Origin of the sequence: Pseudomonas citronellolis (assembly GCF_001586155.1) — a bacterium.
GTDB classification, from domain to species: domain Bacteria; phylum Pseudomonadota; class Gammaproteobacteria; order Pseudomonadales; family Pseudomonadaceae; genus Pseudomonas; species Pseudomonas citronellolis.
Window position 1 is genome coordinate 3149437 of record NZ_CP014158.1, and the last position, 57671, is coordinate 3207107.

Genomic DNA, 57671 nt, shown 5'->3' on the forward strand with positions numbered 1-57671 from the left:
ACGGCGCAACTGCCGGAACGCTTCGGCCTTGGGGAACCAGCGATCCACGTCGTCGCGCTGGGTGAAGTGCAGCTTGCCCCAATGCGGGCGGGAGCCGTACTGCCGCAGGATGTCGTCGACGTCCTTGAGAAACGGCCAGTAGTCCACACCATTGGGGCCCCCGGAACACGAGATAGTCACGCTGTCCTGGTTGTGGAAAGGACTGATCCATGCAGGGTCTCCCTTCGTGAAGCGGTACTCGACGGGGTAGATGCAGTTCGGGTGCTTGGTCAACACCAGGTCTCGGATTTCGCGCAGAGCCTGTTTGCCATGTTGCGCCGGGACGGCATATTCAAGCTCATGGAAGTTTGCCACATAGTGGATGGCGAACACTTCCGAGCTGTACGCGATTTTCTCGTGCTCGTCCTCGTAGAACGTGCGCTCGTCTGTCATGTCCATGACCTTGACCTCGCAGACGTCGAAATCCTTGTTGCTGCGCGAGACCTTCTGCGTGTCCGGAAGGCAGTACAGATGGCGGCTTTCCGACGTGGGGCACCAGAAAAAGCCAAAGTGCCGATGCCTGGAGGCAAGTTCGTCGTACCGTTCCATAAGCGACTCGAAGTCTTCGCGCCACACACGATCGTGCAGCCAGTAAGCGTCGCTCACCTGCAGCGTCATCTCCGAGATGACACCGAACATGCCGATGTTCACCTGCGTCGCATGGAGCAGATCCAGGTTGTCCGTGTCAGAGACCTCCATCACGGAGCCGTCTGGGCGAATGATCCTCATCCCGACAACTTGCGACGAAAGATTGCCCAGCGTCGTACCCGTGCCGTGGGTGCCGGTGGCCAGAGCCCCGGCGATTGCCTGCGAGTCGATGTCGCCCTGGTTCGTCAGCGAATAGCCCGCCTCCTTCAAAAAGCGGGTGATCGTGTTCAGCTTGGTGCCGGCCTTGACCGAGACACGCTTGCGTTGCTGATCGAGATGCGTAATGCCCTGGTAGTCCTGCAAGGACAGCAGCAAACCGCTGGTCGCCACGACCGGCGTGAACGAGTGCCCGGAGCCGGCGCAGCGGACCGATTTGCCCTGGCTGGTCGCTGCGTGGACCAGTGCCGAGATTTCGTCCTCGCTTTTGGGCGATGCCATGTGCGCTGCCACGAACGACTGATTTCCCACCCAGTTGCGCCAGTGCCCGCCACGTGGAAGTTCCATGTGTTTCTCCTTACAGATGAATGGCCTAAAAATCGTTATCGACGAACAAGTGGGTGCCATTGACGAAGCTGGATTCGTCAGGCGCCGGGAACTGCGCGCTGCTGGCCTTTCTACCTGCCAGGCGCTCCGATGTGTTCGCCATGCTCATGCGCTATTCAGGCTGGTGATGGTCGCGGTAGAGGAGTGGGTGTTTTCAAACGGCATCAAATGCAGTTTCTTGTGGCGATTCACGAGGTAATACAGCACGCTCGGAATGATCAACGCGGGCAGCCACGAGATGTCCGTGCCGACGATGTGATCGATAGGACCCTTGTAGAAGGACAGTTCCATGAACGGAATCTGCACCACGATGGTGAAGGCGTAGATGAGCAGGGTATTCCAGTTCACCTTGCCGTAGATGCCATTGACGTCGTACATCGCCGCCACGCTGTAGCGGCCCTTGCGGATCAGGTAATAGTCCGCCAGGTTGATCGCGCTCCAGGGCACCAGCACATATACCTGGCCGATCAGGATGTCGCTGAAGTACGCACTGAAGTTATATTGAGCCGCGATGGCGATCCAGGTCACGATGGTGGCGACGACGGCCATGATGATGAACTTGGTTAGCAGGCTGATCCGCGACGTGCCGTTGAAGCCGGTAAAGATCGTGGTGGTGGACATGTACGAGCTGTACAGGTTCATTACGTTCCACTCCAGCACCCCGATGATGATCACGTAGTACGCCAGATGCTCGTACCCGGGGAACAGCTTGGCGATGGCGCTGCCGGGATCGGTGGTGACGTCCATTGCGGTGGCGGCCATGACGGCGCCCAGCAACATGAGTAGCGTGGAACCCACCACGATACCCAGATAGCTGTACCAGAACGTCGATCGCGTGGATATGGAGGTTGGCAGGTAGCGCGAGTAATCGGCCACGTAAGGGCCGAAGCCCAGCGTCCAGGAAGCGGCTTGGGTCACCACCAGGCAGAAGGTGGCGAACTTGAAGGTGCCTGCCGATAGCATCCATACACCGTCCGGCAGGCCGCGTTGCAGCACGGCGTAGGCGGCCAGGGCGAAAACGATGCTCGAAATGGCGCTCATCCAGGCGCCAATCCTGTGAATCAGCTCATAACCCACAAAGCCGACGACCAGCGTGAGAACTCCGAACAGGATGATTGCGTTGTTGTCCGAGACCGGCACCACTGCCTTGATGGAATCTCGCATCACCACGCCATTGGCCGCCGTGAACAGAATGTAGGCCAGCACCACGATGGCCAGCGGTAGGCCGGCGCCGATCACGCCGAACTGCGCCCGGCTCTGGATCATTTGCGGAATACCCAGGTGCGGGCCTTGTGCGGAGTGCGCCGCCATGAAGATGGAGCCGATCAGGTTGCCCAGGATCAACCCGATGAAGGTCCAGCCAAGATCCAGCCCCGCCACCACGCCCAGCGCGCCGATCACCATGGTGGTGACTTGCATGTTGGCACTGCACCAGATGGTGAACAGCCGTTTGGCTGAACCATAACGTTCATTCTCGGGAATGAACTCGACGCTTCTGTTTTCGATTTCCATGTATTACTCCGTCTCGCCAAGGGTGTTGTAGGTTCTTGTCTTTGGCAGTTCAGGTGTTCGAGAGTCGCGTGTTGTTATTCAGTGCTCGCGCGGCTCGGGCCGGTCAGGCCGCGGTGTAGGCGTTGTCGACGAACAGGTGGGCGCCGTTGACGAAGCTGGCGTCGTCGCTGGCCAGGAACAGCGCCGCCGAGGCCACCTCGCGCGGGTCGCACAGGCGGCCCTGCATGGCGCGCAGCGCCTCGTCGGAAACCTCGGTGCCGAATTCGCGCAGCAGGTCCAGTTCGCGGCGGCCGTGGGCGGTGCCGATGAAGCCCGGGCAGATGGCGTTGCTGCGGATGTTGCGGTCGCGGAACTCCACCGAGATCGCCCGGGCGAACATGTGGCAGGCGCCCTTGGTGGTGCAGTACAGGACCTCCATGGGAGTGCCGACCACGCCGGAGATGGACGAGGTGCAGATGATGCTGCCGCCGCCGGCCTCGATCATCTTCGGCAGCACGGCGCGGGTCACCAGGAACATGCTCTTCACGTTGATGTTCATCAGCCGGTCCCAGTCGCTCTCGCGGGTTTCCAGGAAGGGCCCGACGTGGATGGTGCCGGCGTGGTTCATCAGCACGGTGATGGCGCCGAAGCGTTCTTCCACCTGGGCCACCGCGCGCTCGACCTGCTCGGCGACGGAGACGTCGGTGGGCACGAACAGGGCCGTGCCGCCGGCGGCGTTGATCCGCTCGGCCACGGCCTTGCCGTCGCTGTGCGGCAGGTCGAACAAGGCGACCTTGGCGCCTTCGCGGGCGAAGAGTTCGGACGCGGCCAGGCCGCAGCCGCCCGCGCCGCCGGTGATCAGCGCCACTTTGCCGTTCAGTCGTCCCATGGGTATCTCCTGCTTGTTGTTGGTGTGGGATTGCCGTGGGGTTCCACGCTAGGGACGGGCCTTGTGGGTGTCCATATGCCGGCGGATATACGCTGGCCTATCTATTTGTTTTTAAAGAAATAAAAGTCGTTTTTCCGATGAGCGGGAAGCGCTATGCGGGGAGGGCGGCGGCGCTGCGTTGTGGCCGTCGCTGTCGGGCCTGGTCAAGGAAGCGGCGCGCTGGAACAACTGTCCGGCAGCGCACGTGAACTAGCTTGGCTTCGCGCAATGCGGCCCTGGCTGGCGGCATTGGGCTCGGACATGACAAGAACAACGAAGAAGGCCTCAGGATGACAACGACAAGAACGCAAATCCGCAATGGCGAGCTCGCGCAAGGCTTCAAGCCGCGGCACGTCACCATGCTTTCCATCGCCGGCGTGATCGGCGCGGGATTGTTCGTAGGCTCGGGGCACGCCATCGCGGCTGCCGGCCCCGCCGCCATAGTGGCTTATGTGCTCGCCGGCACCCTGGTGGTGCTGGTCATGCGCATGCTGGGGGAAATGGCCGTGGCCAGCCCCGACACCGGTTCCTTCTCCACCTATGCCGACCAGGCCATCGGCCGCTGGGCCGGCTTCACCATCGGCTGGCTGTACTGGTGGTTCTGGGTGCTGGTGATCCCCATCGAGGCGATCGCCGCCGGGGTGGTGCTGAACAACTGGTTCCCGCAGGTGGAGTCCTGGTTCTTCGCCCTGGCGATGACCGTGCTGCTGACCCTGACCAACCTGTTCAGCGTGGCCAAGTACGGCGAGTTCGAGTTCTGGTTCGCCATGCTCAAGGTGATCGCCATCGTGCTGTTCATCGCCCTGGGCGCCGTGGCCCTGGCCGGCGGCCTGCCGGGCCGCGAGGTGAGCGGCCTTTCGCAGCTGATGGCGAGCAACGGTGGCTTCATGCCCAATGGCTGGACGGCGATCATCGGCGCGCTGCTGACCACCATGTTCAGCTTCCTCGGCACCGAGGCGGTGACCATCGCCGCCGCCGAGTCGGGCAACCCGGCGAAGAACATCGCCAAGGCCACCCGCTCGGTGATCTGGCGCATCTGCGTGTTCTACCTGCTGTCGATCTTCGTGATCATTTCCGTGGTGCCCTGGAACGACCCGCTGCTGCCGGTGCAGGGTTCCTACCAGCGCGCGCTGGAGGTGATGCACATCCCCTACGCGAAGTTCCTGGTGGACATGGTGGTGCTGGTGGCGGTGGCCAGCTGCCTGAACTCGTCGATCTACATCTCCTCGCGGATGATCTTCTCCCTGGCCAGGCGCTCCGACGCACCGGCCTTCATCCGTCGCACCTCGGCAGCCGGCGTGCCGCGGGCGGCGGTGATCGCCAGCACCGTCATCGGCATGCTGACCACGGCGGTGAACTTCTTCGCCCCGGCCCAGGTGTTCGCCTTCCTGCTGGCCAGCTCCGGCTCCATCGCGCTGCTGGTGTACCTGGTCATCGCCTTCTCGCAGCTGCGCATGCGCTCGATCCTGCAGCGGCGCAACGCCGAGATCGCCTTCAAGATGTGGCTGTTCCCCTGGCTGACCTGGGCGGTGATCGGCTTCATCGTGTTTGCCCTGGGCGTGATGTTCGTGATGCCGGAGCACCGCCTGGAGGTGACTTCCACCCTGGCGCTGGCAGTGGTCATCCTGCTGCTCGGCAACCTCACCGCGCGCCGGCACGCCACGGCGGCCGCGCGTTCCGGCACGGTGGAGCAGGGCGCCTGAGGCCCGCGTAGAAAGCGACGGGAGGCCGGGGCCGGCCTCCCGTCGTCGCGTCAGTGCACAGTGGATTGGGACAGCTTGCTGCGAGCCGAGAGGAGGGTGGCGAAGATGATCAGCGCCGCCCCCAGCAGCATGCGCAGCGAGGGTTGCTCGCCGAACAGCAGCCAGGCGCAGGCGATGGCGTAGACCGGCTCCAGCGCGATGATCATGCCCGCGCTGCGGGCTTCCAGCGCATCCAGACTCTTGACGAACAGGTACTGCGCCAGGCCCGTGCAGAAGATGCCCAGCAGCGCCAGGTAGACCCAGTCCGCCGGCAGCAGCGCATGGTGGGCGAGGTGCGTCAGGGCGAAGGGCGAAACCAGCACGGCGACGGTCAGGTTCTGCCAGAAGGCCACTTGCATGGCGTCCATGCCGCGCGTGGCGCGCCGGTTGGCGATCGCCAGCAGGGCGAACGACAGGCCCGAGCCCAGGCCCCAGAGCAGGCCCAGGGTGCCCTGGTCCGCCAGGTCGAACGACGGCACCACCAGCACCAGCCCCGCCGTGGCCATCAGCAGCAGGCAGGCTTCGCCGAAGCCGATCCGCTCGCGGAACACCGCCAGGTCCAGCAGGGCGATGAAGGCCGGGAAGCTGGCGAAACCGAGGGTCGCGACCGCGACGCCGCCGACCTTGACCGCGATGAAGAAGCTTACCCAGTGCGAAGTCAGCAGCGCCCCGGTCAGCGCCAGCACGCCGATCTTGCGCCAACCCAGGCCACGCAGCAGCGGGCGCCGCTGCAACTGGGCGACGGCGCCCAGGGCGACGATGGCGAAGGCGGCGCGGCCGTAGGTGATGACGCTGGCGTCGGCCTGGATCAAGGCGCCGAGGATGCCGGTCAGGCCGAACAGTACGGCGGCGACGTGGGCCACCAGCAGGGCGTTGCGGTGCGCCGAGGCGCAAGTTGTGTGGGGGAGGTCGGATGTAAGCATGGCAGTGATTCTTCAAAAATGGTGTGCGCGCCGCTGCGCCGTGCGCAACGGTTGGGTGTCTGGTCGAGAAGGTTGTGTGTGGTGAGCGGCACGGGCCGACACCGACGGCGATGCAGCATTGAGAAGCTCTTCCGTGAGCCGTGCTGTTCGTTCGCCGCCCTGGATGGGTGGCGCCCCCGGCGCCGGGCGGCGCAGGGGGCTGTACTGCGGGTCAGGTCAGGATTTTACCGCGGGTCTCACGAAGCATCGATCCAGATGGTCTTCAGCTCGGTGTACTGGTCGTGGGCCCAGATCGACTTGTCGCGCCCGCCGAAGCCGGACTCCTTGTAGCCGCCGAAGGGCGTCGAGGCGTCGCCTTCGCCGAAGCAGTTGACGGTGACGATGCCCGCGCGGATTTCCCGGGCCAGGCGCAGGGCGTTGCGCAGGCTGCCGGTGTAGGCCGAGGCGGCCAGGCCGTAGACGGTGTCGTTGGCCAGGTCGATGGCGCCGTCGATGTCGGTGAAGGGCGTGACCGACAGCACCGGGCCGAAGATCTCCTCGCGGAACAGCCGGCTCTGCGGTTCGACGTCGTCGACCACGGTGGGCTCGACGAAGATGTCGCCCTGGGTCTGGCCGCCATAGACGAAGTCCAGGCGCTCGTTGCGGGCCTGCTCGATGTACGAGCGCACCTTCTCGAAGTGGGCCTTGCTGACCAGGGCGCCGAGGCGGTTGTCCGGGTCCAGCGGGTCGCCCATCTTCCAGTCGCGCATGTGCACGCCGATGCGTTCGAGCAGGGCGTCCTTGATGTCGGCGTGGACGATCAGGCGCGAGGACGCCGAGCAGTTCTCGCCCATGTTCCAGAAGGCGCCGTTGACCACGTGCTGGGCGACCTGGTCGAGGTCTTCCACGTCGTTCATCACCACCGCCGGGTTCTTGCCGCCGCACTCCAGCACCACGCGCTTGAGGTTGGACTCGGCGGCGTACTTGAGGAACAGCCGGCCGGTCTCGGTGGATCCGGTGAAGCTGACCATGGCCACGTCCGGGTGGCGGCCGATGGGCTCGCCGGCCTCGCGGCCGCCGCCGGGCACCACGTTGAACACCCCGGCGGGGATGCCGGCCTGGTGCGCCAGCTCGGCGACGCGCAGGGCGGTGAGGGTGGTTTCCCGGGCCGGCTTGACCACGATGGAGCAGCCGGCGGCCAGCGACGGGCCGATCTTCCAGGCCAGCATCAGCAGCGGGAAGTTCCACGGCAGCACCAGGCCGACCACGCCGATGGGCTCGCGCACCACCATGGTCACGGCGCCGGAGCCGACCGGCGCGGTGCTGTCGTAGATCTTGTCGATCAGCTCGGCGTGCCAGCGCAGGGTGTGGATGGTCTCCGGCACGTCGATGTTCTGGCATTCGCGCACCGGCTTGCCGCTGTCCAGGCTCTCCATCACCGCCAGTTCGTGGGCGTGGTCTTCGAGCAGCTGGGCGAAGCGCTGCATGACCGCCTTGCGCTCGCCGGGGGAGCGCTTGCTCCAGCGGCCGTCTTCGAAGGCCAGGCGGGCGCTGGCCACGGCCAGGTTGACGTCTTCGGCGTCGCAGGCGGCGATGTTGGCTAGCAGCTCGCCGGTGGCCGGGTTGCTGCTGGCGAAGGTGCGGCCGGAGACGGCGTCACGGAAGCCGCCGTCGATGAAGGCCTGGGTGGGGAAGCGCAGTTCGGCGGCGATGGCGGCGTATTGCGCCTTGCTCAGCAATTCAGCCATTGTGGGTGCCCTCGGTGATCTGCGCGACTTCGCGCTTGAGTACGGCGACGATCTCTTTCAGTTCGGCCTTTTCGGCCTCGGTCAGGCCCTTGAGCGGGGCGCGCACGCCGCCGCTGCGCAGGCCGGCCAGCTCGCAGCCGTACTTGATCGACTGGACGAACTTGCCGCCTTCCAGGAAGTCCATCAGCGGCATCATCGCCGCCATGATGCGGCGGCCCTTGGCGAAGTCGTTCTCGACCACGCAGGCCTGGTACAGGGCGACGTGCTCGCCGGGGATGAAGTTGGAACCGGCGCAGACCCAGCTGCGCGCGCCCCAGGCGAAGAATTCCAGGGCCTGGTCGTCCCAGCCGCAGGACAGCGCGATGCGCGGGTGCTTGCAGGCCAGGCGGTGCAGCTGGCCGGTGGAGCCGGAGCTTTCCTTGATGGCGACGATGTTCTTGCAGCCGGCGACGGCGGCGAAGAATTCCTCGCCCATGTCCACGCCCATGCGCGCCGGGTAGTTGTACAGCATGATCGGCAGGTCGGCGGCGGCGTCGACGGCCAGCACGTGGTCGGCGATCTCCTGCTGGGTGGGCAGGGCATAGGGCGGCGAGCCGACCAGCAGGGCGTCGGCCTTGATCTCTTTCGCCGCCTTGGCGTAGGCCACCGAGTCCTCGGTGCGGATGGCGCCGGTGCCGACGATCAGCGGCAGGCGGCCGTTGATCACGTCCCTGGCCCTGGCCGCCAGGTCGAAGCGCTCCTGGGCGGTGTGGGCGTAGTACTCGCCGGTGGAGCCGCCGATGATGATGCCGTGGACCTTCGAGGCGATCAGGTATTCCAGCACTTCGGCGAAGGCCGGATGGTCGATCTGGCCGTCGGCCGCCAGGGGGGTGATGGCGGGGGTGTAGATGCCTTCGAATTGCATGATGCGTTCTCCAGTGGGGTCGTGGTGGTCGGCCGCCGCGCCCAGCGGCGCGGCGGCCCTTGATCAGGTGAGCGAAGCCGCCTGCTGCAGGTTGAGCGAGCGGGTTTCCGGGGCCAGCGCCCAGGCGAACAGCAGGCCGACCAGGGTGACGATGGCCGCGGCGTACATGGTCTGGGCGATGCCCAGGCTGTCCAGGGACAGGGGGACGAGGTAGGTGCCGACCGCGGCGCCGACCCGCGACAGCGAGGTGCCCACGCCGACCGCGCAGGCGCGGATCTCGGTGGGGAACAGCTCGTTCGGGTAGACCAGTTGCAGCACCTGGGCGCCGCCGATGAACAGGGCGTAGGCGCCGAACAGCGCGAGGATCACGGCTTCGGAGGAAGCGTGGAAGGCGCCGAGGCCGAGCAGCGCCAGGCCGGACCAAAGGAAGCTGTAGATCAGCATGCTGCGCCGGCCGATGACGTTGATCAGGCGGGTGGCGATGATGCAGCCCACCACGAACAGCAGGGTGATGGCTTCCGAGCCGAAGGAGGCCCAGTTACCCTGGAGGTTCAGCGCCAGCAGCACCTTGGGCGCGAAGGCGTAGACGGCGAACACCGGGATCACCGAGCAGGTCCAGAACATGCTGACGAACAGCATGCGTTTGCCGTAGCCGGAGTGCAGCAGGTTCCACACCGAGAGCTTCTTCTGCCTGGGCTGCTCGGGCAGGTTCTGCAGCGAGAAGCGCGGCCCGTAGACGCTCTTGATGACCTGCTCGGCCTCGGCTGCGCGGCCCTTGCCCAGCAGCCAGCGCGGCGATTCGGGGGTGCCCAGGCGAACCAGGAACAGGGCCGCGCCTATCACCGCGGCGCTGGCCAGCACCAGGCGCCAGGCGTCGTCGCCGCCGTGCTTGAGCAGGGAATTGCCGACCATGTAGGCCAGCGCGGCGCCGGCGAACCAGAGGATGGTCAGGGTCGCCAGGCGCGGGCCGCGGTGCTTCTTCGGCAGGAACTCCACCAGCAGGGAGGTGGCGACGGGGTATTCGATGCCCACGCCGATGCCGATGAGCAGGCGCAGCAGGAACAGCGCCAGGGCCGACTCCACCCAGTACTGCGCCAGCGAACTGAGGATGAACAGCACCGGGCCGACGAAGAAGATGCGCTTGCGCCCGAAGTGGTCGGTCAGCCAGCCGCCGATGAAGCCGCCGAAGAAAATGCCGATCAGCGCCGCGGCGGCGATCATGCCCTGCCAGAGGGTGCTCAGGCCCAGGGCGGCGGTCATCTGCACCATGGATACGCCGATGATGCTGAGCACGTAGCCGTCGACGAAGGAGCCGCCGCCGGAGCGGATCGTCAGCAATTTGTGAAAGCCATTGAGGGGTACGTCTTCGATCGAGGTGTCGTTGATTGTCATTGTTTTCTCCTGACTCTAAGAGCGGCCGGATGTTTTCAGGCTGAGCGAACCCGCAGGGCCGAAGAAGAGTCTTCAGCCCTGGTGGCTCGAAAAGCCGCCGAAACTGGCAGTCGGTCGGGGCCGACGTCCTGGGAGGCGCCTGCGGCGCCAAGCCTCCTACGTGATCAGCTTTCCTTGCCTGCCCGGTATTGACCCCACTTCAGGTTGAGGTTCACGCCCAGGGACAGGAAGGGTTCGGGCGGATTGGCATTGGGGCCGGGGGAGCGCAGCAGGAAGTCGATCAGCTCGTTCCGCTCGCCAGCCAGCCAATCGGCCAGGAGTTTTCCGGTGACGGTGCCGCGGGTCACGCCCAGGCCGTTGCAGCACAGTGCACCGTAGACGTTGGGGGCCAGCTCGCCGAAGTACCCGTTGTGGTTGCGGGACAGGGCCAGGGCGCCGCCCCAGGTGTATTCGAAGCCGACGTCGGGCAGCATCGGGAAGCGCGCGTCGAACGAGGCCTGGTGGCGGCTGACGAAGCGCTCCAGGTACTTGGCGTTGCTGCGCCCGTCCGGGTTGAAACTGAAACTGTTGCGGATCAGCAGGCGGTTGTCGGGCGTGCGGCGCACGGTGGTGCCGAACGGGTCCGCCGGGATGACGCCCCAGTAGGGCTTGCCACCGAGGCGGGCCTGCTCCTCGGCGGTCAGCGGCCGGGTGATGCTGGCGTAGGTGAAGACCGGCAGCATCTTGCCCTTGAGGAAGCCGAAGCTCATGCCGAAGGCGTTGTTGGTCAGCACCAGCTTGTCGGCGACGATGGCGCCGTTGGCGTGGCTGAGGACGATCTTCTCGCCGTACTCCACCTCTGTGATGGGGGTGTGCTCGTACAGGGTCACGTTGTTCGGCAGCGAGTCGGCCAGGCCCTTGACCAGCGCGGAGGGCTGGATGAGCACGGTGCCGGGGGTGAACAGAGCCTGGCGGTAGAAGTGGGTGCCGATGTGCGCGGGGAGGTCGGCGGCCTCGATCATCTCGTAGGCCTGGCCGAGCTTGTCGAGGCCGCGGCGGTAGGCCTCGAGCACGGCGATGCCGCGGTCCTCGATCGCCGCCTGGTACTTGCCGCAGGCCTTCATCTGGCAGTCGATGCCATGGCGCTCCACCAGTTCCGTCAGCTGGGACTGGCCGGCGAGGTTGAGCTTCAGGGCGATCCTGGCGGTGGCGATGTCGCCGATGTAGTCGTCGGCGCCGATGTCGTGGGGCAGGTCGATGGCGAAGCCGGCATTGCGCCCGGAGGTGCCGAAGCCCACTTCCTGGGCCTCGACCAGCACGATCTCCTCATCGGGAAAGTTCAGCGCCAGCTGGCGCGCCGCGGCCAGCCCGGTGAAGCCGGCGCCCACGACCACCCAGCGGGCGGCGCTCTTGCCATGGTGGGCCGGCTTGGGCTGCCGCGACCTGCTCAGGTGATACCAGCCACAGGTCGAATCGTCGGAAGGCAAGTGCGTCACTTTCATCATTTCAGGGACCTGACTCTTATTGTTTGTGCCTGTTAACCATCCCTTGCGTGAAATGACTCACTGTCGTGCGAGAACACCGGCGCTCGGGTTACTACCTAGAACTCAATAGACAAGTGCCACCTCGACCCCCACCGGGGCCGCGTATTCGGCCATGCGCCGGCGCGACAGCTCGAAGTGCGCCCGGACGATGTCGGCCGCGGCATCGGGGTCGCGCCGCTCGATGGCCTGGATCATCTGCTCATGCTGTTCGCAGGCGACTTCCAGGTCCTGCTGCATGTCGTCGGTGGTGGGGTGGCGGTAGAAGATCTTGCCCAGGCGCGCATGGTCGATCAGCAGCCGGCGCAGGCTGGGCATCAGGTAATCGTTGTGGGCCATCTTGCCGATCTCGAGGTGGAACTCGTCGTTGTAGAAGACGCGAGCCTCGACATCCTTTTCTTCGATGGCCTTGCGGAATCTCCGCTGGATGTCCTTCAGCGCCTCGATCTCGGCGGCGGACGCATGGGTGGCCGCCAACTGCGTGGTGGCGATGTAGATCAGCGGCGCGGCAAGGAAGAAGCTGTGCAGCGATTCGTGGCTCATGGACGCCACGCGCGGCGCGCGGTTGGCTTCCAGCTCGATGTAGCCCTCGGCGGCTATCTGGCGTAGCAGTTCCCGCACCGGTGGCCGTGAAAGGCCGAACTCGTCGCACAGGGCGAGTTCGTCAACGACCGCGCCGGGAGCCAGTTCCATGCTCAGAATCCGCCGACGCAGCGTATCGGCCAGCACCACCTTGCGGTCGAGCGGGGCGTCGATGCTGGATTGGTCGACTTCGATCTGGGCCTTCATGGGAGCCTTTCTGCTTGTCATGGTTTGTGTCTACAGTTTGTATAACGACTATAAAAGCCTGTTAGACAATATGTCTACAGGAATTTTTCGTACGACCTCGGACGCGACAAACGGCTGTTCCACCGCTCCCCGCCAGGCCTTCGCCACGGGCTGGCGACCAGGTGGGGCGGCTGTGGTGAGCCTGGGAGCGCAGGCGGTATCGCCGAGGAGGCGTCTGGAAAGGGACTGCTCAGGCAGCGCCGGGCCGTCCATCCGGGGGTATTTCACCATACTTCGCCCAAGAGGCCGGTTCCGCGTGGCCAGGGCGGGCTGCAGGGGATGTCGGTGGGGCTCCCATTTGGAAAAAGAACGCCCTTATCGCTGGAAGCGACCTCGGCATATCCGTTAACGACAAATAGCGCTGTCCGTATCGGCGCTCTAGTTGATTGAAATCCAAGGGGAAATGCGAGGAACTCGGTATTCTTTGTGAATTTATTGGGTATACACAAAGAATACAAAGCGATTGACCAGCCTTGGGACCCGTGCGAGTCTCCGCTCCATCAGCCATTTGCTACTACTTGGCTAGCGCTGGAGGCCTACGGTGAGAAGCGGCAAAAACAGTCTCTACGATGACTTGAAGCGGCAGATCCTGACCATGGAACTGGACCCCGACCAGGTATTGGACGAAGTCGGTCTCAGCGAGCGCTACGGGCTTTCCCGCACCCCGGTCAGGGAAGTGTTCCGCCGCCTGGCGGGCGAGGGCTACCTGGACATCCAGGAGAACCGCGGGGCGCGGGTGGCGCCGATGAATCACTCGACGCTGCGCAACTTCTTCCTGGTGGCGCCGATGATCTACGCCGCCATCGGCCGCCTCGCCGTGCAGAACTTCAAGCCCGGCCAGTTGCTGGCGCTCAAGGACACCCAGGAGCGTTTCCGCAAGGCCAGCCTTTCCCGGGACCCGATGGCCATGGTGGTGGAGAACAATCGCTTCCACGAAATCATGGGCGAAATGTCCGGCAACCCATACCTGGAGCCCAGCCTCGGCCGCCTGCTGATCGACCACGCGAGAATCGGACATACGTTCTTCCGTCCGCGCAACGAGGAAATGGAGCGGCACCTGGGCCTGGCAGTGGAACACCACGACGCCTTCATCGAGGCCTTTGCCCGGCATGACGAGACCGCCGTGGTGGACCTGGTCTTCGAGCACTGGGAACTGTCGCGCGGAAACATGGAGATCTTCATTGCCCCGCAAGGCCTGAAGGCCGATGCCTGGGCCGACAGCCCCGGCAACTGGTAGCGGGGAGGTCCATTGCGGGAGCGCTCGAAGTGACGCTCGGCCTGTACTGGCGAGCCGCATCGCACGCAAGAGAGCGCCCCAATTGGAGAAATGAATAGCAAGGAACGCCGACCGGCTCGCTTGCGAGCCGGTCGAGTGGGTGCGTGCGCCCGCTTGCTGGCAACGAATGCATTCGGCGCATGCGCGCCGGCTGCCATAAGAAACGGGCCGCCACAGGGTGGGCTCAAACAGCACCAAGCAGCAGAGGAAGAACCATGAAAAAGTTGTGGAAGACGCTATGCGCCGTGGCGGTAGTCGGCATGACCATGTTCCAGGCCCATGCCGAGGAAAAGGTCATCAACATGGGCACGCTGTCCTGGGAAGACCTGACGCCCATCACCGGTATCACCAAGAAGGTCCTGGAAGATTCCGGCTATACGGTGAAGGTCACCTCGTTCTCGGAATGGGGTATCGCCTATGCCGCCCTGAGCAAGGGTGACATCCAGATCCTCGCCTCGCAGATCGACTATGTTGCGCAGGACTACTGGAACAAGAACAAGAACCGCCTGGAAAAGCTCTCGCCCGTTTCCCATGGGCTCTACCAGGCGGTTGCCGTGCCCAAGTACGTGACCATCGACTCGATGGAGCAGCTCAACGAGAACGCCGACAAGTTCGGCAACAAGATCGTCGGCATCGAGCCCGGCTCCGGCCTGATGAGCGACGCGGCCAAGGCCGTCGGCGACTACGGGCTGAAGCTGAACCTGCTCGAAGGCAGCTCCGCGGCCATGACCGCCGCCCTCAAGTCGGCCATCGACCGCAAGGAGTGGATCGCCGTGACCATCTGGGAGCCGTCCTGGATGTTCCAGAAGTTCGACCTGAAGTTCCTCAAGGACCCCAAGGGCTCCTTCGCCCCGCCGCAAGGCTACTACTGGATAGCCCACAAGGGGTTCTCGGCGGAAGACCCGCACGCGCGTGAAGTCATCGCCAGCGTCTATGTCCCCCTGGCGGACATCACCGCGATCAATGGCGAAGTGAAGGACGGCAAGTCGATGGACCAGGCCGTGAAGGACTGGACCGACAAGCATGCGGACCTGCTCAAGCGCTGGGAGAACATCAAGAAGTACTGAGCTCCATCTGAATTGCCGCTGCCTACTCGATATTAATAATTAGACCAGAGTGCTCTGGTTCAAGGGTGCGAAATGAATACCTTGAGTAATGACGTCGACGACGTACTGGTGAGTTGCCAGTCGGTCTGGAAAATCTTCGGTGACAACGCTTCCGCCGCCATGAAGGCGTACCTGGAGCGGGGTCTGACCAAGAAACAGATCCTGCAGGATTTCAGCTGTGTCGTTGGCGTGTCCGATGTGAGCCTGAAGGTCCGCCGTGGCGAGATCTTCTGCATCATGGGACTTTCGGGTAGCGGCAAGTCGACGCTGATTCGCCTGCTCAACAAGCTGATCACGCCGAGCGCCGGCCAGGTTCTGGTCAAGGGCCAGGACCTGGCCAAGCTGGACGCGGCGGCCTTGCGTGAAGTACGGGCCAAGCACATCGGCATGGTGTTCCAGAGCGTGGCGTTGCTGCCCCACCGCACGGTGCTGGAGAACGCCGCCTTCGGCCTGGAGGTGCAAGGCGTCGCCAAGGCCCAGCGGCAGCGGGTGGCCGAGCAGGCGCTGGCCAAGGTCGGTCTTTCCGACTGGGCGTCGCGCTATCCCTCCGAGCTTTCGGGGGGCATGCAGCAGCGCGTCGGCCTGGCCCGCGCCATCGCCGCGGACCCGGAAATCATCCTCATGGACGAGCCCTTCAGCGCGCTGGACCCGCTGATCCGCCGCCAGCTGCAGGACGAGTTCCGCCAGCTCACCAAATCCCTCGGCAAGTCCGCGGTATTCATCACCCACGACCTGGAAGAGGCCATCCGCATCGGCGACCGCATCGCCATCATGAAGGACGGGGTGATCATCCAGGAGGGCACCGCCGAGGAAATCGTGCTGAAGCCGGCGGATGCCTATGTGGCCGACTTCGTCGCCGGCATCTCGCGGTTGCACCTGGTCAAGGCCCATTCGGTGATGACCCCAGTCGATGCCTACCGGGCGGCCCATCCCGCCGTCGACCTCGGCAAGCTCAACACCGCCTCCCCGCAGGCCGACCTGGACGAGTTGATCAACCTGATGGTGCGTTCCGAGCGCGACGCGGTGGTGGTCGTCGACCAGGGCGAGATGCTCGGGGTGATCACCCAGCGTGACCTGCTGCGCGGAGTCCAGGGGGCTCCGGACGAGTCCCAGGACGCTCGTTCGGGGGCGCTGCTGGAGGCTTCGCGATGAACATTGCAGACTTCGCCGCCGGCTTCGATGCGACGGTCGACTCGGCCCTGGAATGGGTCTCGGACAACGGCGCGTCGGCCTTCGATCTCATCAACGACGCACTCAAGGGGCTCTACGAGGCCGTCCTGTGGGTGCTCAACCTGGCGCCCTTCTACGTGGTGGCGCTGGTCATCGGCGTACTGGCCTGGCGGCTCGCCGCCAATCTGCGCTTCGGCGTGCTCTCGGCCCTCACGCTGGTCTTCTGCGCGGTCATGGGTCTGTGGGGCGAGACCATGAGCACGCTCGCCCTGGTCCTCACCGCCACCACCCTGGCGCTGCTGGTGGGCGTGCCCGCCGGCGTGGCCGCGGGGCTGTTGCCGGCGCTGGACAAGGTGGTCGAGCCGGTGCTGGACCTGATCCAGACGTTGCCGCCCTACATCTACCTGCTGCCGGCGATCGCGCTGCTCGGCTATGGGCCGGCGACGGCCATGGTGGCGACCTTCATCGTCGCCGTGCCGCCGGTGTTCCGCCTGACCTCGCTGGGTATCCGCATGACGCCCAAGGAGTTCATCGAACTGGGCCAGGCCAGCGGCACCAACGGCTGGCAGCTGTTCTTCAAGATCCGCCTGCCGTTCGCCCTGCCGAGCATCATGACCGGCGTGAACCAGAGCCTGATGATGGCCTTCGGCATGGTGGTGATCGCCGGCATCGTCGGTTCCGGTGGGCTCGGGGAGTCGATCTACGGTGCCATCCGCACCCTCGATATCGCCAAGTCGATCGACGCGGCGATCGCCATCGTCATCCTGACCTTGATCCTCGACCGCCTGGCGCAGAGCGCCTCGCGCATCGGACGGGAGGCTAGCCATGAGTCTCGCTGAAATGACCTTTTCCCCGGGCCGCTACCTCGCCCCGGCGGTGGACTGGCTGAACGCCAACCTGCACCCGCTGTTCGCGGCTATCAGCAAGGTGATAGAGGCCGTGCTGGGCGGCGTGGAGGGCGCGCTGCTGGCCACCCCCGCCTATGTGCTCATCGCCGTGGTGGCCGTGCTGGCGTACTTCCTCATCAACCTTCGCGCGGCGCTGCTGTCGGTCTTCATGCTCGGCTTCTGCCTGGTCTCGGGGCTGTGGACGGCATCGATGCAGACCATCGCGCTGGTCTCGGTCGCGGTGCTGATCTCGGTGGCCATCGCCTTCCCGCTGGGCATCCTGGCTTCGCGGGTGAAGCGCCTGGACGCCGCCGTGCGCCCGCTGCTCAACATCATGCAGACGGTGCCGCCGTGGGTGTACCTGATCCCCGCGGTGATCATCTTCAGCCTGGGCAAGGTGCCGGCGATCATCGCCACCATCGTCTACGGCATTCCGCCGATGATGCGGCTCACCACCCTGGCCTTCAACCAGATCCCCAAGGACCTGCTCGAACTGGGCCAGGCCATGGGCGCCAAGCCGCGGGACATCCTCTTCAAGATCGAGATTCCCACCGCCACACCGACGCTGATGGTCGGGCTCAACCAGTGCATCCTGCTGTCCCTGGCCATGGTGGTGCTGGCCGGCCTGGTCGGCGCCGGCGGGCTGGGCGCGGAAGTGACCCGCGGCCTGACGCGCATGGAAATGGGCCTGGGCCTGCGCGCCGGGCTGGCTATCGTCGCCGTCGCCCTGCTGCTGGACCGCCTGTCGCGCGGGGCGCTGCAGCGTCGCACCGTGCGCAGGATGGCCTGAGGAGAGATAGCGTGCGCCATTCGTTCTTCTGCATCGATTCCCATGCCTGCGGCAACCCGGTGCGGGTCGTCGCCGGTGGCGCTCCGCTGATGCCCCACCTGGGCATGGCCGAGCGGCGCGAACTGTTCGTGCGCGAGCACGACTGGGTGCGCAAGGCCCTGATGTTCGAGCCCCGGGGGCACGACGTGATGTCCGGGGCGATCATCTACCCCTCGGTGCGCAGCGACTGCGATTTCGCCGTACTGTTCATCGAGGTCAGTGGCTGTCTGCCGATGTGCGGGGCCGGCACCATCGGCCTTTCCACCGTGGTGATCGAGGAAGGCCTGGTCGTGCCCCGCACACCGGGAAGGCTGGCGATCGAGACCCCGGCCGGCAAGGTGGAGGTCGAGTACACCCAGGTCGGCGACAAGGTCGAGTCGGTGCGCCTGTTCAACGTGCCGAGCTACCTGCACCAGGCTGACGTGGAAGTCGAAGTGCCGGGGCTGGGCCGCCTGGTCGTCGACATCGCCTACGGCGGCAACTACTACGCGGTCGTCGAGCCGCAAGGGAACTGGCCGGGCCTGGATGGCCTGTCCTCATCCGAGATCGTCTCCCACAGCCGCAATCTGCGCGCCGCCCTGGCCGGCATCTGCGATCCGGTGCATCCCGAGGATGGCCGGATTCGTGGCGTCCACCACGCGATCTGGTGCGATACGGGCCGCAGCGGCGAATCCGATGGCCGCTGCGTGGTGTTCTATGGCGACAAGGCCATCGACCGCTCCCCCGGCGGCACGGGCACCTCCGCCCGCATGGCGCAGTTGCATGGCAAGGGCCGGCTTGCGGTGGGCGACAGCTACCGTAGCGAAAGCCTGATCGGGACTGTCTACAATGGGCGGATCGAAGCTCCCGCCCGGGTGGGCGCCTACCAGGGCATACTGCCCAGCGTCGCCGGCTGGGCGCAGGTGACGGGGCACAACACGATTTTCGTCGATGACCGCGACCCGTTGGCCCACGGCTTCCAGGTCGCTTGAACGGTGCGCGGGGGTTTCCCTCGCCTGATATGAACGCCAGTTGGTAGAGATAGAGATTGGTCGCGAGAAGGCAATTCAGCGGCGCCCTGCAGGGGCAGAACCTCCGCTTCATCGAAGAGAAGAAGAACGAGCCGGGACGCCAGGCGCGGGTGGGCTTCGTCCTGCTCGAGCATTTCTCCCTGCCGGCCTTCACCCAGGCCCTGGATACCCTGGTCACCGCCAACCTGATCCGCGCCGGGGCCTTCGTCACACGGACCTTCAGCCTGGACGGCGAGTCGGTGGCGAGCGACCTGGGCCTGGTCATCTGCCCGAACGCGGCGCTGGAGAGCCGGCACCTGCAGGAGCTGGACCTGCTGGTGATCTGCGGCGGATTGCGCACGCCGCTGCGTCCCCACCCGGCGCTCACTCACCTGCTGCATGCCGCGGACGAGAAGGGCGTGGCCCTGGCGGGGCTGTGGAACGGCGCCTGGTTCCTCGGTCAGGCCGGCCTGCTCGACGGCTACAAGTGCGCGATCCACCCGGAGCACCGCGCCGCGCTGGCGGAAACCGCCCGGGAAAGCCTGGTGACCAGCGAGAGCTACATGGTCGACCGCAATCGCCTGACCGCGGCGAGCCCGACCGGTGCCTTCAACCTGGTGCTGGAGTGGATCAACAAGCAGCACGGCCGCGCGCTGGTGGACGCCATCGTCGACATCCTCGCCTTCGAGGAGTCCCGCTACCGGAGGACGCGCCCGACGCTGCACGAGAAGATGAGCCAGCCGCTGCGCGACGCCATCAACCTGATGAGTGCCAACATCGAGGAGCCGCTGAGCCAGGACCAGATTTCCCAGTACGTCGGCCGCTCCAAGCGACAGATCGAACGGCTGTTCCGCGAACAGCTCGGCACCACGCCGGTACGCTACTACCTGGAGCTGCGCATCACCGAAAGCCGCCGCCTGCTGCAGCATTCGGACCTGCCGATCCTCGACGTGGGGGTTGCCTGCGGCTTCGTATCGCCCAGCCATTTCAGCAAGTGCTACGCATCGTTCTATGGCTACTCACCCTCCAGGGAGGTGCGCTATGGGTGTGTCAGGTCAATAAAGTAATGAACGGCCGAGAAGCCTTGGAAACGCCGATGCATTCGCATTATCCCTGAATCATCCCTGAATCATCCCTGAATCATCCCTGATAAGTACCGTGGCTTTGCGGCGGGTGCGCCGAAGTTGGATACCGGAGCCTGTCGCGACGAAACTTCCAGGGTGCTTTCCATCTGCCATCAATATTTCCCATACAGCGAATCCGATCATGGATCGATCCCGAGGTCGCCCCATGCGTCGGTCGAGAAGAGTTGCCGCGCGCATGAAAATCAAACAGAAACTGACATTGGCGTTCGCCTTTATTGCAGGCTTCCCCATCGCTCTCGTGGCGATACTGGTCATTCTCAACCTGCGTGACAAAGCCAGGGACGATTTTCTCGACGGTAGCAGCCGGGAGATTCGCCAGGTGAGCAACGCCATGAAAATATTCTTCCAGGGGATCGACCAGAATGTGGACTACCTGGCGGCGCAACCCTTGATTGCGGATACAGGCGGCAACCTGAACAAGTACTTGAATTCGAGCACGGACGCCGTTGCGCTTGGTGAACACGACAAGCAGCTGCTTGAATTCTTCACTCGGCTGGCGAGCACTCACCCTGAGTACGCTTATGTGTCTTATGGCGTGAGCGACGGTGGCTATGTTTCCTGGCCTGCCGGACAGAAGTTTTCCAACTATGACCCGCGCCGGCGGCCCTGGTATGAATTGGCCATGGCCAACCCCGGCAAGACCGTGCGTACGGGCGCTTATACCTGGGCGGCCGACAACGCCGTCTTGATCAGCACGGTGCGGGCCGTGACGAATCGGCTGGGGCAGGTGGGCGGCGTCGTGAATATCGATGTATCCCTCAAGGGCCTCACGGAAATCGTCAGGAACATCAAGCTCGGTGAAAGCGGCTATCTGATGCTGGTCGAGCAGGGCGGCAACGTGATGGTCGACCCCCATGATGCCGGCCACAACTTCAAGCAACTGTCCAGCCTTGGCAATGGCTATGCCGAGCTCGCCAGGACGGCCCGAGGTTTCGTCGAGGTCAGTATCGATGGCGAACGCTACATGGCCAATGTCCATCCGGACGAGAAATTGGGATGGACTTTCATCGGGTTGATTCGTCATGACGAGGTGATGCAGGAGACCACTCATCTTGCCTGGCTGATCGGCCTGATCGCGGTGATTCTGGCGGCCACCTTCGCCGTCATAGGCGCGGCCTTCGCCAAACTCATCGTCCGCCCGATCAACGGCGTGGCCAGCGGCCTGGAGGACATCGCCCAGGGGGAAGGCGATCTGACCCGTCGATTGCAGGTCCGTGGCCGCGACGAAACCGCGCTGTTGGCCGACTGGTTCAACCAGTTCCTCGAGGCTATCCGGGGCCTGATCCAGCACATCGGCGTGGCTGCCGGCAATATCCTCGGCACGTCGAGCCGCTCGACCCGGGTTTCCAACGACATGGCCGAGGCCGCCAGCCGCCAGCGCGAGGCCGTGGACATGGTTTCCACCGCGTTCCACGAGATGGTTGCCACTGCCAACGAGGTCGCCCGTTCTTGCAGCCAGGCTGCCCAGTCGGCCGACAATGGACAGCAGCAGGCTCGCGAAGGCCAGCACCAGATCGATGCGGCGGTGCAAAGTGTCGATCGCCTGAGCCATGAGATCGAACAGTCGGCGCTGTCGATTCAGCAGCTGGAGCGCGACAGCAACGCCATCCAGTCGATTCTCGGCACCATTCGCTCGATCGCCGAACAGACCAACCTGCTGGCCCTGAATGCCGCCATCGAGGCCGCCCGGGCCGGCGACCAGGGCCGTGGCTTTGCGGTGGTCGCCGATGAGGTCCGGGCGCTGGCCAAGCGCACCGCCGACTCGACGGCCGAGATTGACGGTCTGTTGGGGAACCTGGCGACACGCACGGCCCAGGTTGCCGATCAGATGCACGCCAGCCTCGAGGTATCCCAGCAGTCGGTCAGCCGTATCGGCTTGGCCCGTGATAGCTTCGGCCAGATCCGCGAGTCGGTGGACATCATCCGTGACATGAACACCCAGATTGCCACCGCCGCCGAAGAACAGCACCAAGTGGCCGAGGACATCAATCGCCATATCAGCCAGATCCATGGGGACGCTCAATTGGTGGCAGAGCTGGCGCATGCCGCACGCCAGGATTCCGAGAGCCTGGCCGGCCTTTCCAGCGAACTGGATGCCTTGGTGCGACGTTTTCGCACATGACCGTTGACTGCTGATCGGGTTTCGGCGGTGCAGGCAGCCGCCGAACCCGGCCGTCCGGCCCAGCGCCCGGCGCTACCCGCACCCGGGGCGTACCCAGGCCAGCCAGCGTGCGTTCGATACGGATGGCCGGGCTACTCTGTGATATTCCTGGATAGCCATCTCCTTTCAATCGGCCCTGCGGTGACCCTGTATGCCGGTTCAACCTTCCGCGCCGTTCTCGATCCTCGTCCTGGTGTTCCCGCACTACAACCTGGCGGCCACCACGGCCTTCATCGACCCGTTCCGCGCCGCCAACTACCTGAGCGGCCACACCCATTTCCACTGGGAGGTGGTGTCGATGAACGGCGGGCCGGTGGTGGCGAGCAATGCCATGAGCACCGACACCCGGGCGCTGGCCCAGGTGCAGGGCGTGCCCGACCTGGTGATGCTGTCTTCCAGCTGGAACCCGGAGACGCTGCACAGCCCGGCGCTGAGCGCGGCGCTGCGACTGTGGGCAAGGGAAGGGGTGGTGCTCGGCGCGCTGGACACCGGTGTCTACCTACTGGCCGAGGCCGGGCTGCTCAACGGCAAGCGCGCCACCGGGCACTACGAGCACATCGATTCGCTGAAGGAGCTGTATCCGGAGGTGGAGATCTGCGAAGACATGCTGGTGATGGACGGCAAGCGCATCACCTGCTGCGGCGGCGCTGCGTCCACCGACTGCGCGCTGCACGTCATCCGCTCGCTGCACGGCGACACCCTGGCCAACGAAACCGCGCGCTACCTGTTCCACGAGCGCCTGCGCCCGCTGGGCACGCAGCAGAACCCGGAGACGCCGCAGCCGCTGGGCAACACCGTGCCGGACCTGGTCAAGCAGGCCATCCGCATCATGGAGCAGAATCTGGAGGAGGCCGTGCCGATCCCGGACATCTGCGAGCGCATCGGCATCTCCCAGCGCCAGCTCGACCGCCTGTTCAACCAGATCGTGCAGAAGAGCCCGGCGCTGTACTACCGCGACATCCGCCTGGACCGCGCGCGCTGCCTGGTGACCCAGACCGACATGTCGCTGATGGAGATCGCCGTGGCCTCGGGCTTCGCCAACCAGTCGCACTTCAGCCGCATCTACCGCGAGCGCTTCGGCCTGACGCCGCGCCGCGACCGCCTCGACGGCCGCATTCCCTTCGAGTTCCGGGCCTGGCCGATGCACCAGGTCACGCCCTGACGCCTTTCCCCCAAAGCCACTGCTGACACCCTGCAACCCGCCCCGCGCGGGCGGCGGGAGCCTGCGCGCCCGGCCCAGGGCGGTCGCAAACAGGACGTTCATATCCAAAAGCGACCATGGCCAAAAACGAAAAAAACGCGGCGAATCCTGCACATTTCCCCCGCCCCGCGACGACCACTATCGGCCCCGAGACAAGAACACAAACCCAGGAATTTCCTGTACCGGAAGGCCGCTGATATGTCTGAAGTCATCTCCAAAGTACAACTCCAGAACATCGCCCGGGGCTACCACCCGGACCCGCTGATCTCCCAGTCGCTGCGCGCGGACGCCTACGTCGACCCGCAATGGTTCCGCCTGGACCAGCAGCAGATCATCGCCAAGTCCTGGCAGTGGGTCTGCCACGTGGAAAAGGTCCGCGAGCCGGGCACCTACACCACTGCGGAAATCGCCGGCAACCCCATCGCCGTGGTGCGCGACCACGACGGCGAGCTGCGGGCCTTCTACAACGTCTGCAAGCACCGCGCGCACCCGGTGCTCAGCGGCGAGGGCAAGGTCAACCGCATCATCTGCCCCTACCACTCCTGGTGCTACGGCCTGGACGGCCAGCTCAGCGGCGCGCCCCACGTCGGCGGCCTGAAGGAGTTCGACAAGGGCGAGATCCACCTCAGCCCCGTGCAGGTCGAGGAGTTCTGCGGCTTCATCTTCGTCAACCTCGACCCCGCCGCGCGGCCGCTGCGCGAGCAGTCCGGCGAGTTGCAGGAGGAGATCCTGCACTGGGCGCCGGACATCGCCAACCTGACCTTCGGCCACCGCCTGACCTACGCCATCAAGTCCAACTGGAAGAACGTCGTCGACAACTTCCTGGAGTGCTACCACTGCCCGACGGCGCACAAGGACTTCTGCACCCTGGTGGACATGAGCACCTACAAGGTGCGCACCCACGGCATCTACTCCAGCCACATGGCCGAGGCCGGCCAGGGCCAGAACAGCGCCTACGACACCTCCCAGGCCAAGGTGCGCACCCACGCGGTGTGGTGGCTGTGGCCCAACACCTGCCTGATGCGCTACCCGGGGCGCAGCTCGATGATCGTGCTGCACATCATCCCGGCCGGCCCCGACCTGACCTACGAGACCTACGACTTCTTCCTCGAAACGCCCGAGGCGAACGAGATGGAGAAGGAAGCCATCCGCTACCTCGACGAAGTGCTGCAGGTGGAGGACATCGCCCTGGTGGAGAACGTCCAGCGCGGCATGCGCACGCCGGCCTTCGAGCAGGGACGCATCGTCACCGACCCCAACGGCTCGGGCAAGTCCGAGCACGCGCTGCACCACTTCCATGGCCTGGTGCTGGGCGCGTATGAACAGGGAGTCGAGGCATGAGCGGCGCGCTGCAAGGGAAGGTCGCCTTCGTCACCGGCGGCCTGGGCGGGATCGGCCGCGCCATCTGCGCGCGCTTCGTCAGGGAAGGCGCCACGGTGTTCGCCGCCGACCTGAAGGAGTCCGCGGCCGTGCCGGGCACGACCTTCGTCCCGCTCGACGTCAGCTCGCAGGAGAGCGTGCGCCAGGCCATGGCGACGGTGCAGGCGCGGGCCGGCAAGCTCGACGTCCTGGTCAACGCCGCCGGCATCGAGATCGAGAAGACCATCGAGCAGACCAGCCTGGAAGACTGGAACCGCATCTTCGCGGTGAACGTCACCGGCACCTTTCTGGTCTCGAAATTCGCCCTGCCGCTGCTACGCGACAGCGGCGCGGCGAGCATCGTCAACTTCGGCTCCTACGACGGCTTCATCGCCGACCCGGGGCTGGCCGCCTACTGCGCCACCAAGGGCGCGGTGCACGCGCTGACCCGCGCCATGGCCTGCGACCACGGCCCCGAGGGCATCCGCGTCAACGCCGTCTGCCCCGGCTACGTGGACACCCCGATGCTGCGCAGCTTCTTCCGCGACCACGGCGACATCCAGAGCCTGGAAGCGGCCGTGCGCGACGTGCACCCGCTGCGCCGCTACGGCACCCCGGAGGACGTCGCCAACCTGGTGAACTGGCTCGCCGGTGACGAAGCCCGCTACGCCTCCGGGCAGCTGTGGGTGCTCGATGGCGGGCTGACCGCCCAAGTCCAACAAATGAAACTGTGAGAGCGACCATGCCCAAGTCCGTCATCATCACCTGCGCCACCACCGGCGGCGTGCACACGCCGACCATGTCCGAATACCTGCCGATCACCCCGGACGAGATCGCCCGCTCGTCCATCGAGGCGGCCGAGGCGGGCGCCTCGATCATCCACCTGCATGCCCGCCACCCCGAGACCGGCAAGCCCGACCCGCGCCCCGAGCTGTTCCGCGACTTCATGGGGCAGATCAGGGGCGCCAGCGACGCGGTGCTCAACGTCTCCACCGGCGGCGGCCTGGGCATGAGCCGCGAGGAGCGCCTGCGCGCCGCGGTGAGCCTGAGCCCGGAAATGGCCTCGCTGAACGTCGGCTCGATGAACTTCGGCATCTTCCCGATGAAGGCCAGGTACCCGAGCTGGAAACACGACTGGGAGCCGGCCTTCCTCGACAGCACCCGCGACTTCATCTTCCGCAACACCTTCGCCGACATCGAGTACATCGTGAAGGAGCTGGGCGAGGGCCACGGCACGCGCTTCGAGTTTGAGTGCTACGACCTGGGCCACCTCTACAACCTGGCCTGGGTCATCGACCAGGGCTGGATCAAGCCGCCGTTCTTCGTGCAGATGGTGTTCGGCGTGCTGGGCGGCGTCGGCGCCGACCTGGACAACCTGATGCACATGCACACCATCGCCCAGAAGCTGTTCGGCAAGGACTACGAATGGTCGGTGCTGGCCGCCGGCAAGAACCAGATGCACTTCGCCACCCAGGCCGCGCTGCTGGGCGGCAACCTGCGCGTCGGCCTGGAAGACAGCCTCTACATCGCGCCGGGCGAGAAGGCCAGAAGCAACGCCGAGCAGGTGCGCAAGATCCGTTCGATCGTCGAAAGCCTCGGCCTCAAGGTCGCCACGCCGGCCGAAGCCCGCGCGCGCCTGGGGCTCAAGGGCGGCGACAAGGTCGAGTTCTGAGAAGGGAGAAGCTCATGCAAACCCGAATGCTGATCGACGGCGAACTGGTGGCGGGCGAGGGCGAGGCCCTGGCGGTGATCGACCCCGCCAGCGGCGAGCGCATCGCCCAGGCCCACGAGGCCAGTCCGCAACAGGTGGACGCCGCCGCCCGCGCGGCGGAGGAAGCCTTCCACCGTTACGGCCGCAGCACGCCTGCCGAACGCTCCGCCCTGCTGCTGGACATCGCCGCAGTCATCGAGGCTCACGCGCCGGAGCTGGCCGCGCTGGAAAGCGCCAACGTCGGCAAGCCCTGGCCGTCGGCGCTGGACGACGAGATGCCGCTGACCCTCGACAGCTTCCGCTTCTTCGCCGGTGCGGCGCGCACCCTGGCGGGCGTCGCCGCCGGCGAATACGTGGCCGGACACACCAGCCTGATCCGCCGCGACCCGCTGGGCCCGGTGGCGGCCATCGCGCCCTGGAACTACCCGCTGATGATGGCCGCCTGGAAGCTGGCCGCGCCGCTGGCGGCCGGCTGCACGGTGGTGCTCAAGCCCTCGGAGCTGACGCCGCTGTCGACCCTGCGCCTGGCCGAGTTGCTGCAGGACGTAGTGCCCAAGGGCGTGGTCAACGTGATCAACGGAAGAGGAGCGAGCATCGGTGATCGTCTTGTCAATGCTGCTGGGATGGAAGGCGTCAGCATCACCGGATCGCCCGCCACCGGCGCCGCGGCCATGCGCGCGGCGGCGCAGCAACTGCGCCAGGTGCATCTGGAACTGGGTGGCAAGGCGCCGGTGATCGTCTACGCCGATGCCGACGTCGACAAGCTGGTCGCCAACCTGCGCGGCACCGCGTTCTTCAATGCCGGTCAGGATTGCGCGCAACCCTGCCGTCTGCTGGTGGCCGACGCGGTCTACGAGCGGGTCGTCGCCGCACTGGCCGACGCGGTGGGCTCGATACGCACCGGCGGCCCGCGCGAGGCGGGCACAGAGATGGGCCCGCTGATCAGCCAGGCGCACCGCCAGCGCGTGGCCGGCTTCGTCGAGCGCGCCCGCGGGCGCGCCGAAGTGGTGGCCGGCGGCTTCGCCGAGGAGCGCCCCGGCTTCTTCTACCGCCCCACGGTGGTGGCCAACGTCGACAACGATGCGGAGATCGCCACCTGTGAAATCTTCGGGCCGGTGGTCACGGTGTCGCGCTTCGGCGCCGGGGACGACCCGATAGCCATCGCCAACGCCGGCCGCTACGGCCTGGCCTCCTCGGTGTGGACGCGGGACAGCGCGCGGGCCATGGCCACCACCAGCCGCCTGCGCTACGGCTTCACCTGGGTGAACACCCACGGCGTGGCCACGCCGGAGATGCCCTGGGCGGCCATGAAGGGCTCGGGGCACGGCTGCGACATGTCGGTGTTCGCCCTCGAAGCCTACACCGCCGTCCGCCACGTCATGTTCGCGCACGGGTGAAGGCCATGGACAAGGACATCGTGATAGTGACGGGCGGCGGGCGCGGCATCGGCCGGGCCATCGTCGACCGGTTCCTCGCCCAGGGCGCGCAGGTCGCAACCTGCGGCCGGGGAGAGCGCCCGGCCGACCTGGATGAGGCCGTGCTGTGGGTGCAGGCCGACGTCTCGCGCAGCGCCGATGCCGGGCGGGTGGTGGAACTCACCCTCGAACACTTCGGCGCGCCCACCGTGCTGGTCAACAACGCCGGCGTGCAGGTGGAGAAGACCCTCGACGCGACCACCGACGAGGACTGGGAGCAGGTCATGGGCATCAACGCCAAGGGCACCTTCAACCTCTGCCGCGCCGTGTTGCCGGTCATGGCGGAGCGGGGCGGCAGCATCGTCAACCTCGGCTCGATCTCCGGGTTGAGCGCCGATCCGTCCATGGCCCTGTACAACGCCTCCAAGGCCTTCGTGCATGGCCTGACGCGCTCCATCGCCATCGACCACGGCCCGCGCGTGCGCTGCAACGCGGTGTGCCCGGGCTGGATCATGACGGCCATGGCCGAGGACGGTTTCGCCCAGGCCCGCGACCCCGGCAAGGCCAAGGCCGACGCCCTGGCCCGGCACGCCGCCGGGCGCTTCGGCCGGCCCCGGGACGTCGCCGGGCTGGTGGCCTGGCTCGCCAGTGAACAGGCCGGCTTCGTCACCGGTCAGTGCTATGTCATCGACGGCGGCCTGACCGCTGCCTCTCCACTCCAACCGAGGTTCTTCTGATGTGTGAATTCCAGAATGTGGCGGTATTGGGCGCCGGTGTCATCGGTGCCAGCTGGGCGGCGTTGTTCCTGGCCTCCGGCCGTGACGTGGCGGTCTTCGACCCTGCCGAGGGGATGGAGGACGAGGTGCGCGAGTACGTGAAGAACGCCTGGCCCACCCTGGTGGAACTGGGCCTGGTGAAGGAGGGCGCGCCGGGCGAGCTGAGCTTCCACCGCAACGCCGCCGACGCGGTGAAGCACGCCGACTTCATCCAGGAGAGCGTGCCCGAGCGCATCCGGATCAAGCATGCGCTCTATGCCGAAATCGAACCGCTGCTGAAGGCCGGCGCCATAGTCGCGTCGTCTGCCTCGGGCCTGCCGCTGAGCGAGATGCAGGCCGGCTGGCGGGACCCATCGCGCTTCGTCCTCGGCCACCCGTTCAACCCGCCGCACCTGATCCCGCTGGTGGAGGTCATGGGCAACCAGCGCACCGCGCAGGATGCGGTCGAGGGCGCGGAACGCTTCTACCAGCAGGTCGGCAAGGTGACCATCCGCGTGCACCGCGAAGTCCCCGGCCACGTCGCCAACCGCCTGCAGGCCGCGCTCTGGCGCGAGGCCATCCACCTGGTGAAGATCGGCGCGGCCAGCGTCGAGGACGTCGACACCGCCGTGTGGGCCGGGCCCGGCCTGCGCTGGGCGGCCATGGGGCCGACGCTGCTGTTCCACCTGGGCGGCGGGCCCGGCGGCCTGGAATCCTTCTGCCAGAAGTACGCCGAGAGCTTCCACCGCTGGTGGGACGACCTGGGCGACCCGCGGCTGGATGCCGAGACCGCGGCGCTGCTGGTCCAGGGTGTGGCCGCCGAGTCCGCCGACGGCACCCAGGCAGAGCTTTCCCGGGCCCGCGACGAGCTGATCACCGCGATGCTCAAGACCACCGCGAACCTGCGGCGCAAATAAGCCGTTGAGGTCGTTCGCAGGCTGGCGGGGCATAAGCGTTCCGCCGGCCGTAGTCCCCGATCCAGGAGCAGAGGTCATCATGTCGGTCCAACGTCTGACACTGCGGGTGGCGGAGATCGCCAGCGCCGCCCGGGACGCGCTGGTCATCGAGCTGCGCGATCCCGCCGGCGGCGAGCTGCCGGCCTTCACCCCCGGCGCGCACATCGAACTGCACCTGCCCGGCGGCCTGGTGCGCCAGTACTCGCTATGCGGCGACGCCCGGCAGCGCGACGCCTACCGCGTCGGCGTCGGCCTGGCGCCGGCCAGCCGCGGCGGTTCGAGCTACGTCCACCAGCAGTTGCGCGTCGGCGACCTGCTCAGCGTCACGCCGCCGCGCAACCACTTCCCGCTGTTCGAGGACGCCGCCGAGTTGGTCTTCTTCGCCGGCGGCATCGGCATCACGCCGATCCTCTCGATGATCCACTGGTGCGAGGCGAACCGGCGCCCCTGGCGGCTGTTCTACCTGGTGCGCAGCCGTGAACGCGCGGCCTTCCTCGACCAGCTCGCGGCCTACGGCAGCCGCGTGACCCTGCATGCCGACGAAGAAGCCGGCGGGCTGTTCGATATCGCCGGCAACCTGGCCCGCCTGCCGGCGCGGGCGCACCTCTACACCTGCGGCCCCACGCCCCTGATGCTGGCGGTGGAGGCGGCGGCCAGGGCCTTCCCCGCCGAGCAGGTGCATTTCGAATGGTTCTCGCCGCGGCAGGTGGAGAAGGCCGGGGCCGGCGCGCCCTTCACCCTCGAGCTCGCGCGCAGCGGCAAGTGCCTGGAGGTGCCGGCCGGGCAGAGCATCCTGCAGGTGCTGGAGGCCAACGGCGTCTGCGTCGAGAACTCCTGCCGCGAGGGCACCTGCGGCGCCTGCGAGACCCGGGTGCTGGCCGGCATCCCCGACCACCGCGACAGCGTGCTGAGCGAGGCGGAGCGCAAGGCCAACCGCACCCTGATGGTCTGCGTGTCCCGGGCGCTTTCCGCAACCCTGGAACTGGACCTGTAAGCCCACTCCCCCCAGAGCAGGACACGCCATGCTGACCTATCGAACGCCCGTGCTGCGCGAATGGATCGACTACAACGAGCACCTGCGCGACGCTTTCTACTTCCTCATCTTCAGCTACGCCACCGATGCGCTGATGGCGCGCATCGGCCTGGACGCGGCGGGCCGGGCCGACACCGGGCACACCCTGTTCACCCTCGAAGCGCACATCAACTACCTGGCCCAGGCGAAGCTGCACGAGGCGCTGGAAGTGCGCACGTCGTTCATCGACCGCGACCTCAAGCGCCTGCACATCGTGCACAACCTCTACCGCGAGGGCGCGGCCGAGCCCCTGGCGGTGAGCGAGCAGATGCTGATGAACATCGACAGCCGAACCGGCAGGTCCAGTGCCTTCGCCGGGGCGGTGGATTCGCGGATTTCCGAGCTTTTCCGGCAGTTCCAGGGGGCCCGGCACCCCGGCTATTGCGGGAAGACCATCGGCATACGCCGGTGAGGCGGGCCTGCCCTGCGCAGGCGCAACCCACAAAAACAAAACCTTGCCTTGAGGATTCTCCCGATGAAAGCTGCATCCCTGCTGTTCCTGGGCGCCCTGGCCGTTCTCCCCATTGCGGCGCAGTCCGCCGAGCCCGCGCAGTGCCAACTGGTCAGGATGTCCGACCCCGGCTGGACCGACATCCAGTCCACCACCGCCATCGCCAACACCCTGCTCAAGGGCCTGGGCTACAAGACCAAGGTGACCCTGCTGGGGGTGCCGCTGACCTACAAGGCGCTGGCCGAAGGCAAGAACATGGACGTCTTCCTCGGCACCTGGATCCCGACCATGGAGCCGGACCTCAAGCCCTACCGCGACGCCGGCAGGATCGACATCGTCCGCGTCAACCTCAAGCACGCCAAGTACACCCTGGCGGTGCCGGAAGAGCTCTGGAACCGCGGGCTGAAGGACTTCGCGGACATCCCGAAATTCAAGGACGAACTCAACGGCAAGATCTACGGCCTGGAGCCGGGCGACGGCGGCAACAACGCCGTGCTCAAGGCCATCGAGCAGAACGCCTTCGGCTTGAAGGACGCCGGCTTCAACGTGGTGGCGTCCAGTGAGTCGGGCATGCTGTCCCAGGTCGACCGGGCCATCCGCAGGAAGAACGCGATCCTCTTCCTGGGCTGGGAACCGCACCCGATGAACACCCGATTCAGAATCCGCTTCCTCACCGGCGGCGACGCCTTCTTCGGCCCGGACTTCGGCGACGCCACCGTCTACACCAGCACCCGCAAGGGCTACGTGGACGAGTGCCCGAACGTGGGGCAACTGCTGAAGAACCTCAGCTTCACGCTGGACATGGAGAACACCATCATGGGCTCCATCCTGGATGACAAGATGGAACCCGAGGACGCGGCGAAGGCCTGGCTGAAGAAGAACCCGCAGGTGCTGGAGCCGTGGTTGAAGGATGTGGCGACCGTCGATGGGAGGCCGGGGTTGGAGGCGGTCAGGGGGAGTTTGTAGCGCCCTCTCCCGCAAGCGGGAGAGGGGGCTGTCCGTGCCGCCGGGGCGCTCTTCGTCGGATGGGTTGAGCTGGCGAAACCCATGCGGTTGCGCTGATGGGTATCGCTTCGCTCAACGCCATCCTACGAAAAGCCGTGCTTCCCTGTAACCGTCGGACTCCGTCCGCGATTAGGATTTCCAGAGAAACCTCCGCGCACGCCGAAGCGGCGCAAACACACCCAAGAATCAGCGCGCCGCCCAGGCATTGAACCGCTGTTGCAGCTGCTCCCCATGGTCCGCCCAGAAGGCCGCATCCATCGCCAGTTGCTTGCCCAGGTTATCCGGCGCGCTGGGCAGGTTCTGGCTCTGCGCAGGCGCTATCTGCGCCGCAGCTTCTAGGTTCACCGGCCCGTAGGCGATGTGGTCGGAGTAGGCCTTCTGCTGCGGCTCCTGCAGCGCGAACCGGATGAACTTGCGCCCTTCCTCGGCGTGCTTGGCGCCCTTGGGAATGGCGTAGGACTCGATGTCGTAGATGCCGCCGTTCCACACCACCTTCAGGTTGCTTTCGTTCTGCACGGCGGAGATGCGCCCGTTGTACGCGGCGCTCATCACCACGTCGCCGGAGACCAGGTACTGCGGCGGCTGCGCGCCGGCTTCCCACCACTGGATGTACGGCTTGATCTCGTCGAGCTTGCGGAAGGCGCGGTCCTGGCCTTCCTTGGTGGCGAGCACGGCGTAGATGTCCTTGTACGGCACGCCGTCGGCCATCAGCGCGTACTCCAGGGTGTACATCGGGCCCTTGCGCAGCCCGCGCTTGCCCGGGTACTTCTTCACGTCCCAGAAGTCGGCCCAGCCGGTGGGCGCGGTCTTGAGCTTGTCGGCGTTGTAGGCCAGCACCGTGGACCAGACGAAGATGCCCGCGCCGCAGGTGTTGATCGCGCCCTTGACCAGCTTGGGCGCCAGGGCGGCGATGGCCGGGTCGTCGCCGATCTCCTCCAGCAGCCCCTCGTCGCAGGCGCGCAGCAGTTCCGGGGTTTCCAGCTCCACCACGTCCCAGGAGACGCTGCCGGTGTCGACCTGGATCTTGACCTTGGCCATCTCGCCGTTGAATTCGTCGGCAATGATCCGGCTGCCGGTCTGCGCGCTGTAGGGCTGGTAGTAGGCTTGCTGCTGCGCGTTCTTGTTCGCCCCGCCCTGGGAGGCCACGGTGAGGTCGGCCAGGGCGTGGGTGGAAAGACACGCGATGGAAAGGGCGATGACGCTGCTCAGAGACTTTGGCATTGTTATGGGCTCCGATGAGTCGAGGGAATGTCCGGTGAGGGCAATGGGCCGGGGCGCTGGACTGCGCGCGGCCTGACCTCCAGTTTCCCCAGGGCCCGGGCGCGGCGACATCAGACAGATTTACAATTCGCCAGCAGCTGGTTCATACCTTTGTATGGATTCAACGGCCCGGGGCCGATGCGATCCTCTGATTCGCTGCTGCGAACCCACCTGCCGGAGGCGCCGTGCCGATTTCGATTCAGGACATCCTCGATGACAACGCGCTGTCCACGCGCCTGGTCAGCGGCGCCAGCCACGTCGGGCGGCTGCTGCGCTGGGCCCACGTCTGCGAACTGCCCGATCCCTCGCAATGGCTGGGCGAGGGCGAGCTGCTGATGACCACCGGCCTGGGCATTCCCGCCGACGCCGCGGCGCAGCGCGAGTACATCGAGCGGCTGGTCAGGGCCCGGGTGGCGGGGCTGATGATCGGCGAGAACATGCACGCGCCCAGCGACATGGAAGCGCTGTTCGATACCGCCATGCAGCTGGATTTCCCGCTGCTGCTGACGCACAGCTCGGTGCCGTTCTCGGCGGTCGCCCGGGCGATCATCGACGCCAGCAAGCAGGAGGAGCAGGAGCGCCGCAGCGCGGTGGCGCGCATCTATGAAAGCGCCCGCATGGGCCTGCGCCACGTCGGCGTGGAGTTCCTGCTGCAGCGCCTGGCGGCGGACTTGCGCACCCAGCTTTACCTGTTCGACGCCGCCTCGCTGGAGCCCTGGCATGCGGGCCTGGCGCCGCTGCCGGCGCACTGGCGGGCGGCCCTGGGCAAGCGTGCGAACACCACGACCACCGTCACCCGCCATTCGACGGAGGAGGGCGACGCCCTGGTCATGGCGCTGCCTTCGGTGCCGGCCTGCAAGATTCTCGCGTGCGGCGGCGGCCTGATCGACTACGGCCTGCTGCACCACGTGACGGCGGTGCTGGGCATCGAGCTGGAGCGCCAGCAGGTCGAGCATGAGCGCCTGCTGCGCCAGGGCTGGGAGTTGCTGGATGACCTGTTGCAGCAGCGCCTGAGCGAGCGGCCCGCCCACGAGCGCCTGGGCGCCCTGGGCTATCCGGTCGGCCAGGCGGTCTTCGCCGTCGCCCGCTGCCGGGCGGACTTGCCCGAGCGCTGGTCGCAGCGGCTGCACTTGCAGGGCGTGGCGTTATTGTCGCGCGTGCAGGGCGAGGAACTGATCCTGCTGCTGGCCTCGGACGCGGCGGCGGAGCAGGTCCAGCAGGTGCTCGGTTGCCCGCTGGGGTTGTCCAACCCGCTGGGGCACTCGGGCCGCACTCCGGAGGCGCTGCGCGAGGCGCGCCTGGCCCTGGCGCATACCTCGGCCAGCCGCCAGGTCGCCCATTACGGGCGGGCTTCCGGCGAGCTGCTGTGGCTGCCGTCCAGCCTGGAGGAGGCCCAGTTGGTCCACCGCCGCGCCCTGGGCGCCCTGGCCGATTACGACCAGCAGCAGGGCGCGCAGCTGCAGCACACGCTGCAGGTGTTCCTCGAACAGAACCGCTCCTGGCAGAAGACCGCCGAGCGGCTCAACGTGCACCGTCAGACGCTGGTCTACCGCATCCGCCGCATCGAGGAGATCACCGGCCTCTCGCTGGATTCCACCGAGGACGTCGCCGTGCTGTGGATCGCCCTGCGCGCGGCGGACATCGCCGGCCTCAAGGCATGATCACGAAGCTCTTGCGCAGGGTTTCGCGGATGTCCCAGGTGCCGTGACAGTTTGCCGGGAACAGGATGGCGTCGCCGGCGCGCAGTTCGATGGGCTCGCCCTCGTCGGGAATGAAGAAGCCGTGGCCGCTGATGAAGTGGCTGAACTCGCGCTCCATGACCTGGCGGCGGAAGCGCCCCGGCGTGCATTCCCACACACCGGTCAGCAGGCCGCCCTGGCCTTCGGCGGCGTAGGTGGCGGCTTCGGCCACCGGCGTGCCCACGGGCGCCTTGGCTGGCACGCCGGCGGGCAGCGGGAAGCGGGCGGTATCGGGCAGATGGATCAGGTGCTGCATCGGGGGTCTCCTCGCCTGTTCAGGCGCTCTTGTCTTCCAGGCCCACGGGGGCGAATTTGCTCAGCCTGAGGTCGAGCCAGGACGGCTTGCGGTTCTGCGCCTCCTGCTCCTCCTTGCGCTGCACCGCGCCGCGCACCAGCAGGCCGCCGAAGTAGCGGATGGGCTCCGGCGGGAAGCTCTTGGGCCGGCGCCCCACCAGGCCGCAGCGGCTCCATTCGTCGCTGCGCCCCAGCACCAGGCTGGCGAGGATGCGCCCGCCCAGGCGGCTGGGGCCGACGCCGTTGCCGCTCCAGCCGATGCCGTAGAAGATGTGCGGCGCGCCTTCCAGGTGGCCGAACACCGGCATGCTGTCGTAGGTGCGGTCGATGGGGCCGCACCAGGCGTGGCTGATGGGCTCGTCGGCGAGGTTGGGGTAGGTGCGGCGGAAGTCTTTCTCGGTCTCTTCGCTCAGCCGCGGGTTGTCGTCGAAGCTGGCGTCGATGCGGCTGGCGTAGTTGATCATGCCGGTGCCCTTGCCGAAGGCGATGCGGCCGTCCTGCGTGGTGCGGTAGAAGTCCACCATCAGCTGCGAATCGGTGATCGACTCGCCGCCGGTCCAGCCGATCTGTTCCAGGCGCCGGGGGATCGGGTGGGTCGCCACTATGGTGCTGGTGACCGGCAGGACGACGCGGCTGAGTTCGGGGATCTGCGCGGCCCAGGCATTGGTGGCCAGCACCACGCGCCGCGCCGTGACCGAGCCCGAGGGCGTGCGCAGCACCGCCGGTTCGCTGCGCTGGATGTCGTCCACGGGCGTGTTCTCGAAGATCCGCACGCCTTTCTCCAGCGCCACCCGGCGCAGGCCGCGGGCGAGGCGGGCGGGCTGCACGGTGGCGTTGCTGGCCTCGATCACGCCTTCCAGGTGCTGGCGCGAGCCGGCGCGGCGCTGCACTTCGTTGTCCGGCAGCGAGCGGAAGACCTGCTCGCCCAGGCTTTCGCAGGTGCGCTGCACGCCTTTCCAGGCGCCGCGCTGGGCGTCGCTGGTGGCGGTCCACAGCCAGCCGCCGCGGCGGAAGTGCGCGTCGATGCCGTGCTGCGCGCAGAACTCGCCGATCTCGCCGATGTTCGCTTCCGAGGCGCGGGCCAGGCGCAGGGCTTCTTCCTTGCCGCACTGCGCCACCAGCGAGCTGATCTTCGGCCACCAGGACATCACGAAGCCGCCGTTGCGCCCCGAGGCGCCGCCGCCGCAGATGTCGCGCTCGAGGATCACGATCCGGCACTGCGGTTCGAGCTCCAGCAGGCGCAGCGCCGTCCATAGCCCGACGAAGCCGCCGCCGATGATGGCGACGTCGACGCTGAGGTCCTCCCGCAGGGGCGCGGTCGGGGTGAGTTCGTCAGCAATTTCCTGGAGCCAGAGGGAGCGTTTCATGGCGAGAGCCCATGGGTTGTTGTTTCCCATAATCTCGCCGAGCAGCGCCGGCGCCACCCATCGTGCATTTCTAACGATTGGGCGGCGGGTTTTCATACAAACATACGAACCCGGCGCTGCGGCCAGGGTGCCCCGGCCACGGCGCTCTTCGCGGGGTGGGGTGAGCGAAACCCATGCGGCCGTGGCGATGGGTATCGCTTCGCTCCACCCATCCTGCGTTGCCCGTCCTCACTCGCCGGAACCCTGGAGGTTCCGGCGCGGCGGGGTCAGAACAGCTTGAGGAAGTTGAGGTAGAAGCGCGGCGCCTTGCCGTTGTCGTCGTCCAGCTCTTCGGCCGAGACCTTGCGCGTCAGCGGGAAGGCCAGCTCGGGCGACACGTACATGTCCTTGAACACCTGCAGGTGGGCGCCGACGCCGGCCGAGGACAGGCTCTCGGCGCTGACCCAGCTCGGTTCCTCGCTCCATACCTTGCCGAAGTCCCAGAAGACGTAGTACTGCGTGGGCACCTCGTGGTCCCTGAAGGTGTGCAGGCGGTTGTACTGCAGCTCGACCTTGCCGGCGAAGCCCTTGTCGCCGGTGATCTCCGACGGGTCGTAGCCGCGGCCGAACTCGCTGCCGCCCACGCCGAACTGCTCGGGGCTGAGCAGCGGCTGGCCGAAGGAGGTCTGCGCGGTCATCGCCAGGTACAGGTTGAGGCCGTCCATGATCTTCGACAGGTCCTGCAGGCGCTGGGCATCCAACTGCAGCTTGGTGAAGTCGGTCTCGCCGCCCTCGCGCGAGGGGTTGGCGCGGTTTTCGCTGCTGGCGCCCATGATCTTCAGGCCGCGGCTCAGTTCCGCCTTGACCAGGTTCTTGCCGCCGTAGGCATCGAAGAAGTCGTAGCTGGCGCCCAGGCGCAGGGCGCGGATGCGGTCGTCGCTGGAGGGCGGGTTGTGCGGGTCGTCGAGGTACTCGGACTTGCCGTTGAACCAGGTGAAGGCCGCCGAGATCTTGAAGGTCTCGTCGCGCTGGCGGATCCACGGCCGGGTGATGCGCACGGCGAAGGTGTCGCCGGAGCTGTTGGCGTTGAGGAAGGAGTAGGTGTCGGCGTGGCCGTCGTTGTGCTGGGCGAGGAAGCTGAGCACGTCGCCGCGGTTGCCGACCGGGCGTTCGTACTGGCCTTCGAAGAAGGTCATCTTGTTGCCTTCCACCGATTTGCCGGCGCGCACGCCCAGGTGGTCGCCGTGGCCGGTCAGGTCGTTGACGCCCACCCCGCCGTACACCTGCCAGGGGCCGAAGTAGCGGCTGTCGCGGTTGTCGAAGCCGAAGAAGCCTTCGTACTTGCGCTGGGTGTTCTCCACCAGCAGGTCGGTGCCTTCGGCGACCGGCGAGGGGACGAAGGTGCCGCGGCTCTGGTTGCCGGACACGTCGTTCATCAGCAGCAGGTTGCGTTCCAGCGTGGCGCTCTTCACCGGCACCTCTTCACGGATGTTGCCGGCATAGCCTTCCAGCGCCTTGTTGCTCGGCCCCTGGAAGGTCACCTGGTTGACCCGGCCCTCGAAGACGTGGATGACCAGGTTGCCGTTCTCCAGGCGTTGCTCGGGCACGTAGGCCCTGGCCAGGAGGAAGCCGGCGCGGCGATAGCGCTGGGTGATGATGTCGGCCACGGCGTTCACTTCGGGCAACGACACCCTGTTGCCTTCCAGGCGCGCGAGCAGCGGCGCGAAGGTGGCGGGCGGGTAGCTGGTCACGCCGCTGAGGGTGACCTTGGCGACCTTGAAGCGGGTCTCGCCGCCGGGCAGCGCGGTCATCTCGGCAGGGACGTTCTCCGCGCTCGGGGTGACCACCGTGTCCGGCAATTGCAGCGTGGCGGGCATTTCGGTCGGCGCATTGCGGTGCCCGGAGGCGTCCGGCACCTCGACCCGCCCGGGGTTGAGCTGGCCGAGCGGGGCGGCTTGCAGCGCGCCGGCGGCGAACAGGCCGGAGCAGACGGCCAGGGCGAGGATGCTCAGTTTCGACGGAAGCGGTTTCATGGCTATTTCCCTCCCTTCTGGCCGGCCTTCAGGTCGTGGGGGATCACGCTGCGGTTCCAGTCGGGGGCGATGAACTGGCCGTCCCTGATCAGGCTGTTGGCGTAGGTCAGCACGTCGCGGATGTCCGGCGTGGTGCTGGTCTTGCCGCCGTAGGCGCGGGGTTTGCAGATCAGTTGCACGGCGTAGGTGCGGATCACCGCCGGCGATACCGAGTAGTTGGCCGAGACCGCTGAGGGCGATTCCAGCGCGGTGCAGCGGGTATTGCCGGGGGCCTGGGCGGTGAGCGGGATGCCCTGTTGCGGCTGTGGCGCGAGCGGTCCGGTGATGGTCAGGGCGCCGTCGCGGAACACCACGCTGTAGTTGCTGCCGGCCTCGAAGGCCTGGCCCTGGCCGATGGCGTAGCTGCCGGGCTCTTCGCCCGGGGCGCGGCTCAGCGAACCCCAGGCGACGTCGGCCGGGTCGCCGTTCTTCAGTCCGCTGACCGAGTAGGTCAGCCGCGGGTCGGGCTGGCCCTGGGCCTTGCGCTTGTCGTCGGCGCTCACCACCAGCGGCGCCGGGGTGATCTGCAGGTTGCCCTCCTTGAATACCAGGCTGTAGTTGCCGCTGCTCAGGCCCAGGTTGCCCTGGCCGATGGCGTAGCCCCGGGGCCGCACGTTCTCGCCGCGCTCGCGCTGCAGGCCGCCGTTGAGCACGGCAGCGGCGCTGTCACCGTTCTTCAGCCCGCTGACCGAGTAGCTCAGCGCCGGGTCGGCATCGCCGTAGACCTTGGTCTTGTCGTGGGCGATGACTTCCAGTTGCGCCGGGGTGATGTGCAGCAGGTTGCCTTCGAAGCTCAGGCGGTAGTTGCCGTTCAGGCTGCCGACGCCACCCTGGCCGATGGCGTAGTCGCCGACGTTCTGCCCGGGGGCGCGGTTGAGGTTGCCGCCCACCAGGTCGGCGGCGTTCTCGCCGAACTTTTGCCCGCTGACCTGGTAGGTCAGCGCCGGGTCGGCGTCGCCATAGACCTTGGACTTCTCGTCGGCCCTGACCTTGAGCTCGGCCTGCCGGACGCTCAGGGTGCCTTTGTTGTCCTCCAGCCGATAGCGGCCCTGGGCGCGCTGGTCCTGGCTGACGTTGTTGTCGATGGCGTAGCCGCCGGGCCTCACGTCGCTGTGTTCGGTGGCCGTGGTGGTCGGCGTGCCGACCTGGGTGCCGTCGCGGCCGAGCTGCTGGTTGACGTAGTCGTCGACGCCTTTCACCGCCTGGGCGTTGGCGTCGTACTCGGTGCGGTTGGTCAGCGTGGGGTTGCTGTCGCCGTAGGTGCGCGCCTGGTCGTCGGCGGTGACGGTGATCGTGGCCGGGGCGGCGCTGTTGAGGATCACCCCGGGCTCGTTGGTCTTGTCCACGGTTTCGTAGAAATGCACCCGGGCGCGCTCCAGTGTCTGCTCGCCGGGCTGCAGCGACGGGCCGTTCTGATCGGCTTTCTGCAACCAGGGGGTGTCGTTGACCAGGGCGCCGATCAGCGCTTCGACGGTGTTGTACTTGCCGCCGAGGTTGACGACCAATTGTTGGCTGCTGCCGTCCTGGGCGTTGTGCTGGATCTCCTTCTGATCGGTGGCGCCGGGGATGTACTGGTAGGGTTCCACGCCCCAGCCCGCCGTGCTGAAGGTGGACACCACCTCCAGGCCGCCGTTGGCGCCGAAGGCGAAACCCACTGGGAGGGTGGTTTCCACCGGGCTTCCGCCGGGGTCGGTGCGGGTCACCTTGGTCAGGCTGGGGTCGGCCGCATCGGGTGAGATTTTCCAGAGCACGCCGGCCGCGTCGGTGAAGCTCAGGCCGTTGACCAGGTAGTCCGAACTGTCCAGGTAGTTGAGCAGCAGGGCCGGATCGAGCTCGCGGTAGCCGCCGCTGCCGTCCGGGGTGACGAAGCCGGTGGCCTCGAACACCAGGTAGTCGAAGGCGTCGCCGTTCTCGGCGCGCAGGGTCACCGAGCGGGTCGCGGAGCCGTAGGTTGTACCGGGGTCGGCCACGATGTCCTGATAGCCGCGATACTCCAGCTGCTGGGCGGTGACACCGCTGAGGCTTTCGTTGGAGTAAGGCGAGGCCACGCTGCCGGTGGTGGTGGTGCCGCTGGCGTTGGTCTGGTTGAAGCGGAAGATGCCGTTGCTGGCCTTGCCGGCCAGGGTGCCGGCGTAGTTCAGGTTGCTCTCCATGCGCACGCTGGCGCCTTCCAGGGCCACCTTGTCGCCCATCAGCGCGGTGCCTTCCTGCTGGACGATGGAGGCGACGTTGGAAGTCTTCAGCCAGGCGATGCCCTGGCCGACGTCGATGATCGCGCGCTGGCCGTAGCTGTCGCCGGTGTTGTTCAGGCGGATGTCGCCGGTGGCGGCGATGAACAGGTTGCCGTCCTTGAGCAGGATGGGCGCGTTGATGTACACCGAGCCGCTGTCGTTGGAAAGGTCGGCGCCGGCGTAGGCCTGGCCCTGGCGCGGGTTGCCGGTGGCGATCAGGGCCAGGGTGGCAGGGTTGCCGTTGCCGTCCTGGCCGATGTTGGTGGCGACGATCGCCGAGTTGACGTTGATGCGCTGGCTGGCGCTGACCTCGACGTTGCCCGATGCCAGCCCATTGACGATGGCCTGGGCGGAGACCTGCCACAGGTCGGCCGTGCTCGGGCCCTGGGCGGTGCCGCCGGTGACGCTGGTGCCGGGGTCGGCATCGGCGTCGGCGACGATGTTCACCGTCTCGGGGTCCAGCAGCCATTTGCCGACGACCTTGCCGCCGGTGTCGACCTTGGCGTCGCTGGTCACCTGCAACTGCCTGCCGGAAGTCTCCACCACCCCGCCGCGCTGTTCGCCACGGGCGCTGGCGCTGCCGGCGAAGCTGGTCTGGCCGTTCGACCAGACCACCACCTGGCCGCCGTCGGTCCTGCCATCGGCCCTGAGCTGCGCGCCCTTGGCCACGCCGGTGGACTTCGCCGCCGGCTCGGGGCCCTTGCCCTGGTAGCTGCCGCCGACCAGCACCTTGCCGCCGGCACCCTGGCTGCCGGAGGCGTCGATCCTGGCGCTGCCGGCGAGGTTAACCGCGTCGCCCAGCACCTTGACGCTGCCGCCGCTGCTGCCCCTGGCGCTGAGGGTGCCGGTCACGTTGGTCTGCGCCGCGCTGCCCAGGACGATGCTGCCGCCTTGCTCGCTCACCGAGTCGGCGGCCACCTTGCCGCCGAGGTTGATCACCGAGTCCAGGTGCCTGGCCGCGCGCTCGGCGCTCATGGCCACCACGCCGTTGCCGACGTCGATCTCGCCGCTGTTGTGCACGCCGCCGGTGACGTCGGCGTTGACGCTGTCCTTCTCACCGGGGCTGCCCTGGACGGCGATGTTCATCAGCCCGTCGCCATGGAAGTCGAGGGTCGCGCGCGGGCCGGTGGCCAGTTGCACGCTGCCCTTGCGCGCCTGGATGACGCCGTGGTTCTCCACCTGGGCGCCGAGCAGGGCGACCATGCCGTTGTCGTGCACGGTGATGCGCCCGTGGTTGCTGACCACGCCCTTGAGCTGCAGGTCCAGCTTGCCGCTGCGGGCGAACTCCTTGGCCTGTTCGTCGGTGAGGAAGCCGGCGCTGGCCACCAGGGCGCTGGCGGAGATGCGCGAGTTCGGGCCGAGCCAGATGCCGTTGGGGTTGACCAGGATCAGTTGGCCGTTGGAGGTGACGGCGCCATAGATCTTCGACGGATCGCTGCCGATCACCCGGTTGAGGGTCACCGAGCGGCCGTCGGGCTGGAGGAAGGTGATGCTGTTGTCCGGGCCGACGTTGAAGCGCTGCCAGTCGATGGCGGTGCGCGTGCTGGCGGTGTTCACTTCCATGTTCGGCCCGTTCCGGGTGATGCTGGCCTGGCCGCCGACCACCTGGCCGCCCTCGGGCAGGGCGTCGGCCTGGGCCTGCAGCGACAGGCCGGCCGAGGCCAGGGCTATCGCGACGCAGAGCGTGTGCAGCGGCAGAGGGGAGGGGCCGCGGTTCCCCGAATGGCGATGTTTCATCGCTTGTCTCCTAGGAAATTTACTAGGAGAAAGCTTTGGGGAATTCCCTGCGGGGATTAATCAGGCGCGCCACGAAAGGCTTGTAGTGCTTCCCTGAGACGTCAGGGCTGCCGCGCGCTGCGGGGGAGTTCCAGATGCAGTTCGACGTGCAGCTCCGCACCGTTCTGCTCATGGACCTGCAGGTTGCCGCCGAGCAGGCCGGCCAGCGTCTCGGCCAGCACCAGGGCCGCGACGAAGGGCGGCACGCGCGCCGGCAAGGGCCCCGCCCGCAACGAAAGCCGCCAGTGCAGGCGGGCGCCGGAAACCTCGATGGCCTTCGCCGCCAGGTCGACCTGGCCGGCGCCCAGGCTTTGCGCATACAGGAGCAGGGCGCCGACCAGTTGGCGGTAGCGCTGCGCGTCCACCCAGACCCAGGGCTGCGTCCCGGCCTTCTGCAAGCGGCAAGCCGGCGCTGCGGGGGTGGCGAGGGCCTGCTCGGTCAAGGCATCCAGATCGGCCCGGCTGGGCATGGGCGTCATCTGGCCCAGTTCCAGGCGGGCCAGGTCGGTCAGCAGCTCGATGTCGCCGCGCAACCGGGCCAGGCCCTGGGCGAGGGCGTCGTCCTGGCCGGGCTGCTGCAGCGCCGCCAGCTCGCGCAGGGCCTGTTCGCCGAAGTCGACCAGGTAGCGTCCGCGCCGCGAGCGGATGCTGCGGACCTGTTCCAGGCTGTCGCGCAGCATCTGGATCTCCTGGTCCTGCTCGCCGATGTCGACGGCCGAGCAGAGCATGCCGATGAACCCGCCATCCTCGCCGCTGACGGGGATGCCGCCCTGCTTGAACACGTGGCGCACGCCGTTGATGTGGACCACGCATACCGTCATGTACGGGATCCTGGCCTGCACCGCGGCCTGGAAGGTCTTGCGCACGTACTCCAGGTGCTCGGCGTCCACCACCCCCAGCTCGCTGATGGTGCTGCCCGCGACCTGGTCATGGCTGAGGCCGGTCAGCCGGAGAAAGGCCGCGTTCGCCGCCAGCACGCGGCCTTCGCCGTCGCGCAGGCTCACCGGGTAGGGGACGCGGTCGATCAGGCTGTCGAAAGACGGCAGGGCGCCTGCCTGCGCGGGTGCGTCGCCCGGGCGCTCCACCAGCCCGTGCTGCGCGGCGACCTGGATCAGCTCGACCAGCGAGCTGGTGTTGGTCTTTTCCAGCAGCCGGGCCTTGTAGGTGCTGACGGTGCGGTCGCTGATCGCCAGTTCGGTGGCGATGTCCTTGACCCGGTAGCCGTCGGCCAGGTAGTGCAGGACCGTGATTTCCCGTGGCGTCAGCACCTCGGCCTGGGCGGCGGCGTGGGCCGCCGCGCCGATGGGTTCCTGGTGCAGCGCGCCAACCTTGAAGAAGGTGCGCCCGGCCAGCACCGCCGACACCGCTTCCAGCAGCGGCGCCCGGGTGTCGGACTTGGCGACGAAGCCGGCGGCGCCGCACTCCACGCATGCGTGCTCGTAGACGTCCGCCGGCAGGTCGGTGAACACCAGCACCTGGGTACTCTCCTGGCGGGCGCGGATACGGCGGATCACGTCCAGCCCGCCGAGGCGCGGCACCTTGAGGTCGAGCACGACCAGCTCCGGCGCCAGCCGCCGGCACAGGTCCAGGCCCTCGACGCCATTGTCGGCCACGCCGACGACCTGGTGGCCCTGGCTTTCCAGCAGGGCCCTGGCGCCCACGCAGGTGATGGGGTGGTTGTCGATGATGATGATGCGGCTCATCCCTCTGCCCGCTGTGCGATCGGGTTCCGGAAGGATAGTTCAGGCGCGCTTGGGTGGTGCGTGGAGGAATCCCCGTCCATGGCATAGAGGCTGATCCTTGCTGGGGCTGCACGGCCCCTGGTCCGCAACGCCGCATCCTGTCAGGCTAACTCCTTCCATGCCGCAACCAGGGAGTGGCCCCATGCGCTTCGATTGGCACAGCCAGCCGATCACCCGGCAGACCCCGGTCGATCCGGGCTACCGCAACACCCAGAACGTCCGCCGCTTCCTGTGCGAGCAGTGCGGCGAGGGCTTTCGTTTCGAGCGTGCCTTCATGGCCTGGATACGCAGTGGCGCCCCGGCGACCATGGGCGAGGTGGTGGACGAATGGCTGCGGCGGCACGGCCCGTAGGGGCGCGTTCGCCCCGGCTCAGTCCAGCCAGCTGTGCCAGGCCAGGCGCACCGCGCCGTCGCGCAGCGGCAGTACGGTGAGGTTGTCTGCGCCGCGCAGTTCCGTCAGCACCCGTTCCCAGGCCTTGGCGTCGTCGCCGGGGATGCGCTGCAGGGTCAGGCCGGGGCGCTGGCGGGCGTCGTGGGCGGCGATCTGGGCGTTAACCCGGGCGGCGAGCTGCTGGTAGGTATCGGCGTGCATGGTGTCCCCCTGGCGTCTGGGAAGTGGCTGATGGGTACTGTGGAAAATACTGTATGTGCATACAGTATTTCTGTAAAGCCTCTCCGACGACGAGAAGATGACCGGCGTGGGGGCGGGCGCGCGCGCCTGCGTTTGCACTGAACTCCCGCGCGCCGCAGCGGCCCTACCTGCACAGGGCGCAGTGGCCAGCCATGGGCCGCTGCGCTGTTAGCAGCCAGGAGGAAGAAGAGGACGGCCGCATGAGCACGCCCGCCCCCGTGTACCGCACCGACCTGCCCGCGCGGCTGGACCGTCTGCCCTGGGGGCGCTTCCACAGCCGGCTGGTGGTGGCGCTGGGCATCACCTGGCTGCTGGACGGGCTGGAGGTGACCCTGGCCGGCGCGGTGGCCGGCGCCCTGAAGGCCAGCCCGGCGCTGCGCCTGGACAATGCCGGGGTCGGCCTGGCCGGCGGCGTCTACATCGCCGGCGCGGTGCTGGGGGCGCTGCTGTTCGGCTGGCTGGCGGACCGGCTCGGCCGCCGCCGCCTGTTCTTCGTCACCCTGTTCGTCTATGTCGGCGCCACGGCGGCCACGGCCTTCTCCTGGAACCTGTGGAGCTTCCTGCTGTTTCGCTTCCTCACCGGGGCGGGCATCGGCGGTGAGTACTCGGCCATCAATTCGACCATCCAGGAGTTCACCCCGGCGCGCTTCCGCGGCTGGGTGGACCTCGCCATCAACGGCACCTTCTGGGTGGGCACGGCGCTGGGCGCGCTGGGTTCCCTGGTGTTGCTGGACCCGCAGCGGGTCGGCGGCGACCTGGGCTGGCGGCTGTGCTTCGGCATCGGCGCGGCGCTGGGCCTGGTGATCTTGGCGATGCGCCTGTGGCTGCCGGAAAGCCCGCGCTGGCTGCTGATCCACCAGCGCCCCGAGGCGGCCAGGCGCATCGTCGAGGGCCTGGAGGCGCAGCTGCGCGCCCAGGGGCACGTGCTGGCGCCGGTGGCGCCTGGCCAGGCGCTGTGCCTGCGCGGGCGCCACCACACGCCGCTGGGGGAGGTGGCCGCCACGCTGTTGCGCCGGCACCTGCGTCGCTCGCTGGTCGGATTGACGCTGCTGGCCGCCCAGGCCTTTTTCTACAACGCCATCTTCTTCACCTATGCGCTGGTGCTGGGCGAGTTCTATGGCGTGCCGGGGGAGCGGGTCGGCTGGTACATCCTGCCCTTCGCCTTGGGCAATTTCTGCGGGCCGCTGTTGCTGGGGCGGCTGTTCGACGTGGTGGGGCGGCGGGTGATGATCAGCGCCACCTATCTCATCTCCGGCGTGTTGCTGCTGGCCAGCGGCTACCTGTTCCTGCGCGGCTGGCTGGACGCGACGCAGCAGACCCTCGCCTGGACGCTGATCTTCTTCTTCGCCTCGGCCGCGGCCAGCTCGGCCTACCTGACGGTGGCCGAGACCTTCCCGCTGGAGATCCGCGCCCTGGCCATCGCCGTGTTCTATGCCCTGGGCACCGGCCTGGGCGGCATCGCCGGGCCGCTGCTGTTCGGCCAGCTGATCGAGACGGCCAGCCGGCAGAACCTGTTCATCGGCTACGGGATAGGCGCCGGGCTGATGGTGTTCGCCGGGCTGATGCAGGCGCTCTGGGGCGTGGCGGCCGAGCGCCGCGCCCTGGAGGCCGTGGCGCCGCCGCTGTCGCTGGCGGCGCAGGAGGACGGCGCTCCGGGGCGGGCGAAGATCCCTCGCTAGCGACCCTGGTGCAGGCCGAAGGCGGCGACCTGCGGTGCGCGGCGCTGGCCGGCGCGCACCAGGGCGAACTCGTTGCCCAGGGCGCGGCTGAGCGCGCGCACGGCCGGTTCGCTGGTGATCAGTTCGGGCTGTACGCCGGGGATGGTGAAGTGCGTTCGGGTGGTGACTCGGCTGTCGAAGTGGAGGGTGAGCTGGCCGTCCGCCTCCCGCGAAATGCGGCATTCGTAGAACGGCAGATATTGCTCGAGGATTTCGGCGATGCGCTCCGGGCTCATTGTTCGATTTCCTGTCGGTAGGTGGAGTGGGATGTGCTTCGCAGGGCCGTCCCTGGTGCTTTCGCCCTGTGCCGGCGAGACGGCCACGTCTGCCCGGCGGCCCTGCGAGCCGCCATGGGTGCTGCCGTCCGCTGCTGGCGCCCTAGCGGTGGCCCAGGTCCATGATGATGATGAGGGCCGCCACGGCGATGATCAGCAGGATGAAGAAGGTATTCATGGCCCGCGCCTCCCCGGTAAGAGCTGAACAGTCGAGGCTGCCCGTTCGCAGGAGTTCACAAAGTCTTGCCCGGCGGTCAGGCGTGGCGGCCCATGGGGCCGCGTGGCCGCTGCGCTTCGCCGACGGAGCCGATGCCCCGCCTCTGCACCGCATGGCCGGATGATCGACTACCGCGCAGGGCATGTTCACCAGTATTGACCTGCCGGTGGTTTCCCACTCGCCGTACGTCGCCGGGGTTGCATTCCGGCCGCTGCCGGCCTAAAAGCGAATCCCTTCAGCGCGCCGCCGCCCCGCCGGGCGGTGGCCGGCCACCGGAGCAGCAGAGGAAGCCCCCATGACAGCGGTCAGCACCCGCGAACACTGGATCGATACGCCGCACGGCCGGCTCTTCGCCCGGCGCTGGATGCCGGGTGGGGGCGGCGCCGCGGCGCCCATGGTGCTATTCCACGACTCCCTGGGCTGCGTGGCGCTGTGGCGCGAATTCCCCGAGCAACTGGCGCGGGCCAGCGGGCGCGAGGTGATCGCCTACGACCGCCTGGGCTTCGGCCAGTCCGACGCCCATCCGGGGACGCTGGCGCGGGGCTTCGTCGAGGACGAGGCGCGGCAGGGCTTCGCCGCGTTGCGCGAACAACTGGGCTTCGAGCGCTTCGTCGCCTTCGGCCACAGCGTTGGCGGCGGCATGGCGGTGGGCTGCGCGGCAGCCTTCGGTACAGCCTGCGAGGCGCTGGTGCTGGAGTCGGCCCAGGCCTTCGTCGAAGACCGTACCCTGGAGGGCATCCGCGCCGCCGAGCGCGACTTCGCCCGGCCAGGCGGACTGGAACGCCTGGCGAAATACCACGGCGACAAGGCGCACTGGGTATTGCGGGCCTGGGTGGATACCTGGCTGTCCGATGCCTTCGGCGACTGGAACCTGGATGCCCAGCTGGCGCGCCTGCAGTGCCCGCTGCTGTGCCTGCACGGCGAGCAGGACGAGTTCGGCTCGGCCCGCCACCCCGAGCGCTTCGTCGCCCGCGCCGCCGGGCCCGCCACCATGAAGCTGCTGGCGGACTGCGGCCATGTTCCGCACCGGCAGAAGGCCGCCGAGGTGCTGGCGCAGGTGTGCGCCTTCCTGGGCTGAGCGAGGCCGGCGAGAGGCGCGCCAGAGCCCTCGCGGACACCCGTCGTTGCGTTACAGGCCGCGCCAGCCGTGGGCTGTGGCGGAATCAATATGAATGATCCACCAGCGCGGCGGTCTACAGAACCGAGCGAAGCCGGCCGGCAGCGCCGCGAACAGGCGTGGCGCGCCAGGTGCCGGCGAGTGAGGTCGATCATGCGCTGGACAGCCCGGGTAGCGTGCATCGTCGCCTTGCTGTTCGGCGCCCCGGCATTCGCCGGGCCGCTCGGGCAGAAGGCCGCGGTGGCGGAGAACAAGGCCGAGGTGCTCGAGGAGCAGGCGGCCGAGCAGGGGGCGACCGGCACGGCCGCCCAGGTCAGGCCCATCACCCGCAGCGAAGCCCGCGCCGTGGACCCGGCCGGGGAGGCGCCGCTGGACGACGCCATCACCTGCCTGGCCCGCTCCGTTTATTGGGAGGCCAAGGGCGCATCGCGCGGGGATATGGAGGCGGTGGCCAACGTGGTGATGAACCGGGTGGCCAGCAAGGACTTCCCCGATACCGTCTGCGCCGTGGTCAAGCAGGGTTCGGAGAGCAGGAGCTGCCAGTTCTCCTGGTGGTGCGATGGCCGCCCCGACCAGGTGGTGGAGGAAAAGCGCTACGACCTGGCCCGCGACATAGCGCGCAAGGCGCTCAACCGCCAGTTGCCCGACCGCACCGACGGCGCGCTGTACTTCCACGACCGCCACGTCAGGCCGTCCTGGGCGAGGACCTACCTGAGGACGGCGCGGACCGAGCACTTCCTGTTCTACAAACCGCGCCTGGGCGGCGAGCCGCTAGCCCGCAGCGGGGCGGGACGGCGGCCGTGAGCGGGAGCGGCGGTCTTGTCGGGCCCGTAGGATGGGTTGAGCGAAGCGATACCCATCGCCACGGCCGCATGGGTTTCGCAAGCTCAACCCATCCTACGAAAAGCACCTCGGTACAGGGGGCAAACCGTAGGAGATTCATCCGCGATCCGGCCGGCAGGCCGGCGTGTGTCGGTGACCGCGGACGGAGTCTCATACCCCTGCCATTCCCATGTAGGAGCGCGCCCTGCGCGCGATTCGCGGGCAGGGCCCGCTTACAGGGAGGGTGCAAGGGGTTGGCCGGCGTGTATTGGTGATCGTGGATTAGGGTACGAGCGGGCACGGCTTCTCGTAGGAGAGAGCTTGCTCGCGAACAAGCCCCGTAGCGGAGTCTGTTCGCGAGCAAGAACCAGGCGTCCCTCTCGATCCTACGAAGAGCACCTCGGCGCAGCCTGCAAGGCAGTTGCTCCTACGGTGCTCCGGGGGCGTTACATGGAGTACTTGACGCTGAACATCAGGTTGCGCGGCTCGCCGTAGTTCAGGTTGCCGAAGCTGATGCCGCTGTAATAGTACTTGTCGAAGATGTTGTTGAAGTTGACGCGGGTGTCGATGTTCTCGCTGACCTTGTAGCCGAGCATGGCGTCGACCACGGTGTAGCCGCCCTGCTGGAAGCCGGTTTCCGTATCTTCGGTCTTGCTCTGGGTGGTCAGGTTGCCGCCCACGCGCCATTTGTGCAGGTCGCCCGGCAGGGTATAGGTGCTGGCCAGCTTGAACAGGTGGCGCGGCTTGCTCGGGTCGAAGGGCTTGCCGACGTTGGATTCGTCGGCGTCATGCTTGTACTTCGCGTCGACGTAGGTGTAGCCCACCATCGCCTGCCAGCCTTCGCTCAGCTCGCCGCTCAGTTCCATGTCCACGCCCTGGCTGCGGACCTTGCCGGAGGCGCGCTGGCAGTAGTCGAAGGAGCTGGGGTTGGCCGGGCACGGGTTGGGGCTGCTGGTGTCGTCGGTGGCGCGGTTTTCCTGGTCCACCTGGAACAGCGCGATCTGCGAGTTCAGCGCGCCGCCGAAGTGCTCGCCCTTCAGGCCGATCTCGTAGTTCTTGCCGGTGATGGGGGTGAGTACGTTGCCGGTGGCGTCCAGCGTGTCCTGGGGTTTGAAGATGTCGGTGTAGCTGGCGTAGACCGAGTAGGTGTCGTTGAGGTCGTAGATCACCCCGGCGTAGCGGGTGACCTTGCGGGTGACCTTGAGGACGTCGGTGTCGCCGTGGGCGTCGGCCTCGTACCAGTCCAGGCGGCCGCCGAGGATGACCTTGAGCGGGTCGGCGATGTTCAGCCGGGTGGTGACGTAGGTGCCTTTCTGCTCCTGGTCGAGCTTCATGCCCCAGAGGTTCATGTCGATGCTCGGCTTGAGGGTCGAGGCCGGGTCCCACTGCGTCGGGTCCATCTCGCCCAGCGGCGTGCCATCCTTCTTGAACAGGTCGCCCCAGCCGCCGTGGCCGTCGAAGCGCTCCTGGCGATAGCTGGCGCCCATCACCAGCTCGTGCTCGCGGCCCAGCAGCTGGAAGGGGCCGTTGGCGAAGGCGTCGTAGCTCTCGTGGTCGTCGGTGTAGTCGTACTTGCCGGCGCCCTGGGTCATGGTCGGGCAGTCCTGGGTGTAGTAGCAGCTGTTGTACAGGCCGAGCATGTTGATGCGCGCCCACAGCTTGTCGGCCGCCAGCTTCATCTGCCAGCCGTTGTCGAAGCGGTGGGTCAGGTCGCTGAACAGGTGGGTGGTCTTGGTATCCCAGTAGGACCAGTCGGCACCGTAGTAGTCGGAGCGCTTCAGGTCCAGGTGGCGGCCGCCCAGCGGGGCGGGCAGGCCCACCCAGTTGTCGTTGCGGTTGTCGTCCTGGTAGGAGGCGCCGATGGCCAGGGTGGTGTCCGGGCTCAGGTCGGCCTCGGTGATGCCGTAGAGCACGCCGCGCTCGCTGCTGACGTAGTCCTGGAAGCTGTCCTTGGTCTGGTAGGCCATCACGGCGCGGCCGCGCAGGGTGCCTTCGCTGTTCAGCGGGCCGGAGACGTCGGCTTCGCTGCGGTAGCGGTCCCAGGTGCCGGCGCTGCCCTCCAGGCTCATGTGGAAGTCCTGGGTGGGGCGCTTGCGCACCATGTTGATGGCCGCCGCCGGGTTGCCGGCGCCCTGCATCAGGCCGGTGGCGCCGCGCACCACTTCGACGCGGTCGAACATCGCGAGGTCCGCCGCGGAGATCACGTCCTGGGTGTAGGTGGAGATGCTGGTGGGCAGGCCGTCGTACATGATGTTGTCGACGTCGAAGCCGCGCGAGGCGTAGCTCACCCGCGCCGGGCCGTACTGCTGGACGGTCAGGCCGGTGACGCCCTTCACCGCGTCGTTGAGGTCGTTCATGCCCTGGTCGTCCATGCGCTGGCGGGTCACCACGCTGACCGACTGCGGCGTCTCGCGGATCGACATGGGGATCTTGGTCGAGGTGCGCATGGCCTTGGTGGTGTAGGAGCCGCTGCCTTCGGTGGTGGCGGCTGCGGCGGGGTCCTGGGTACCGAGCACCTCGGTGGCGCCCAGGTCCACACGGTCATCCTTGGCCGCGGCCTGGATGGCCAGGGGGAGGGCGGAGAGGCTTAGCAACAGGGCGCTGGATACTACTTGTCTCATTTTGCAGGGTCCTGGTCGGATGTAAGCCGCATGAGGCCGTGGCAGAGGCCGGCTGCGATTCTTGTTTACGTAGGAAATCGGAGAGGGATTTCTCCGCCGGCAAAATGGTAAGGAAAGGTAAATATGTTGTAAATAAAAACAATTAGCATTTACAGATTGTCACCAAGGTGGCCTTGAGGGGCGGCTGTTTCCAGGGAGGGATCATCGCGGACGGAGTCCGGGGGGAGCACGGACGTAGGAGCCGTGCCCACCTGCAATGTAGGAGCAACCGTCTTGCGCCGAGGAGCTCTTCGTAGGATGGGTTGAGCTTGCGATACCCATGCTGCCGTGGTGATGGGTATCGCTTCGCTCAACGCCATCCTACGAAAAGCCGTGCTTCCTGGAACCGTAGGACTCCGTCCGCGATTGGCCACCGGCCATGCAAGTCGTCGGACATCGGTGCTCCGGCCAGCGGCGGATAACCGCGAACGGTTATTCGCCCTACGCGCTGTCGGCAGAGGAGGATTCTTCCTGCGACCGGGCTTTCATTTCCGGCTGAGGGGGAATGTCGTAGGCGTTTGGTGTGGGGCAGGTCGGCTACCCATGCGCCTTACATGGCGCTACTTGCAGCGCGTACCGCAGGTAGCCGTTGGGTGAGGTGCCCAGGTGGCGGAAGCCTGCCCGTGGCCTCGTCAGCCTTGTGCCAGCGGCGGGGTGCGCGGCGGGACGATGCGGCGCTTGCCGGTCGACTCGAAGGCTGCGGCGAAGCGCAGCAGGGCCGAGTCGTCGTAGGCGCGGCCGGCGAAGGTCAGGCCCACCGGCATGCCGATGTCCGCCATCACGCCCATGGGCACCGTCACCGTGGGCACGCCCAGGTGGCGGATGGCGAGGTTGCCGTTGGCGACCCACACGCCGTTGCTCCAGGCGATGTCCGCCGAGGCCGGGTTGACGTCGGCGTCCGCCGGGCCCACGTCGGCCACGGTGGGGAAGAGCACGGCGTCGAGGCCGAGTTCGTCCATCCAGTCTTCCAGGTCGAGCTTGCGCGTCTTCTCCAGGCCGCGCAGGCCATCGGGCAGGGTGGCGATCTGGTCCCAGGGCTTGATGCCGCGCTGGGCCATGCGCACGTATTCGTCCATGCCGGCGGCGAGGTCGCCCTCGCGGTTGGGCAGGGTGCCGGGGTCGTGGGGGAAGATCAGCTCGCCCTGCACGTCGGCCAGGCGGTTCAGTTTGGGATCGCCGTTGGCCCGCAGGAAGTCGTCGAAGGCCCAGCCGCTCAGCTCCCACAGCTCGTCGTGGAGGAACTCCTTGGAGACGATGCCGCGGTTGAACACCGTCGGCGCGCCGGGGCGGTCGCCCTCGCAATTGGAAACCAGCGGGAAGTCCACCTCGACCACTTCGGCGCCGGCCGCTTCCAGGGCCTTGCGGGCCTGTTCCCAGAGGGCGATCACCGAGGGCCGGGTGTGGATGCGCTGCCCGGTCGGGCCACCGATGCCGGGGTTCTCGCTGGTGCCGGCCGCTTCATCCTTGTTGATGAACATGCGCGGCACGCCGAGGCGCTTGCCGGCCAGGGCGTCGGCCTTGGCGGCCAGTTCCAGGTAGGACGCCGGGCGCACCGAGGCGACGTCGGGGATCGGCACCCAGGGTTGCAGGCGCCACAGGTCGCCGCGCTTGTCGGCGTCCTCGGCCACCACCACGTCCAGCACTTGCAGCAGGTCGGCCATGCTCCGGGCGTAGGGCACCACCACGTCCATGGTCGGCGTCAGCGGCCAGTTGCCGCGCACCGAGATCACCCCGCGCGACGGGGTATAGGCGCACAGGCCGTTGTTCGAGGCCGGGCCGCGGCCGCTGGACCAGGTTTCCTCGGCCAGGCCGAAGGCGCAGAAGCTGGCCGCGGTGGCCGTGCCCGCGCCGTTGGACGAGCCGGAGGCGAAGGGCGCGGTGAGGTAGGCGGCGTTGTAGGGGCTTTCGGCGCGGCCATACACGCCGCGCTGCATGCCGCCGTTGGCCATGGGCGGCATGTTGGTCTTGCCCAGACAGATGGCGCCGGCGGCGCGCAGGCGCTCGATGGTGAAGGCGTCGCGGTAGGCCACCAGGTCCTTGAAGGCCGGGCTGCCGGAAGCCGCGGTCAGGCCCTTCACCAGGTAGCTGTCCTTGGCGGTGTAGGGGATGCCGTCCAGCGGGCCCAGCGTCTGGCCGCGGGCGCGGCGCGCGTCGGAGGCCTCGGCCTCCGCCAGCGCATCGGGGTTGCGCACCACGACCGCGTTCAGCGCGGTGGGGGTGTCGGCGCCGTCGTAGGCGTCGATCCGCGCGAGATAGGCCTTGACCAGCTCGACCGCGGTGGTGCGGCCGGACTCGAGCGCGTCGCGCAGCTCGGCAATGGAAACCTCGGTTACCTCGATCATGCTGTCACCGCCGCTTGCAGGTGGGTGGTCGCGAAATCGGCTTTCATACTGTCCTCGTTCACTTCTTGTTCGGCGCCCCGGCTTCCGGGGCAGGCCGCCGGGCACTGGGTCGGCGGCAGTTGATCAGTGTATCAGTGGCGGGGACCGGCGGCTGCCGTCATCCGCTCGTGCTCCTGCGCCCGCCTGCAGTACCCTGGCCGCCCGCTTTATGAACGAGAACACCGCGATGCCCGATGAAGACCGCAACCCGCTGCTGATCGATGGCCCGGCAGGCCGGATCCAACTGCTCATCGACGCCCCGGCCGGCCCGCCCCGCGGCGTGGCCATGGTCAGCCACCCGCAGCCGCTGCTCGGCGGCAGCCCACGGCACCTGGTGCCGCTGACCCTGGCGCGGCGCCTGAGCAAGGCCGGCTGGCTGGCGGTGCGCCCGAGCTTCCGTGGGGTGGACGGTACCGAGGGCGAGTACGCCGAAGGCATCGGCGAGGCGCAGGACAGCCAGGCGGTGGCCGCCTATCTGCGCGAGCGCTACCCGGACCTGCCGCTGGCGCTGGTGGGCTTCTCCTTCGGCGCCTACGTGTTTGCCCGCACCGCCCGCGACCTGGCGCAGCCGGCCGAGGCCGTGGTACTGATGGGCCTGCCGGTGGGCGCGGTGCCCGGCGGCCGGCACTACGAACCCATGTCGCTACCGGCGGACTGCCTTCTATTGCACGGCGAGGCCGATGAAATGGCGCCGCTGGCCAATCTGCTGGACTGGGCGCGGCCCGAACAGCGCCCGGTCACCCTGTTCGCCGGCGCCAACCACTTCTTCAAGGGCTGCCTGGACCGCGCGGTGGACCAGGTGCTGGCCCACTTGCGCAGTGTGGAGCAGCCGCTGGGCTGAGGTGCCTCAGCCGGCCTTGGCCGTGCGCACGGATGCAGGGCGCACGGCGAATGCATCGCCTTCTCGGAGAGATATCGCGGGGATGCAGCGGGAGGGGAACTTGTTGCCGTAGAGATGTCTACAGAAGCGGTTCCCCGCCCCGTCGGCATCGGGCGATGCTTCAGCGGTGGGGTGGGGAATCACCTCCCTGGCCTCGGGCAGCAGCCCTACGGCCCGTTCTATATATAGATGAGCGTGTGCGCCTGAATCGGCAGCGAGAAGCATCGTTTTGAAAGAAGCTGTTGACAGCTATTCGGATGTCTATATAATTCGCCGCCCGTCAACTGGCAAAGCCCACTGGGTTTTACATAAGACGCTGAATTTAAAGAAAATATTTTTTAAATCAGGTGTTGACGGGAAGCGAGGTTGCTGTAGAATGCGCGGCCTCGGTTGAGACGAAAGCCTTAACCAACTGCTCTTTAACAAGTTGAATCAAGCAATTCGTGTGGGTGCTTGTGGGTTAAGACTGGTGATCGCAAGATTATCAGCATCACAAGTAACACTCGTGAATTCGAGAGTTTTTTGCGATTGCTGAGCCAAGTTTAGGGTTTTCTCAAAACCCGATCAGTATTGAACTGAAGAGTTTGATCATGGCTCAGATTGAACGCTGGCGGCAGGCCTAACACATGCAAGTCGAGCGGATGAAGGGAGCTTGCTCCCGGATTCAGCGGCGGACGGGTGAGTAATGCCTAGGAATCTGCCTGGTAGTGGGGGACAACGTTCCGAAAGGAGCGCTAATACCGCATACGTCCTACGGGAGAAAGTGGGGGATCTTCGGACCTCACGCTATCAGATGAGCCTAGGTCGGATTAGCTAGTAGGTGGGGTAATGGCTCACCTAGGCGACGATCCGTAACTGGTCTGAGAGGATGATCAGTCACACTGGAACTGAGACACGGTCCAGACTCCTACGGGAGGCAGCAGTGGGGAATATTGGACAATGGGCGAAAGCCTGATCCAGCCATGCCGCGTGTGTGAAGAAGGTCTTCGGATTGTAAAGCACTTTAAGTTGGGAGGAAGGGCAGTAAGTTAATACCTTGCTGTTTTGACGTTACCAACAGAATAAGCACCGGCTAACTTCGTGCCAGCAGCCGCGGTAATACGAAGGGTGCAAGCGTTAATCGGAATTACTGGGCGTAAAGCGCGCGTAGGTGGTTTGGTAAGATGGATGTGAAATCCCCGGGCTCAACCTGGGAACTGCATCCATAACTGCCTGACTAGAGTACGGTAGAGGGTGGTGGAATTTCCTGTGTAGCGGTGAAATGCGTAGATATAGGAAGGAACACCAGTGGCGAAGGCGACCACCTGGACTGATACTGACACTGAGGTGCGAAAGCGTGGGGAGCAAACAGGATTAGATACCCTGGTAGTCCACGCCGTAAACGATGTCGACTAGCCGTTGGGATCCTTGAGATCTTAGTGGCGCAGCTAACGCGATAAGTCGACCGCCTGGGGAGTACGGCCGCAAGGTTAAAACTCAAATGAATTGACGGGGGCCCGCACAAGCGGTGGAGCATGTGGTTTAATTCGAAGCAACGCGAAGAACCTTACCTGGCCTTGACATGTCCGGAATCCTGCAGAGATGCGGGAGTGCCTTCGGGAATCGGAACACAGGTGCTGCATGGCTGTCGTCAGCTCGTGTCGTGAGATGTTGGGTTAAGTCCCGTAACGAGCGCAACCCTTGTCCTTAGTTACCAGCACGTTATGGTGGGCACTCTAAGGAGACTGCCGGTGACAAACCGGAGGAAGGTGGGGATGACGTCAAGTCATCATGGCCCTTACGGCCAGGGCTACACACGTGCTACAATGGTCGGTACAGAGGGTTGCCAAGCCGCGAGGTGGAGCTAATCCCAGAAAACCGATCGTAGTCCGGATCGCAGTCTGCAACTCGACTGCGTGAAGTCGGAATCGCTAGTAATCGTGAATCAGAATGTCACGGTGAATACGTTCCCGGGCCTTGTACACACCGCCCGTCACACCATGGGAGTGGGTTGCTCCAGAAGTAGCTAGTCTAACCGCAAGGGGGACGGTTACCACGGAGTGATTCATGACTGGGGTGAAGTCGTAACAAGGTAGCCGTAGGGGAACCTGCGGCTGGATCACCTCCTTAATCGAAGATCCCGGCTTTCTCATAAGCTCCCACACGAATTGCTTGATTCACTGGTAAGCGACGGTTAGGCAACCCTATATGGGTCTGTAGCTCAGTCGGTTAGAGCGCACCCCTGATAAGGGTGAGGTCGGCAGTTCGAATCTGCCCAGACCCACCAATCGTTGGAAATTAGGGGGCCATAGCTCAGCTGGGAGAGCGCCTGCTTTGCACGCAGGAGGTCAGGAGTTC

At 66.7% G+C, this 57671-nt stretch carries 44 protein-coding genes, 2 tRNA genes, 1 rRNA gene and 1 pseudogene (2 of these 48 only partly in view); 29 read left to right on the forward strand and 19 right to left on the reverse strand.

Features of this window, described 5'->3' with window-relative positions; translation table 11 throughout:
• The 3 genes from PcP3B5_RS13930 to PcP3B5_RS13940 all read right to left on the reverse strand — a co-directional run.
• On the reverse strand, positions 1–1191 hold the 5' portion of the coding sequence (locus PcP3B5_RS13930; RefSeq protein ID WP_061561600.1) for a D-arabinono-1,4-lactone oxidase. It extends 57 nt beyond the left edge of the window; the window shows 1191 of its 1248 coding nt (coding positions 1–1191); its start codon is at positions 1189–1191; its stop codon lies off the left edge, out of view.
• Positions 1192–1335: 144 nt separating this feature from the next.
• Positions 1336–2742 carry a purine-cytosine permease family protein gene (locus PcP3B5_RS13935; protein ID WP_061561601.1) on the reverse strand — a complete coding sequence of 469 codons (1407 nt, stop codon included), beginning with the start codon at positions 2740–2742 and terminating at the stop codon, positions 1336–1338.
• A gap of 103 nt (positions 2743–2845) precedes the next feature.
• Positions 2846–3610: an SDR family NAD(P)-dependent oxidoreductase gene (locus tag PcP3B5_RS13940; RefSeq protein WP_061561602.1), complete on the reverse strand. Its 765-nt coding sequence runs from the start codon at positions 3608–3610 to the stop codon at positions 2846–2848.
• Between the two features lie 329 nt (positions 3611–3939).
• Here PcP3B5_RS13940 and gabP point away from each other — a divergent pair, with 329 nt between their 5' ends.
• The gene (gabP, locus tag PcP3B5_RS13945) at positions 3940–5352 is read left to right on the forward strand and encodes a GABA permease (RefSeq protein WP_061561603.1); all 1413 of its coding nucleotides are present in this window, start codon (positions 3940–3942) and stop codon (positions 5350–5352) included.
• Between the two features lie 50 nt (positions 5353–5402).
• Here the strand turns inward: gabP and PcP3B5_RS13950 are convergent, their stop codons facing one another.
• The 6 genes from PcP3B5_RS13950 to PcP3B5_RS13975 form a co-directional block, all read right to left on the reverse strand.
• Positions 5403–6314, reverse strand: a complete 912-nt coding sequence (locus PcP3B5_RS13950; protein ID WP_009620104.1) for a DMT family transporter — start codon at positions 6312–6314, stop codon at positions 5403–5405.
• A 236-nt stretch (positions 6315–6550) separates the two neighbouring features.
• A complete protein-coding gene (locus PcP3B5_RS13955; RefSeq protein ID WP_043273797.1) occupies positions 6551–8041 on the reverse strand; it encodes an aldehyde dehydrogenase in 1491 nt (496 codons plus the stop codon).
• A complete protein-coding gene (locus PcP3B5_RS13960; protein WP_061561604.1) occupies positions 8034–8945 on the reverse strand; it encodes a dihydrodipicolinate synthase family protein in 912 nt (303 codons plus the stop codon). The genes PcP3B5_RS13955 and PcP3B5_RS13960 overlap by 8 nt, the downstream gene beginning before the upstream one ends.
• 63 nt (positions 8946–9008) lie before the next feature.
• A complete protein-coding gene (locus PcP3B5_RS13965) occupies positions 9009–10337 on the reverse strand; it encodes an MFS transporter (protein WP_061561605.1) in 1329 nt (442 codons plus the stop codon).
• 164 nt (positions 10338–10501) lie between these two features.
• Positions 10502–11821 carry an NAD(P)/FAD-dependent oxidoreductase gene (locus tag PcP3B5_RS13970; RefSeq protein ID WP_043273801.1) on the reverse strand — a complete coding sequence of 440 codons (1320 nt, stop codon included), beginning with the start codon at positions 11819–11821 and terminating at the stop codon, positions 10502–10504.
• A 102-nt stretch (positions 11822–11923) separates the two neighbouring features.
• Complete coding sequence (locus PcP3B5_RS13975; RefSeq protein WP_061561606.1) at positions 11924–12646, reverse strand: GntR family transcriptional regulator; 723 nt, start codon at positions 12644–12646, stop codon at positions 11924–11926.
• Between the two features lie 580 nt (positions 12647–13226).
• Here PcP3B5_RS13975 and PcP3B5_RS13980 point away from each other — a divergent pair.
• The 19 genes and pseudogenes from PcP3B5_RS13980 (at position 13227) to choX (ending at position 32134) form a co-directional block, all read left to right on the forward strand.
• The gene (locus PcP3B5_RS13980; RefSeq protein ID WP_043273803.1) at positions 13227–13922 is read left to right on the forward strand and encodes a GntR family transcriptional regulator; all 696 of its coding nucleotides are present in this window, start codon (positions 13227–13229) and stop codon (positions 13920–13922) included.
• Between the two features lie 254 nt (positions 13923–14176).
• The gene (locus PcP3B5_RS13985) at positions 14177–15028 is read left to right on the forward strand and encodes a glycine betaine ABC transporter substrate-binding protein (RefSeq protein WP_043273804.1); all 852 of its coding nucleotides are present in this window, start codon (positions 14177–14179) and stop codon (positions 15026–15028) included.
• Between the two features lie 72 nt (positions 15029–15100).
• Positions 15101–16219 (forward strand): quaternary amine ABC transporter ATP-binding protein, encoded by a 1119-nt coding sequence (locus PcP3B5_RS13990; RefSeq protein ID WP_061561607.1) that lies wholly within the window; start codon positions 15101–15103, stop codon positions 16217–16219.
• Positions 16216–17076, forward strand: a complete 861-nt coding sequence (locus PcP3B5_RS13995) for an ABC transporter permease (protein ID WP_043273808.1) — start codon at positions 16216–16218, stop codon at positions 17074–17076. Before PcP3B5_RS13990 ends, PcP3B5_RS13995 begins: the two co-directional genes overlap by 4 nt.
• On the forward strand, positions 17063–17914 hold the full coding sequence (locus PcP3B5_RS14000; RefSeq protein WP_043273810.1) for an ABC transporter permease: 852 nt from the start codon (positions 17063–17065) through the stop codon (positions 17912–17914). Before PcP3B5_RS13995 ends, PcP3B5_RS14000 begins: the two co-directional genes overlap by 14 nt.
• Positions 17915–17925: 11 nt before the next feature.
• The gene (locus tag PcP3B5_RS14005) at positions 17926–18924 is read left to right on the forward strand and encodes a 4-hydroxyproline epimerase (protein WP_061561608.1); all 999 of its coding nucleotides are present in this window, start codon (positions 17926–17928) and stop codon (positions 18922–18924) included.
• Positions 18925–18980: 56 nt separating this feature from the next.
• Positions 18981–20009 carry a GlxA family transcriptional regulator gene (locus PcP3B5_RS14010; RefSeq protein ID WP_043273813.1) on the forward strand — a complete coding sequence of 343 codons (1029 nt, stop codon included), beginning with the start codon at positions 18981–18983 and terminating at the stop codon, positions 20007–20009.
• 409 nt (positions 20010–20418) lie between these two features.
• Positions 20419–21351 (forward strand): annotated as a pseudogene (locus tag PcP3B5_RS32565) (cache domain-containing protein); the annotation flags it as partial.
• Between the two features lie 129 nt (positions 21352–21480).
• Positions 21481–22209 (forward strand): methyl-accepting chemotaxis protein, encoded by a 729-nt coding sequence (locus PcP3B5_RS32570; protein ID WP_407733525.1) that lies wholly within the window; start codon positions 21481–21483, stop codon positions 22207–22209.
• A 190-nt stretch (positions 22210–22399) separates the two neighbouring features.
• Positions 22400–23410, forward strand: coding sequence for a GlxA family transcriptional regulator (locus PcP3B5_RS14020; protein WP_043273815.1), 1011 nt, complete (start codon positions 22400–22402; stop codon positions 23408–23410).
• A 237-nt stretch (positions 23411–23647) separates the two neighbouring features.
• Positions 23648–24790 (forward strand): aromatic ring-hydroxylating oxygenase subunit alpha, encoded by a 1143-nt coding sequence (locus tag PcP3B5_RS14025; protein ID WP_043273816.1) that lies wholly within the window; start codon positions 23648–23650, stop codon positions 24788–24790.
• Positions 24787–25542: an SDR family NAD(P)-dependent oxidoreductase gene (locus PcP3B5_RS14030; RefSeq protein WP_043273817.1), complete on the forward strand. Its 756-nt coding sequence runs from the start codon at positions 24787–24789 to the stop codon at positions 25540–25542. Before PcP3B5_RS14025 ends, PcP3B5_RS14030 begins: the two co-directional genes overlap by 4 nt.
• Positions 25543–25550: 8 nt before the next feature.
• Positions 25551–26480 carry a 3,5-dioxohexanoate:acetyl-CoA acetone transferase gene (kce, locus tag PcP3B5_RS14035; RefSeq protein WP_043273818.1) on the forward strand — a complete coding sequence of 310 codons (930 nt, stop codon included), beginning with the start codon at positions 25551–25553 and terminating at the stop codon, positions 26478–26480.
• A 14-nt stretch (positions 26481–26494) separates the two neighbouring features.
• Complete coding sequence (locus PcP3B5_RS14040; protein WP_061561610.1) at positions 26495–27916, forward strand: aminobutyraldehyde dehydrogenase; 1422 nt, start codon at positions 26495–26497, stop codon at positions 27914–27916.
• Positions 27917–27921: 5 nt separating this feature from the next.
• On the forward strand, positions 27922–28671 hold the full coding sequence (locus PcP3B5_RS14045; protein ID WP_061561611.1) for an SDR family NAD(P)-dependent oxidoreductase: 750 nt from the start codon (positions 27922–27924) through the stop codon (positions 28669–28671).
• Positions 28671–29606 (forward strand): 3-hydroxyacyl-CoA dehydrogenase NAD-binding domain-containing protein, encoded by a 936-nt coding sequence (locus PcP3B5_RS14050; RefSeq protein WP_061561612.1) that lies wholly within the window; start codon positions 28671–28673, stop codon positions 29604–29606. The genes PcP3B5_RS14045 and PcP3B5_RS14050 overlap by 1 nt, the downstream gene beginning before the upstream one ends.
• Before the next feature lie 79 nt (positions 29607–29685).
• The gene (locus PcP3B5_RS14055) at positions 29686–30639 is read left to right on the forward strand and encodes a PDR/VanB family oxidoreductase (protein WP_043312714.1); all 954 of its coding nucleotides are present in this window, start codon (positions 29686–29688) and stop codon (positions 30637–30639) included.
• 28 nt (positions 30640–30667) lie between these two features.
• Positions 30668–31129 carry a thioesterase family protein gene (locus tag PcP3B5_RS14060; RefSeq protein ID WP_043273825.1) on the forward strand — a complete coding sequence of 154 codons (462 nt, stop codon included), beginning with the start codon at positions 30668–30670 and terminating at the stop codon, positions 31127–31129.
• Positions 31130–31192: 63 nt separating this feature from the next.
• On the forward strand, positions 31193–32134 hold the full coding sequence (gene choX, locus PcP3B5_RS14065) for a choline ABC transporter substrate-binding protein (RefSeq protein ID WP_061561613.1): 942 nt from the start codon (positions 31193–31195) through the stop codon (positions 32132–32134).
• A 225-nt stretch (positions 32135–32359) separates the two neighbouring features.
• On the opposite strand, the gene PcP3B5_RS14070 is transcribed toward choX, so the two are convergent.
• A complete protein-coding gene (locus PcP3B5_RS14070; protein WP_043273827.1) occupies positions 32360–33394 on the reverse strand; it encodes an ABC transporter substrate-binding protein in 1035 nt (344 codons plus the stop codon).
• A gap of 224 nt (positions 33395–33618) precedes the next feature.
• Here PcP3B5_RS14070 and PcP3B5_RS14075 point away from each other — a divergent pair, with 224 nt between their 5' ends.
• Positions 33619–35094, forward strand: a complete 1476-nt coding sequence (locus PcP3B5_RS14075; RefSeq protein WP_043273828.1) for a PucR family transcriptional regulator — start codon at positions 33619–33621, stop codon at positions 35092–35094.
• Here the strand turns inward: PcP3B5_RS14075 and PcP3B5_RS14080 are convergent.
• The 5 genes from PcP3B5_RS14080 to PcP3B5_RS14100 all read right to left on the reverse strand — a co-directional run bounded on the left by PcP3B5_RS14080 (position 35084) and on the right by PcP3B5_RS14100 (position 44594).
• Positions 35084–35428 (reverse strand): cupin domain-containing protein, encoded by a 345-nt coding sequence (locus PcP3B5_RS14080; RefSeq protein WP_009620142.1) that lies wholly within the window; start codon positions 35426–35428, stop codon positions 35084–35086. The genes PcP3B5_RS14075 and PcP3B5_RS14080 overlap by 11 nt on opposite strands.
• 19 nt (positions 35429–35447) lie before the next feature.
• Complete coding sequence (locus PcP3B5_RS14085) at positions 35448–36833, reverse strand: NAD(P)/FAD-dependent oxidoreductase (protein WP_061561614.1); 1386 nt, start codon at positions 36831–36833, stop codon at positions 35448–35450.
• A 266-nt stretch (positions 36834–37099) separates the two neighbouring features.
• Entirely contained in the window at positions 37100–38845 is a 1746-nt protein-coding gene (locus tag PcP3B5_RS14090) for a ShlB/FhaC/HecB family hemolysin secretion/activation protein (RefSeq protein WP_061561615.1), read from the reverse strand.
• 2 nt (positions 38846–38847) lie between these two features.
• On the reverse strand, positions 38848–42852 hold the full coding sequence (locus PcP3B5_RS14095; RefSeq protein ID WP_061561616.1) for an MBG domain-containing protein: 4005 nt from the start codon (positions 42850–42852) through the stop codon (positions 38848–38850).
• Positions 42853–42953: 101 nt separating this feature from the next.
• Positions 42954–44594 (reverse strand): response regulator, encoded by a 1641-nt coding sequence (locus PcP3B5_RS14100; RefSeq protein WP_061561617.1) that lies wholly within the window; start codon positions 44592–44594, stop codon positions 42954–42956.
• A 181-nt stretch (positions 44595–44775) separates the two neighbouring features.
• Between PcP3B5_RS14100 and PcP3B5_RS14105 the strand changes: the two genes are divergently transcribed.
• Entirely contained in the window at positions 44776–44985 is a 210-nt protein-coding gene (locus PcP3B5_RS14105; RefSeq protein WP_061561618.1) for a DUF6434 domain-containing protein, read from the forward strand.
• A gap of 18 nt (positions 44986–45003) precedes the next feature.
• On the opposite strand, the gene PcP3B5_RS14110 is transcribed toward PcP3B5_RS14105, so the two are convergent.
• Positions 45004–45225, reverse strand: coding sequence for a DUF1654 domain-containing protein (locus PcP3B5_RS14110; RefSeq protein WP_009620152.1), 222 nt, complete (start codon positions 45223–45225; stop codon positions 45004–45006).
• A gap of 239 nt (positions 45226–45464) precedes the next feature.
• On the opposite strand from PcP3B5_RS14110, the gene PcP3B5_RS14115 reads away from it, so the two are divergent.
• Positions 45465–46943: an MFS transporter gene (locus tag PcP3B5_RS14115; protein ID WP_061561619.1), complete on the forward strand. Its 1479-nt coding sequence runs from the start codon at positions 45465–45467 to the stop codon at positions 46941–46943.
• Here PcP3B5_RS14115 and PcP3B5_RS14120 read toward each other — a convergent pair.
• Positions 46940–47218 carry a hypothetical protein gene (locus PcP3B5_RS14120; protein ID WP_009620156.1) on the reverse strand — a complete coding sequence of 93 codons (279 nt, stop codon included), beginning with the start codon at positions 47216–47218 and terminating at the stop codon, positions 46940–46942. The genes PcP3B5_RS14115 and PcP3B5_RS14120 overlap by 4 nt on opposite strands.
• A 551-nt stretch (positions 47219–47769) precedes the next feature.
• On the opposite strand from PcP3B5_RS14120, the gene PcP3B5_RS14130 reads away from it, so the two are divergent.
• Positions 47770–48552, forward strand: coding sequence for an alpha/beta fold hydrolase (locus PcP3B5_RS14130; protein WP_061561621.1), 783 nt, complete (start codon positions 47770–47772; stop codon positions 48550–48552).
• Between the two features lie 192 nt (positions 48553–48744).
• On the forward strand, positions 48745–49395 hold the full coding sequence (locus tag PcP3B5_RS14135; protein ID WP_061563260.1) for a cell wall hydrolase: 651 nt from the start codon (positions 48745–48747) through the stop codon (positions 49393–49395).
• Between the two features lie 464 nt (positions 49396–49859).
• Here PcP3B5_RS14135 and PcP3B5_RS14140 read toward each other — a convergent pair whose 3' ends face one another.
• Together PcP3B5_RS14140 and PcP3B5_RS14145 are read right to left on the reverse strand one after the other, a co-directional pair.
• A complete protein-coding gene (locus PcP3B5_RS14140; RefSeq protein WP_082816328.1) occupies positions 49860–52034 on the reverse strand; it encodes a TonB-dependent siderophore receptor in 2175 nt (724 codons plus the stop codon).
• A gap of 671 nt (positions 52035–52705) precedes the next feature.
• Positions 52706–54415 (reverse strand): amidase, encoded by a 1710-nt coding sequence (locus PcP3B5_RS14145; protein ID WP_061561622.1) that lies wholly within the window; start codon positions 54413–54415, stop codon positions 52706–52708.
• Between the two features lie 226 nt (positions 54416–54641).
• Here PcP3B5_RS14145 and PcP3B5_RS14150 point away from each other — a divergent pair, with 226 nt between their 5' ends.
• The 4 genes from PcP3B5_RS14150 to PcP3B5_RS14165 all read left to right on the forward strand — a co-directional run.
• Positions 54642–55295 carry an alpha/beta hydrolase gene (locus PcP3B5_RS14150; RefSeq protein WP_061561623.1) on the forward strand — a complete coding sequence of 218 codons (654 nt, stop codon included), beginning with the start codon at positions 54642–54644 and terminating at the stop codon, positions 55293–55295.
• Between the two features lie 611 nt (positions 55296–55906).
• A 16S ribosomal RNA gene (locus PcP3B5_RS14155) occupies positions 55907–57443 on the forward strand.
• A gap of 80 nt (positions 57444–57523) precedes the next feature.
• A tRNA-Ile gene (locus PcP3B5_RS14160) sits at positions 57524–57600 on the forward strand.
• A gap of 15 nt (positions 57601–57615) precedes the next feature.
• Positions 57616–57671 (forward strand) — tRNA-Ala (locus PcP3B5_RS14165) (it continues 20 nt past the right edge of the window).

Bases quoted from the DNA above. Each gene is read 5' to 3' on its own strand.
- PcP3B5_RS13935 (WP_061561601.1), bottom strand. From the start codon at position 2,742: ATGGAAATCGAAAACAGAAGCGTCGAGTTCATTCCCGAGAATGAACGT.
- PcP3B5_RS13940 (WP_061561602.1), bottom strand. From the start codon at position 3,610: ATGGGACGACTGAACGGCAAAGTGGCGCTGATCACCGGCGGCGCGGGC.
- gabP (WP_061561603.1), top strand. From the start codon at position 3,940: ATGACAACGACAAGAACGCAAATCCGCAATGGCGAGCTCGCGCAAGGC.
- PcP3B5_RS13950 (WP_009620104.1), bottom strand. From the start codon at position 6,314: ATGCTTACATCCGACCTCCCCCACACAACTTGCGCCTCGGCGCACCGC.
- PcP3B5_RS13955 (WP_043273797.1), bottom strand. From the start codon at position 8,041: ATGGCTGAATTGCTGAGCAAGGCGCAATACGCCGCCATCGCCGCCGAA.
- PcP3B5_RS13960 (WP_061561604.1), bottom strand. From the start codon at position 8,945: ATGCAATTCGAAGGCATCTACACCCCCGCCATCACCCCCCTGGCGGCC.
- PcP3B5_RS13965 (WP_061561605.1), bottom strand. From the start codon at position 10,337: ATGACAATCAACGACACCTCGATCGAAGACGTACCCCTCAATGGCTTT.
- PcP3B5_RS13970 (WP_043273801.1), bottom strand. From the start codon at position 11,821: ATGATGAAAGTGACGCACTTGCCTTCCGACGATTCGACCTGTGGCTGG.
- PcP3B5_RS13975 (WP_061561606.1), bottom strand. From the start codon at position 12,646: ATGAAGGCCCAGATCGAAGTCGACCAATCCAGCATCGACGCCCCGCTC.
- PcP3B5_RS13985 (WP_043273804.1), top strand. From the start codon at position 14,177: ATGAAAAAGTTGTGGAAGACGCTATGCGCCGTGGCGGTAGTCGGCATG.
- PcP3B5_RS13990 (WP_061561607.1), top strand. From the start codon at position 15,101: ATGAATACCTTGAGTAATGACGTCGACGACGTACTGGTGAGTTGCCAG.
- PcP3B5_RS13995 (WP_043273808.1), top strand. From the start codon at position 16,216: ATGAACATTGCAGACTTCGCCGCCGGCTTCGATGCGACGGTCGACTCG.
- PcP3B5_RS14000 (WP_043273810.1), top strand. From the start codon at position 17,063: ATGAGTCTCGCTGAAATGACCTTTTCCCCGGGCCGCTACCTCGCCCCG.
- PcP3B5_RS32570 (WP_407733525.1), top strand. From the start codon at position 21,481: ATGGTTTCCACCGCGTTCCACGAGATGGTTGCCACTGCCAACGAGGTC.
- PcP3B5_RS14020 (WP_043273815.1), top strand. From the start codon at position 22,400: ATGCCGGTTCAACCTTCCGCGCCGTTCTCGATCCTCGTCCTGGTGTTC.
- PcP3B5_RS14025 (WP_043273816.1), top strand. From the start codon at position 23,648: ATGTCTGAAGTCATCTCCAAAGTACAACTCCAGAACATCGCCCGGGGC.
- PcP3B5_RS14030 (WP_043273817.1), top strand. From the start codon at position 24,787: ATGAGCGGCGCGCTGCAAGGGAAGGTCGCCTTCGTCACCGGCGGCCTG.
- kce (WP_043273818.1), top strand. From the start codon at position 25,551: ATGCCCAAGTCCGTCATCATCACCTGCGCCACCACCGGCGGCGTGCAC.
- PcP3B5_RS14040 (WP_061561610.1), top strand. From the start codon at position 26,495: ATGCAAACCCGAATGCTGATCGACGGCGAACTGGTGGCGGGCGAGGGC.
- PcP3B5_RS14045 (WP_061561611.1), top strand. From the start codon at position 27,922: ATGGACAAGGACATCGTGATAGTGACGGGCGGCGGGCGCGGCATCGGC.
- PcP3B5_RS14050 (WP_061561612.1), top strand. From the start codon at position 28,671: ATGTGTGAATTCCAGAATGTGGCGGTATTGGGCGCCGGTGTCATCGGT.
- PcP3B5_RS14055 (WP_043312714.1), top strand. From the start codon at position 29,686: ATGTCGGTCCAACGTCTGACACTGCGGGTGGCGGAGATCGCCAGCGCC.
- PcP3B5_RS14060 (WP_043273825.1), top strand. From the start codon at position 30,668: ATGCTGACCTATCGAACGCCCGTGCTGCGCGAATGGATCGACTACAAC.
- choX (WP_061561613.1), top strand. From the start codon at position 31,193: ATGAAAGCTGCATCCCTGCTGTTCCTGGGCGCCCTGGCCGTTCTCCCC.
- PcP3B5_RS14070 (WP_043273827.1), bottom strand. From the start codon at position 33,394: ATGCCAAAGTCTCTGAGCAGCGTCATCGCCCTTTCCATCGCGTGTCTT.
- PcP3B5_RS14080 (WP_009620142.1), bottom strand. From the start codon at position 35,428: ATGCAGCACCTGATCCATCTGCCCGATACCGCCCGCTTCCCGCTGCCC.
- PcP3B5_RS14085 (WP_061561614.1), bottom strand. From the start codon at position 36,833: ATGAAACGCTCCCTCTGGCTCCAGGAAATTGCTGACGAACTCACCCCG.
- PcP3B5_RS14090 (WP_061561615.1), bottom strand. From the start codon at position 38,845: ATGAAACCGCTTCCGTCGAAACTGAGCATCCTCGCCCTGGCCGTCTGC.
- PcP3B5_RS14095 (WP_061561616.1), bottom strand. From the start codon at position 42,852: ATGAAACATCGCCATTCGGGGAACCGCGGCCCCTCCCCTCTGCCGCTG.
- PcP3B5_RS14100 (WP_061561617.1), bottom strand. From the start codon at position 44,594: ATGAGCCGCATCATCATCATCGACAACCACCCCATCACCTGCGTGGGC.
- PcP3B5_RS14105 (WP_061561618.1), top strand. From the start codon at position 44,776: ATGCGCTTCGATTGGCACAGCCAGCCGATCACCCGGCAGACCCCGGTC.
- PcP3B5_RS14110 (WP_009620152.1), bottom strand. From the start codon at position 45,225: ATGCACGCCGATACCTACCAGCAGCTCGCCGCCCGGGTTAACGCCCAG.
- PcP3B5_RS14115 (WP_061561619.1), top strand. From the start codon at position 45,465: ATGAGCACGCCCGCCCCCGTGTACCGCACCGACCTGCCCGCGCGGCTG.
- PcP3B5_RS14120 (WP_009620156.1), bottom strand. From the start codon at position 47,218: ATGAGCCCGGAGCGCATCGCCGAAATCCTCGAGCAATATCTGCCGTTC.
- PcP3B5_RS14130 (WP_061561621.1), top strand. From the start codon at position 47,770: ATGACAGCGGTCAGCACCCGCGAACACTGGATCGATACGCCGCACGGC.
- PcP3B5_RS14135 (WP_061563260.1), top strand. From the start codon at position 48,745: ATGCGCTGGACAGCCCGGGTAGCGTGCATCGTCGCCTTGCTGTTCGGC.
- PcP3B5_RS14140 (WP_082816328.1), bottom strand. From the start codon at position 52,034: ATGAGACAAGTAGTATCCAGCGCCCTGTTGCTAAGCCTCTCCGCCCTC.
- PcP3B5_RS14145 (WP_061561622.1), bottom strand. From the start codon at position 54,415: ATGATCGAGGTAACCGAGGTTTCCATTGCCGAGCTGCGCGACGCGCTC.
- PcP3B5_RS14150 (WP_061561623.1), top strand. From the start codon at position 54,642: ATGCCCGATGAAGACCGCAACCCGCTGCTGATCGATGGCCCGGCAGGC.